The organism is Staphylococcus sp. FSL K6-3157, from assembly GCF_038005145.1.
Lineage (GTDB): Bacteria > Bacillota > Bacilli > Staphylococcales > Staphylococcaceae > Staphylococcus > Staphylococcus equorum.
In genome coordinates this window covers 2,445,001-2,502,671 of the sequence record NZ_JBBOSM010000001.1, presented here as the reverse complement: position 1 = coordinate 2,502,671, position 57,671 = coordinate 2,445,001, and the positions used below count along the sequence as shown (strand labels likewise).

41 protein-coding genes, 8 tRNA genes and 9 rRNA genes (2 of these 58 only partly in view) are annotated in these 57,671 nt (G+C 37.8%); all 58 read left to right on the top strand.

Annotated elements, in window-relative coordinates; translation table 11 throughout:
• Nucleotides 1–494, top strand: partial view of a GNAT family N-acetyltransferase gene (locus MHB47_RS12135; protein ID WP_340756903.1) — the 3' portion only. The gene continues 37 nt to the left of window position 1, outside the view; the window shows 494 of its 531 coding nt (coding positions 38–531); its start codon lies beyond the left edge, outside the window; the stop codon is at nt 492–494.
• A 59-nt stretch (nt 495–553) separates the two neighbouring features.
• Nucleotides 554–2,272 (top strand): DNA polymerase III subunit gamma/tau, encoded by a 1,719-nt coding sequence (gene dnaX, locus MHB47_RS12130; RefSeq protein WP_340756901.1) that lies wholly within the window; start codon nt 554–556, stop codon nt 2,270–2,272.
• An 86-nt stretch (nt 2,273–2,358) separates the two neighbouring features.
• Nucleotides 2,359–2,676 (top strand): YbaB/EbfC family nucleoid-associated protein, encoded by a 318-nt coding sequence (locus MHB47_RS12125; RefSeq protein WP_002484224.1) that lies wholly within the window; start codon nt 2,359–2,361, stop codon nt 2,674–2,676.
• 4 nt (nt 2,677–2,680) lie between these two features.
• Nucleotides 2,681–3,277: a recombination mediator RecR gene (gene recR, locus MHB47_RS12120; protein WP_002505985.1), complete on the top strand. Its 597-nt coding sequence runs from the start codon at nt 2,681–2,683 to the stop codon at nt 3,275–3,277.
• Between the two features lie 539 nt (nt 3,278–3,816).
• Nucleotides 3,817–5,369, top strand: a 16S ribosomal RNA gene (locus MHB47_RS12115).
• A gap of 288 nt (nt 5,370–5,657) precedes the next feature.
• A 23S ribosomal RNA gene (locus MHB47_RS12110) occupies nt 5,658–8,581 on the top strand.
• Between the two features lie 81 nt (nt 8,582–8,662).
• Nucleotides 8,663–8,777, top strand: a 5S ribosomal RNA gene (rrf, locus tag MHB47_RS12105).
• 1,548 nt (nt 8,778–10,325) lie between these two features.
• Nucleotides 10,326–11,878, top strand: a 16S ribosomal RNA gene (locus MHB47_RS12100).
• Nucleotides 11,879–12,166: 288 nt separating this feature from the next.
• Nucleotides 12,167–15,090: ribosomal RNA gene (locus MHB47_RS12095) — 23S ribosomal RNA — on the top strand.
• A gap of 81 nt (nt 15,091–15,171) precedes the next feature.
• Nucleotides 15,172–15,286, top strand: a 5S ribosomal RNA gene (gene rrf / locus MHB47_RS12090).
• Together the 16S, 23S and 5S rRNA genes form the textbook arrangement of a ribosomal RNA operon.
• Before the next feature lie 614 nt (nt 15,287–15,900).
• Nucleotides 15,901–17,244 (top strand): Orn/Lys/Arg family decarboxylase, encoded by a 1,344-nt coding sequence (locus MHB47_RS12085; RefSeq protein ID WP_340756899.1) that lies wholly within the window; start codon nt 15,901–15,903, stop codon nt 17,242–17,244.
• Nucleotide 17,245: 1 nt separating this feature from the next.
• A complete protein-coding gene (tmk, locus tag MHB47_RS12080) occupies nt 17,246–17,863 on the top strand; it encodes a dTMP kinase (protein ID WP_340756898.1) in 618 nt (205 codons plus the stop codon).
• A gap of 26 nt (nt 17,864–17,889) precedes the next feature.
• Nucleotides 17,890–18,219 (top strand): cyclic-di-AMP receptor, encoded by a 330-nt coding sequence (locus MHB47_RS12075; protein ID WP_002508726.1) that lies wholly within the window; start codon nt 17,890–17,892, stop codon nt 18,217–18,219.
• 136 nt (nt 18,220–18,355) lie between these two features.
• Entirely contained in the window at nt 18,356–19,282 is a 927-nt protein-coding gene (locus MHB47_RS12070) for a DNA polymerase III subunit delta' C-terminal domain-containing protein (RefSeq protein ID WP_340756895.1), read from the top strand.
• Nucleotides 19,283–19,284: 2 nt separating this feature from the next.
• Nucleotides 19,285–20,088 (top strand): PSP1 domain-containing protein, encoded by an 804-nt coding sequence (locus MHB47_RS12065; RefSeq protein ID WP_340756893.1) that lies wholly within the window; start codon nt 19,285–19,287, stop codon nt 20,086–20,088.
• Nucleotides 20,089–20,103: 15 nt separating this feature from the next.
• Entirely contained in the window at nt 20,104–20,445 is a 342-nt protein-coding gene (gene yabA, locus MHB47_RS12060; protein WP_002508729.1) for a DNA replication initiation control protein YabA, read from the top strand.
• 120 nt (nt 20,446–20,565) lie between these two features.
• On the top strand, nt 20,566–21,291 hold the full coding sequence (locus MHB47_RS12055) for a tRNA1(Val) (adenine(37)-N6)-methyltransferase (RefSeq protein WP_340757332.1): 726 nt from the start codon (nt 20,566–20,568) through the stop codon (nt 21,289–21,291).
• Nucleotides 21,284–21,532: a GIY-YIG nuclease family protein gene (locus MHB47_RS12050; protein ID WP_002508731.1), complete on the top strand. Its 249-nt coding sequence runs from the start codon at nt 21,284–21,286 to the stop codon at nt 21,530–21,532. Before MHB47_RS12055 ends, MHB47_RS12050 begins: the two co-directional genes overlap by 8 nt.
• A 3-nt stretch (nt 21,533–21,535) precedes the next feature.
• Nucleotides 21,536–22,378, top strand: coding sequence for a 16S rRNA (cytidine(1402)-2'-O)-methyltransferase (rsmI, locus tag MHB47_RS12045; RefSeq protein WP_340756892.1), 843 nt, complete (start codon nt 21,536–21,538; stop codon nt 22,376–22,378).
• 329 nt (nt 22,379–22,707) lie between these two features.
• A complete protein-coding gene (gene metG / locus MHB47_RS12040) occupies nt 22,708–24,693 on the top strand; it encodes a methionine--tRNA ligase (RefSeq protein ID WP_340756889.1) in 1,986 nt (661 codons plus the stop codon).
• Nucleotides 24,694–24,718: 25 nt separating this feature from the next.
• Nucleotides 24,719–25,492, top strand: coding sequence for a TatD family hydrolase (locus MHB47_RS12035; RefSeq protein WP_129651126.1), 774 nt, complete (start codon nt 24,719–24,721; stop codon nt 25,490–25,492).
• A gap of 138 nt (nt 25,493–25,630) precedes the next feature.
• Nucleotides 25,631–26,179, top strand: a complete 549-nt coding sequence (gene rnmV / locus MHB47_RS12030; protein WP_002508735.1) for a ribonuclease M5 — start codon at nt 25,631–25,633, stop codon at nt 26,177–26,179.
• Nucleotides 26,180–26,182: 3 nt separating this feature from the next.
• A complete protein-coding gene (gene rsmA / locus MHB47_RS12025; protein ID WP_340756886.1) occupies nt 26,183–27,073 on the top strand; it encodes a 16S rRNA (adenine(1518)-N(6)/adenine(1519)-N(6))-dimethyltransferase RsmA in 891 nt (296 codons plus the stop codon).
• A 99-nt stretch (nt 27,074–27,172) separates the two neighbouring features.
• Nucleotides 27,173–27,436, top strand: a complete 264-nt coding sequence (gene veg / locus MHB47_RS12020) for a biofilm formation stimulator Veg (protein ID WP_002508737.1) — start codon at nt 27,173–27,175, stop codon at nt 27,434–27,436.
• A gap of 344 nt (nt 27,437–27,780) precedes the next feature.
• Nucleotides 27,781–28,629 (top strand): 4-(cytidine 5'-diphospho)-2-C-methyl-D-erythritol kinase, encoded by an 849-nt coding sequence (ispE, locus tag MHB47_RS12015; protein WP_002512532.1) that lies wholly within the window; start codon nt 27,781–27,783, stop codon nt 28,627–28,629.
• A gap of 18 nt (nt 28,630–28,647) precedes the next feature.
• Nucleotides 28,648–29,472: a pur operon repressor gene (gene purR / locus MHB47_RS12010; RefSeq protein ID WP_002508739.1), complete on the top strand. Its 825-nt coding sequence runs from the start codon at nt 28,648–28,650 to the stop codon at nt 29,470–29,472.
• Nucleotides 29,473–29,490: 18 nt separating this feature from the next.
• On the top strand, nt 29,491–29,865 hold the full coding sequence (locus MHB47_RS12005) for a RidA family protein (RefSeq protein WP_340756884.1): 375 nt from the start codon (nt 29,491–29,493) through the stop codon (nt 29,863–29,865).
• Nucleotides 29,866–29,930: 65 nt separating this feature from the next.
• Complete coding sequence (spoVG, locus tag MHB47_RS12000) at nt 29,931–30,239, top strand: septation regulator SpoVG (RefSeq protein WP_002508741.1); 309 nt, start codon at nt 29,931–29,933, stop codon at nt 30,237–30,239.
• 481 nt (nt 30,240–30,720) lie between these two features.
• Nucleotides 30,721–32,076, top strand: a complete 1,356-nt coding sequence (gene glmU / locus MHB47_RS11995; protein WP_340756881.1) for a bifunctional UDP-N-acetylglucosamine diphosphorylase/glucosamine-1-phosphate N-acetyltransferase GlmU — start codon at nt 30,721–30,723, stop codon at nt 32,074–32,076.
• Between the two features lie 153 nt (nt 32,077–32,229).
• Nucleotides 32,230–33,195 (top strand): ribose-phosphate diphosphokinase, encoded by a 966-nt coding sequence (locus MHB47_RS11990; RefSeq protein ID WP_002508743.1) that lies wholly within the window; start codon nt 32,230–32,232, stop codon nt 33,193–33,195.
• A gap of 128 nt (nt 33,196–33,323) precedes the next feature.
• Nucleotides 33,324–33,968, top strand: coding sequence for a 50S ribosomal protein L25/general stress protein Ctc (locus MHB47_RS11985; protein WP_340756879.1), 645 nt, complete (start codon nt 33,324–33,326; stop codon nt 33,966–33,968).
• Between the two features lie 209 nt (nt 33,969–34,177).
• Entirely contained in the window at nt 34,178–34,750 is a 573-nt protein-coding gene (gene pth / locus MHB47_RS11980; protein WP_056935235.1) for an aminoacyl-tRNA hydrolase, read from the top strand.
• Nucleotides 34,747–38,259 (top strand): transcription-repair coupling factor, encoded by a 3,513-nt coding sequence (mfd, locus tag MHB47_RS11975; RefSeq protein ID WP_340756873.1) that lies wholly within the window; start codon nt 34,747–34,749, stop codon nt 38,257–38,259. The genes pth and mfd overlap by 4 nt, the downstream gene beginning before the upstream one ends.
• Nucleotides 38,249–39,796: a polysaccharide biosynthesis protein gene (locus tag MHB47_RS11970; protein WP_340756871.1), complete on the top strand. Its 1,548-nt coding sequence runs from the start codon at nt 38,249–38,251 to the stop codon at nt 39,794–39,796. The genes mfd and MHB47_RS11970 overlap by 11 nt, the downstream gene beginning before the upstream one ends.
• Nucleotides 39,796–40,989: a MazG nucleotide pyrophosphohydrolase domain-containing protein gene (locus MHB47_RS11965; RefSeq protein WP_340756870.1), complete on the top strand. Its 1,194-nt coding sequence runs from the start codon at nt 39,796–39,798 to the stop codon at nt 40,987–40,989. Before MHB47_RS11970 ends, MHB47_RS11965 begins: the two co-directional genes overlap by 1 nt.
• Entirely contained in the window at nt 40,986–41,249 is a 264-nt protein-coding gene (locus MHB47_RS11960) for an RNA-binding S4 domain-containing protein (protein WP_002508749.1), read from the top strand. Before MHB47_RS11965 ends, MHB47_RS11960 begins: the two co-directional genes overlap by 4 nt.
• An 18-nt stretch (nt 41,250–41,267) precedes the next feature.
• The gene (locus tag MHB47_RS11955) at nt 41,268–41,666 is read left to right on the top strand and encodes a septum formation initiator family protein (RefSeq protein ID WP_340756869.1); all 399 of its coding nucleotides are present in this window, start codon (nt 41,268–41,270) and stop codon (nt 41,664–41,666) included.
• 99 nt (nt 41,667–41,765) lie between these two features.
• Nucleotides 41,766–42,164, top strand: coding sequence for a S1 domain-containing RNA-binding protein (locus MHB47_RS11950; protein WP_002508751.1), 399 nt, complete (start codon nt 41,766–41,768; stop codon nt 42,162–42,164).
• 211 nt (nt 42,165–42,375) lie between these two features.
• Nucleotides 42,376–43,665 (top strand): tRNA lysidine(34) synthetase TilS, encoded by a 1,290-nt coding sequence (gene tilS / locus MHB47_RS11945; RefSeq protein WP_340756866.1) that lies wholly within the window; start codon nt 42,376–42,378, stop codon nt 43,663–43,665.
• 4 nt (nt 43,666–43,669) lie between these two features.
• Nucleotides 43,670–44,209 (top strand): hypoxanthine phosphoribosyltransferase, encoded by a 540-nt coding sequence (gene hpt, locus MHB47_RS11940; protein ID WP_002508753.1) that lies wholly within the window; start codon nt 43,670–43,672, stop codon nt 44,207–44,209.
• Nucleotides 44,210–44,505: 296 nt separating this feature from the next.
• Nucleotides 44,506–46,593 (top strand): ATP-dependent zinc metalloprotease FtsH, encoded by a 2,088-nt coding sequence (ftsH, locus tag MHB47_RS11935; protein ID WP_340756864.1) that lies wholly within the window; start codon nt 44,506–44,508, stop codon nt 46,591–46,593.
• Between the two features lie 218 nt (nt 46,594–46,811).
• A complete protein-coding gene (gene hslO, locus MHB47_RS11930) occupies nt 46,812–47,693 on the top strand; it encodes an Hsp33 family molecular chaperone HslO (RefSeq protein WP_340756862.1) in 882 nt (293 codons plus the stop codon).
• Nucleotides 47,694–47,848: 155 nt separating this feature from the next.
• Nucleotides 47,849–48,781, top strand: a complete 933-nt coding sequence (gene cysK / locus MHB47_RS11925) for a cysteine synthase A (RefSeq protein ID WP_002512523.1) — start codon at nt 47,849–47,851, stop codon at nt 48,779–48,781.
• Nucleotides 48,782–48,997: 216 nt separating this feature from the next.
• On the top strand, nt 48,998–49,801 hold the full coding sequence (gene folP, locus MHB47_RS11920) for a dihydropteroate synthase (protein WP_002512522.1): 804 nt from the start codon (nt 48,998–49,000) through the stop codon (nt 49,799–49,801).
• Entirely contained in the window at nt 49,779–50,144 is a 366-nt protein-coding gene (gene folB / locus MHB47_RS11915; RefSeq protein ID WP_002508758.1) for a dihydroneopterin aldolase, read from the top strand. Before folP ends, folB begins: the two co-directional genes overlap by 23 nt.
• Complete coding sequence (folK, locus tag MHB47_RS11910; protein WP_340756859.1) at nt 50,144–50,626, top strand: 2-amino-4-hydroxy-6-hydroxymethyldihydropteridine diphosphokinase; 483 nt, start codon at nt 50,144–50,146, stop codon at nt 50,624–50,626. The genes folB and folK overlap by 1 nt, the downstream gene beginning before the upstream one ends.
• Nucleotides 50,627–50,890: 264 nt before the next feature.
• Nucleotides 50,891–52,378 carry a lysine--tRNA ligase gene (gene lysS / locus MHB47_RS11905; protein ID WP_340756857.1) on the top strand — a complete coding sequence of 496 codons (1,488 nt, stop codon included), beginning with the start codon at nt 50,891–50,893 and terminating at the stop codon, nt 52,376–52,378.
• Between the two features lie 520 nt (nt 52,379–52,898).
• A 5S ribosomal RNA gene (gene rrf / locus MHB47_RS11900) occupies nt 52,899–53,013 on the top strand.
• A 19-nt stretch (nt 53,014–53,032) separates the two neighbouring features.
• A tRNA-Val gene (locus tag MHB47_RS11895) sits at nt 53,033–53,105 on the top strand.
• 13 nt (nt 53,106–53,118) lie between these two features.
• A tRNA-Thr gene (locus MHB47_RS11890) sits at nt 53,119–53,194 on the top strand.
• A gap of 6 nt (nt 53,195–53,200) precedes the next feature.
• A tRNA-Lys gene (locus MHB47_RS11885) sits at nt 53,201–53,273 on the top strand.
• Nucleotides 53,274–53,286: 13 nt separating this feature from the next.
• A tRNA-Gly gene (locus MHB47_RS11880) sits at nt 53,287–53,361 on the top strand.
• 8 nt (nt 53,362–53,369) lie between these two features.
• A tRNA-Leu gene (locus MHB47_RS11875) sits at nt 53,370–53,458 on the top strand.
• Nucleotides 53,459–53,472: 14 nt separating this feature from the next.
• Nucleotides 53,473–53,549 (top strand) — tRNA-Arg (locus MHB47_RS11870).
• A 32-nt stretch (nt 53,550–53,581) separates the two neighbouring features.
• Nucleotides 53,582–53,655, top strand: a tRNA-Pro gene (locus tag MHB47_RS11865).
• A gap of 17 nt (nt 53,656–53,672) precedes the next feature.
• Nucleotides 53,673–53,748: transfer RNA gene (locus MHB47_RS11860), tRNA-Ala, on the top strand.
• Nucleotides 53,749–53,887: 139 nt separating this feature from the next.
• A 16S ribosomal RNA gene (locus tag MHB47_RS11855) occupies nt 53,888–55,440 on the top strand.
• A gap of 288 nt (nt 55,441–55,728) precedes the next feature.
• Nucleotides 55,729–57,671, top strand: a 23S ribosomal RNA gene (locus MHB47_RS11850) (it continues 981 nt past the right edge of the window).

Sequence of the window (57,671 nt, the reverse complement as noted above, 5' to 3'; positions counted from 1 at the left end):
ATGAAACAAGTTTAGAAACAATAAAATCTGCGTTTGAAGATATCGCTGAGTCACAGCATGATGAGCAAGCGTTAGTTGTGAAATTGAGAAAAACTTTAGAATATAACTATGAGTTAGAAGTTGTCGCGAAAAATGATGACGGTGAAGTAATCGGTCATATTTTGTTATCAGAAATCCAAATCGTTAATGAAGAAACAAGCTTTACTGCATTAGCATTAGCGCCACTATCTGTTTTACCAGCATATAGAAATATGGGGTTGGGAAAAGCACTCGTGCAAGCAGCAGAAGAGAGAGCAAAAGCGCAGGGTTATACAACGATTATTGTCTTAGGAGCTGTGGAGTATTACAGCAAATTAGGTTATGAAGAAGCGGAACAATACCATATATACAGTCCATTTGATTTACCTTCGAAAAATTTTATGGTCAAATTCCTTTGGGAACAACTAACAGAGCAACCTAATGGAAAAGTGGTTTATCCAGAATCTTTTAATTGATATTCAAAGTATAAAGTACAATGCTATAATAGTTGATGAATGCTATTGGAGGTGCGAAAGTGAATTATCAAGCTTTATATAGAATGTTCCGACCGCAAAGCTTTGAAGATGTTGTAGGTCAGGAGCATGTAACTAAGACACTACGTAATGCGATTGCTAAAAGTAAACAATCCCATGCTTATATATTTAGCGGGCCTAGAGGAACAGGTAAAACGAGTATTGCAAAAGTGTTCGCAAAAGCCATAAACTGTCTTGAACGTACCGATGGTGAACCTTGTAATGAATGTGCAATATGTAAAGGAATCACGCGTGGAACGAATTCAGATGTCATTGAAATTGATGCAGCAAGTAATAACGGTGTAGATGAAATAAGAAACATTAGAGATAAAGTTAAATATGCACCTAGTGAATCGAAATTCAAAGTATATATTATAGATGAGGTACATATGCTAACAACGGGTGCTTTTAACGCGTTGCTTAAAACGTTAGAAGAGCCACCAGCACATGCAATATTTATATTAGCGACGACAGAACCTCACAAAATACCTCCGACGATTATTTCAAGATCACAAAGGTTTGATTTTAAAGCAATTAGTGAAGATGAAATTGTTGAACGTTTAAAGTTTGTAGCAAACTCGCAAGAAATTGAATACGATACTGCTGCATTGGGATTTATTGCGAAAGCGTCAGAAGGTGGTATGCGTGATGCGTTAAGTATCATGGACCAAGCCATTGCTTTTGGAGATGAGCACCTCACGTTACAAGATGCACTGAACGTAACTGGTAGTGTAGATGCTAGTGCCTTAAATGAATTACTGAAAGAAGTAGTTCAAGGAGATGTGAAAAGTGCTTTTTCAACTTACCACCAATTCATATCACAAGGTAAAGAAGTCAATCGTTTGATTAACGATATGATTTATTTTGTGAGAGATACGATAATGAATAAGACTTCTAATGTAGAAACTGAATATGATGCATTAATGCATTTTGATTTAGATGTTCTTTATAAAATGATTGATATCATCAATGATACACTCGTTTCGATTCGATTCAGTGTAAATCAAAGTGTACATTTCGAAGTATTACTAGTTAAAATCGCTGAAATGATAAAAGAAAAACCCGAGAGCGTTCAAACAGTAGCGACTACAGGTATTGCAACAGAACCTAATAATGACGTTCTGTTGCAAAGAATGGAACAGTTAGAAAGTGAATTGAAGACTATAAAAGCGCAAGGTGTGACTACGAGCAACACGCCTCAACAAACTAAACGAACTACCAACAAAGGTGGGCAGTCTAAGAACACTTTTTCTATGCAACAAATTGCTAAAGTATTAGACAAAGCCAATAAAGATGATATTAAGCAATTGAAAGACCATTGGGAAGAGGTCATTAATCACGCGAAAGGCAATGATATGAAATCGTTAGTGAGCCTCTTGCAAAATTCAGAACCAGTTGCAGCAAGTGAAACGCACGTTCTGATTAAGTTTGAAGAAGAAATACACTGTGAAATTGTTAATAAAGATGATGAAAAACGGGAGAATATTGAGAATGTTGTTTGTAAAATCATCGATAAAACAGTCAAAGTTGTAGGTGTGCCTGCCGATCAATGGATGAAAGTTAGAACGGAATATCTACAAAATAGAAAGAGTAGCACAGCAACAGAAGGTGAAAGTAATAGCCAATCCTCTACTCCGGAAGTAACGGAAGAAGTTGACGTTGTTCAAAAAGCTAAAGATTTATTTGGTGAGAGTACTGTAAATGTAATAGATGAAGAGTGATACATGACAATGAATAAAAAGGCATGTATAATGAAACGAAAGAATAATCATAAAAATGATATAGAAGATTCAAGGAGGAAAAATTTATGCGCGGTGGCGGAAATATGCAACAAATGATGAAACAAATGCAAAAAATGCAAAAGAAAATGGGCGAAGAGCAAGAGAAATTAAAAGAAGAGAAAGTACAAGGTACAGCTGGTGGTGGCATGGTTACTGTAACGGTATCAGGTCATAAAGAAGTACTAGATGTAGAAATAAAAGAAGAAGCGGTAGATCCAGACGATATTGAAATGTTACAAGACTTAGTGATTGCTGCAACGAATGAAGCAATGAATAAAGCTGATGAACTTACACAAGAACGCTTAGGCAAGCACACTCAAGGCTTAAACATTCCTGGAATGTGATCATATGCACTATCCTGAACCGATTTCAAAACTTATTGACAGTTTCATGAAACTGCCAGGCATTGGGCCGAAGACCGCTCAACGTCTGGCGTTTCATGTATTAGATATGAAAGAAGACGATGTTGTCCAATTTGCTAAATCTTTAGTGGATGTTAAACGAGAACTTACCTATTGTAGTGAATGTGGACATATAACTGAACAAGATCCATGTTACATTTGCCAAGATAAACAGAGAGATCGCACAATTATTTGTGTAGTTGAAGATGATAAAGATGTCATTGCTATGGAGAAGATGCGTGAATATAAAGGTTTATATCACGTGTTACATGGCTCTATTTCTCCAATGGATGGTATTGGACCAGAGGATATTAATATACCGAGTTTAATTAATCGTTTGAAAGATGAAGAAGTTAAAGAGCTTATCTTAGCGATGAACCCAAACCTAGAAGGTGAATCTACAGCGATGTATATCTCGAGGTTAGTAAAACCGATTGGTGTTACTGTAACGAGATTAGCTCAAGGTCTTTCTGTAGGTGGCGATTTAGAATACGCTGATGAAGTTACATTGTCGAAAGCGATTATGGGCCGAACAGAGATGTAGTATATTATTAAATATATATATGAAGGATTAAAGCTACCTATATAGGTAGCTTTAATTATTTGTAAATAAAATTAAAAATATGTAAAAGAATTTAAAGTACGCGTAACAAGTGTGTTCCAATGGTTTGAAGATAGATTTTAGATGTTTACTGGTTATAAAACGAACTTTAATATGAATTATTATAATAAAGTATGCTTATTAGTGTTCAAAGGTTGTTGTGAGTCGATTAGAGTGTAAATTTTATAGTTGTTAAAAGGTTTTTATGCGTGTATAGTATTACTAGTAGAGCGAAACAACATGACAAACACAACAAATACAAAAAAGAAATACGAAACACAACGAAAATTAATTTTAAAAAGTTATTGACTTTTCAAGTTATAACCTGTAGAATTAAGTCTTGTGATTAAGAAATGAACATTGAAAACTGAATTGCAATATGTCAACGTTAATTCCGAACACAACATTAAATTGTTGGTTCAAACGTGTTAGAGATAACACACAAATTAGTATTTTATGAGCTAATCAAACATCATAATTCATTTATGGAGAGTTTGATCCTGGCTCAGGATGAACGCTGGCGGCGTGCCTAATACATGCAAGTCGAGCGAACAGATAAGGAGCTTGCTCCTTTGAAGTTAGCGGCGGACGGGTGAGTAACACGTGGGTAACCTACCTATAAGACTGGAATAACTTCGGGAAACCGGAGCTAATGCCGGATAACATTTGGAACCGCATGGTTCTAAAGTAAAAGATGGTTTTGCTATCACTTATAGATGGACCCGCGCCGTATTAGCTAGTTGGTAAGGTAACGGCTTACCAAGGCAACGATACGTAGCCGACCTGAGAGGGTGATCGGCCACACTGGAACTGAGACACGGTCCAGACTCCTACGGGAGGCAGCAGTAGGGAATCTTCCGCAATGGACGAAAGTCTGACGGAGCAACGCCGCGTGAGTGATGAAGGTTTTCGGATCGTAAAACTCTGTTATTAGGGAAGAACAAATGTGTAAGTAACTGTGCACATCTTGACGGTACCTAATCAGAAAGCCACGGCTAACTACGTGCCAGCAGCCGCGGTAATACGTAGGTGGCAAGCGTTATCCGGAATTATTGGGCGTAAAGCGCGCGTAGGCGGTTTCTTAAGTCTGATGTGAAAGCCCACGGCTCAACCGTGGAGGGTCATTGGAAACTGGGAAACTTGAGTACAGAAGAGGAAAGTGGAATTCCATGTGTAGCGGTGAAATGCGCAGAGATATGGAGGAACACCAGTGGCGAAGGCGACTTTCTGGTCTGTAACTGACGCTGATGTGCGAAAGCGTGGGGATCAAACAGGATTAGATACCCTGGTAGTCCACGCCGTAAACGATGAGTGCTAAGTGTTAGGGGGTTTCCGCCCCTTAGTGCTGCAGCTAACGCATTAAGCACTCCGCCTGGGGAGTACGACCGCAAGGTTGAAACTCAAAGGAATTGACGGGGACCCGCACAAGCGGTGGAGCATGTGGTTTAATTCGAAGCAACGCGAAGAACCTTACCAAATCTTGACATCCTTTGAAAACTCTAGAGATAGAGCCTTCCCCTTCGGGGGACAAAGTGACAGGTGGTGCATGGTTGTCGTCAGCTCGTGTCGTGAGATGTTGGGTTAAGTCCCGCAACGAGCGCAACCCTTAAACTTAGTTGCCAGCATTTAGTTGGGCACTCTAGGTTGACTGCCGGTGACAAACCGGAGGAAGGTGGGGATGACGTCAAATCATCATGCCCCTTATGATTTGGGCTACACACGTGCTACAATGGACAATACAAAGGGCAGCTAAACCGCGAGGTCATGCAAATCCCATAAAGTTGTTCTCAGTTCGGATTGTAGTCTGCAACTCGACTACATGAAGCTGGAATCGCTAGTAATCGTAGATCAGCATGCTACGGTGAATACGTTCCCGGGTCTTGTACACACCGCCCGTCACACCACGAGAGTTTGTAACACCCGAAGCCGGTGGAGTAACCATTTATGGAGCTAGCCGTCGAAGGTGGGACAAATGATTGGGGTGAAGTCGTAACAAGGTAGCCGTATCGGAAGGTGCGGCTGGATCACCTCCTTTCTAAGGATATATTCGGAACATCTTCCTTGAGAAGATGAAGAGGAATGACATTGACATATTGCATTCAGTTTTGAATGCTCATTACGAGTATTCATTGCGTTATTTTGTACATTGAAAACTAGATATGTAAGTAAAATTTATGATTTTACCAAGCAAAACCGAGTGAATTAGAGTTTTAAAAAGCTTGAATTCAAAAAAATAGAAATAATCGCTAGTGTTCGAAAGAACACTCACAGATTAATAACATTTTAGGTTTTCAACCGATTTTATCGTGTTGAAGGTCGAAAAGATTAAGTTATTAAGGGCGCACGGTGGATGCCTTGGCACTAGAAGCCTACGAAGGACGTTACTAACGACGATATGCTTTGGGGAGCTGTAAGTAAGCTTTGATCCAGAGATTTCCGAATGGGGAAACCCAACACGAGTTATGTCGTGTTATCGATATGTGAATACATAGCATATCTGAAGGCAGACGCGGGGAACTGAAACATCTTAGTACCCGCAGGAAGAGAAAGAAAAATCGATTCCCTGAGTAGCGGCGAGCGAAACGGGAAGAGCCCAAACCAACGAGCTTGCTTGTTGGGGTTGTAGGACACTCTATACGGAGTTACAAAAGAACAAATTAGACGAATCATCTGGAAAGATGAATCAAAGAAGGTAATAATCCTGTAGTCGAAAGTTTGTTCACTCTTGAGTGGATCCTGAGTACGACGGAACACGAGAAATTCCGTCGGAATCCGGGAGGACCATCTCCCAAGGCTAAATACTCTCTAGTGACCGATAGTGAACCAGTACCGTGAGGGAAAGGTGAAAAGTACCCCGGAAGGGGAGTGAAATAGAACTTGAAACCGTGTGCTTACAAGTAGTCAGAGCCCGTTAATGGGTGATGGCGTGCCTTTTGTAGAATGAACCGGCGAGTTACGATTTGATGCAAGGTTAAGCAGTTAATGTGGAGCCGTAGCGAAAGCGAGTCTGAATAGGGCGTTGAGTATTTGGTCGTAGACCCGAAACCAGGTGATCTACCCATGACCAGGCTGAAGTTCAGGTAACACTGAATGGAGGGCCGAACCGACTTACGTTGAAAAGTGAGCGGATGAGTTGTGGGTAGCGGAGAAATTCCAATCGAACCTGGAGATAGCTGGTTCTCTCCGAAATAGCTTTAGGGCTAGCCTTAAGTAATGATTATTGGAGGTAGAGCACTGTTTGGACGAGGGGCCCTTATCGGGTTACCGAATTCAGACAAACTCCGAATGCCAATCAATTTTATCTTAGGAGTTAGAACGCGGGTGATAAGGTCCGTGTTCGAAAGGGAAACAGCCCAGACCACCAGCTAAGGTCCCAAAATATATGTTAAGTGGAAAAGGATGTGGCGTTGCCCAGACAACTAGTATGTTGGCTTAGAAGCAGCCATCATTTAAAGAGTGCGTAATAGCTCACTAGTCGAGTGACACTGCGCCGAAAATGTACCGGGGCTAAACATATTACCGAAGCTGTGGATTGTCCGTAAGGACAGTGGTAGGAGAGCGTTCTAAGGGCGTTGAAGCATGATCGCAAGGACATGTGGAGCGCTTAGAAGTGAGAATGCCGGTGTGAGTAGCGAAAGACGGGTGAGAATCCCGTCCACCGATTGACTAAGGTTTCCAGAGGAAGGCTCGTCCGCTCTGGGTTAGTCGGGTCCTAAGCTGAGGCCGATAGGCGTAGGCGATGGATAACAGGTTGATATTCCTGTACCACCAAATTTCGTTTTAAGCGATGGGGGGACGCAGTAGGATAGGCGAAGCGTACTATTGGATTGTACGTCCAAGCAATGAGACTGAGTGTTAGGCAAATCCGGCACTCTTAAGGTCAAGTTGTGATGGGGAGAGGAAATTGTTTCCTCGAGTCGTTGATTTCACACTGCCAAGAAAAGCCTCTAGCTAGAATTTTGGTGCCCGTACCGCAAACCGACACAGGTAGTCAAGATGAGAATTCTAAGGTGAGCGAGCGAACTCTCGTTAAGGAACTCGGCAAAATGACCCCGTAACTTCGGGAGAAGGGGTGCTCTTTAGGGTTAACGCCCAGGAGAGCCGCAGTGAATAGGCCCAAGCGACTGTTTATCAAAAACACAGGTCTCTGCTAAACCGTAAGGTGATGTATAGGGGCTGACGCCTGCCCGGTGCTGGAAGGTTAAGAGGAGTGGTTAGCTTCGGCGAAGCTACGAATCGAAGCCCCAGTAAACGGCGGCCGTAACTATAACGGTCCTAAGGTAGCGAAATTCCTTGTCGGGTAAGTTCCGACCCGCACGAAAGGCGTAACGATTTGGGCACTGTCTCAACGAGAGACTCGGTGAAATCATAGTACCTGTGAAGATGCAGGTTACCCGCGACAGGACGGAAAGACCCCGTGGAGCTTTACTGTAGTCTGATATTGAAATTCGGTACAACTTGTACAGGATAGGTAGGAGCCTTTGAAACGTGAGCGCCAGCTTACGTCGAGGCGTTGGTGGGATACTACCCTTGCTGTGTTGGATTTCTAACCCGCACCATTTATCATGGTGGGAGACAGTGTCAGATGGACAGTTTGACTGGGGCGGTCGCCTCCTAAAGAGTAACGGAGGCGCTCAAAGGTTTCCTCAGAATGGTTGGAAATCATTCATAGAGTGTAAAGGCATAAGGAAGCTTGACTGCGAGACTTACAAGTCGAGCAGGGTCGAAAGACGGACTTAGTGATCCGGTGGTTCCGCATGGAAGGGCCATCGCTCAACGGATAAAAGCTACCCCGGGGATAACAGGCTTATCTCCCCCAAGAGTTCACATCGACGGGGAGGTTTGGCACCTCGATGTCGGCTCATCGCATCCTGGGGCTGTAGTCGGTCCCAAGGGTTGGGCTGTTCGCCCATTAAAGCGGTACGCGAGCTGGGTTCAGAACGTCGTGAGACAGTTCGGTCCCTATCCGTCGTGGGCGCAGGAAATTTGAGAGGAGCTGTCCTTAGTACGAGAGGACCGGGATGGACATACCTCTGGTGTACCAGTTGTCGTGCCAACGGCATCGCTGGGTAGCTATGTATGGACGGGATAAGTGCTGAAAGCATCTAAGCATGAAGCCCCCCTCAAGATGAGATTTCCCAACTTCGGTTATAAGATCCCTCAAAGATGATGAGGTTAATAGGTTCGAGGTGGAAGCATAGCGATATGTGGAGCTGACGAATACTAATCGATCGAAGACTTAATCAAATTTAAAAAGTGTTTTGTTTGGCATTATCAAATTTTACTTACTATCTAGTTTTGAATGTATAATTTTTATACAGTTCATTGTCTGGTGACAATGGCAAGGAGGTCACACCTGTTCCCATGCCGAACACAGTAGTTAAGCTCCTTAGCGCCGATGGTAGTCGGACTTACGTTCCGCAAGAGTAGGACGTTGCCAGGCAATCAGGGACCCGAAAGGGTCTCTTTTTTGTGCGCAAAAGGAGCTTAACTTCCAAAAAATCTGGTTTAAGAAAGCGTTTGAAGCTGACGAACTGAGCGAAAGACGAGATGAGCTTACAAGCGGTAAGTGAGTAAGGAAAGAGCGAAAGTGAGAAAAGATGCGAACGCTTGCCTTACACCAGAAAAGCTTCTTAGTGCCGATGGTAGCCGACTTACGTTCCGCAAGAGTAGGACGTTGCCAGGCAATTAGGGACCCGAAAGGGTCTCTTTTTTTGTGCGCAAAAGGAGCTTAACTACAGATGATTATAAGAGCTGAGGCTCTTGCATAAGTACTACTTGCCTCAATAAATTGAGGAGTAGTACTTTATCGAAGAACTGCAAACCTGATTTAAGACATGAACACATAAGATAAGATCATGTGTAAGAGTTACTAACCTCAATAAATTGAAAAGTAGAGTTTTTACAGTCAGCTAAGGCACGAGAAGTCGAGACTAAGAGGTTTCTTTTTTATGCAAAAAATAGTGTGGATCTCGTTCCAAGAGATATGAGAATAATTTAAGGATTACAAGAGCTGGTGCTCTTGTATAAGAACTACTAATTTCGCAAGCGAAAAAGTGGTTCTTTATAAATTAAAAAGTGGTAGTTTATAGGAATAAAAGAGTTGAAGATTATATTAAACGTGATTTATTTTTTGTTTAGTTAAATAAAGTGTTCAAAAGTTCTAGTTAATGTTTAGTATTTGCTTAATTTACTACTGCATACAGTAAAAATTTTCGATTATATTATTCAAAATGGCCTGTTAATATACAACTTTTCAACTGGTATAAGAAGTAGAGTGTCATTCCTTTTTTGTATGGAATTTCTTTTTGTGAATTTTTAATGCACAAATATGAATTTATTTAATAGTTCTGATATTCAGAAAATCAAAGACATAGATTATTTTTACTTGATCTATAGTTTTTAGAAGAATAATTACACCAATATTTTTGGAATTTTTACGTTTATCATTTGGAAGAAATAGAATATATAAATTATAAATTAGAGAATTAGTTTGAAAAACACAGTGAGCAACGATAAAAGAATGGTGAATAATTTTCCGAATAGAGTGATATATAGCTATTTTAGAAAGGGATTAAGCCTCCTTATATTTTGATTTTCTGCATTGAAAGAACTGTAGTTACTAGAGATTCGTCTATAATATAGCCTTAATGAATTATATTTGTTTAATAAATGTAAGTTTTGTAGCGATAGTGTAAATTTTACTGTTGTTAAAAGGTTTTTATGCGTGTATAGTATTACTAGTCGAGCGAAACAACACGACAAACACAAAAAAGAAATACGAAACACAACGAAAATTAATTTTAAAAAGTTATTGACTTTTCAAGTTATAACCTGTAGAATTAAGTCTTGTGATTAAGAAATGAACATTGAAAACTGAATTGCAATATGTCAACGTTAATTCCGAACACAACATTAAATTGTTGGTTCAAACGTGTTAGAGATAACACACAAATTAGTATTTTATGAGCTAATCAAACATCATAATTCATTTATGGAGAGTTTGATCCTGGCTCAGGATGAACGCTGGCGGCGTGCCTAATACATGCAAGTCGAGCGAACGGATAAGGAGCTTGCTCCTTTGAAGTTAGCGGCGGACGGGTGAGTAACACGTGGGTAACCTACCTATAAGACTGGAATAACTTCGGGAAACCGGAGCTAATGCCGGATAACATTTGGAACCGCATGGTTCTAAAGTAAAAGATGGTTTTGCTATCACTTATAGATGGACCCGCGCCGTATTAGCTAGTTGGTAAGGTAACGGCTTACCAAGGCAACGATACGTAGCCGACCTGAGAGGGTGATCGGCCACACTGGAACTGAGACACGGTCCAGACTCCTACGGGAGGCAGCAGTAGGGAATCTTCCGCAATGGACGAAAGTCTGACGGAGCAACGCCGCGTGAGTGATGAAGGTTTTCGGATCGTAAAACTCTGTTATTAGGGAAGAACAAATGTGTAAGTAACTGTGCACATCTTGACGGTACCTAATCAGAAAGCCACGGCTAACTACGTGCCAGCAGCCGCGGTAATACGTAGGTGGCAAGCGTTATCCGGAATTATTGGGCGTAAAGCGCGCGTAGGCGGTTTCTTAAGTCTGATGTGAAAGCCCACGGCTCAACCGTGGAGGGTCATTGGAAACTGGGAAACTTGAGTACAGAAGAGGAAAGTGGAATTCCATGTGTAGCGGTGAAATGCGCAGAGATATGGAGGAACACCAGTGGCGAAGGCGACTTTCTGGTCTGTAACTGACGCTGATGTGCGAAAGCGTGGGGATCAAACAGGATTAGATACCCTGGTAGTCCACGCCGTAAACGATGAGTGCTAAGTGTTAGGGGGTTTCCGCCCCTTAGTGCTGCAGCTAACGCATTAAGCACTCCGCCTGGGGAGTACGACCGCAAGGTTGAAACTCAAAGGAATTGACGGGGACCCGCACAAGCGGTGGAGCATGTGGTTTAATTCGAAGCAACGCGAAGAACCTTACCAAATCTTGACATCCTTTGAAAACTCTAGAGATAGAGCCTTCCCCTTCGGGGGACAAAGTGACAGGTGGTGCATGGTTGTCGTCAGCTCGTGTCGTGAGATGTTGGGTTAAGTCCCGCAACGAGCGCAACCCTTAAACTTAGTTGCCAGCATTTAGTTGGGCACTCTAGGTTGACTGCCGGTGACAAACCGGAGGAAGGTGGGGATGACGTCAAATCATCATGCCCCTTATGATTTGGGCTACACACGTGCTACAATGGACAATACAAAGGGCAGCTAAACCGCGAGGTCATGCAAATCCCATAAAGTTGTTCTCAGTTCGGATTGTAGTCTGCAACTCGACTACATGAAGCTGGAATCGCTAGTAATCGTAGATCAGCATGCTACGGTGAATACGTTCCCGGGTCTTGTACACACCGCCCGTCACACCACGAGAGTTTGTAACACCCGAAGCCGGTGGAGTAACCATTTATGGAGCTAGCCGTCGAAGGTGGGACAAATGATTGGGGTGAAGTCGTAACAAGGTAGCCGTATCGGAAGGTGCGGCTGGATCACCTCCTTTCTAAGGATATATTCGGAACATCTTCCTTGAGAAGATGAAGAGGAATGACATTGACATATTGCATTCAGTTTTGAATGCTCATTACGAGTATTCATTGCGTTATTTTGTACATTGAAAACTAGATATGTAAGTAAAATTTATGATTTTACCAAGCAAAACCGAGTGAATTAGAGTTTTAAAAAGCTTGAATTCAAAAAAATAGAAATAATCGCTAGTGTTCGAAAGAACACTCACAGATTAATAACATTTTAGGTTTTCAACCGATTTTATCGTGTTGAAGGTCGAAAAGATTAAGTTATTAAGGGCGCACGGTGGATGCCTTGGCACTAGAAGCCTACGAAGGACGTTACTAACGACGATATGCTTTGGGGAGCTGTAAGTAAGCTTTGATCCAGAGATTTCCGAATGGGGAAACCCAACACGAGTTATGTCGTGTTATCGATATGTGAATACATAGCATATCTGAAGGCAGACGCGGGGAACTGAAACATCTTAGTACCCGCAGGAAGAGAAAGAAAAATCGATTCCCTGAGTAGCGGCGAGCGAAACGGGAAGAGCCCAAACCAACGAGCTTGCTTGTTGGGGTTGTAGGACACTCTATACGGAGTTACAAAAGAACAAATTAGACGAATCATCTGGAAAGATGAATCAAAGAAGGTAATAATCCTGTAGTCGAAAGTTTGTTCACTCTTGAGTGGATCCTGAGTACGACGGAACACGAGAAATTCCGTCGGAATCCGGGAGGACCATCTCCCAAGGCTAAATACTCTCTAGTGACCGATAGTGAACCAGTACCGTGAGGGAAAGGTGAAAAGTACCCCGGAAGGGGAGTGAAATAGAACTTGAAACCGTGTGCTTACAAGTAGTCAGAGCCCGTTAATGGGTGATGGCGTGCCTTTTGTAGAATGAACCGGCGAGTTACGATTTGATGCAAGGTTAAGCAGTTAATGTGGAGCCGTAGCGAAAGCGAGTCTGAATAGGGCGTTGAGTATTTGGTCGTAGACCCGAAACCAGGTGATCTACCCATGACCAGGCTGAAGTTCAGGTAACACTGAATGGAGGGCCGAACCGACTTACGTTGAAAAGTGAGCGGATGAGTTGTGGGTAGCGGAGAAATTCCAATCGAACCTGGAGATAGCTGGTTCTCTCCGAAATAGCTTTAGGGCTAGCCTTAAGTAATGATTATTGGAGGTAGAGCACTGTTTGGACGAGGGGCCCTTATCGGGTTACCGAATTCAGACAAACTCCGAATGCCAATCAATTTTATCTTAGGAGTTAGAACGCGGGTGATAAGGTCCGTGTTCGAAAGGGAAACAGCCCAGACCACCAGCTAAGGTCCCAAAATATATGTTAAGTGGAAAAGGATGTGGCGTTGCCCAGACAACTAGTATGTTGGCTTAGAAGCAGCCATCATTTAAAGAGTGCGTAATAGCTCACTAGTCGAGTGACACTGCGCCGAAAATGTACCGGGGCTAAACATATTACCGAAGCTGTGGATTGTCCGTAAGGACAGTGGTAGGAGAGCGTTCTAAGGGCGTTGAAGCATGATCGCAAGGACATGTGGAGCGCTTAGAAGTGAGAATGCCGGTGTGAGTAGCGAAAGACGGGTGAGAATCCCGTCCACCGATTGACTAAGGTTTCCAGAGGAAGGCTCGTCCGCTCTGGGTTAGTCGGGTCCTAAGCTGAGGCCGATAGGCGTAGGCGATGGATAACAGGTTGATATTCCTGTACCACCAAATTTCGTTTTAAGCGATGGGGGGACGCAGTAGGATAGGCGAAGCGTACTATTGGATTGTACGTCCAAGCAATGAGACTGAGTGTTAGGCAAATCCGGCACTCTTAAGGTCAAGTTGTGATGGGGAGAGGAAATTGTTTCCTCGAGTCGTTGATTTCACACTGCCAAGAAAAGCCTCTAGCTAGAATTTTGGTGCCCGTACCGCAAACCGACACAGGTAGTCAAGATGAGAATTCTAAGGTGAGCGAGCGAACTCTCGTTAAGGAACTCGGCAAAATGACCCCGTAACTTCGGGAGAAGGGGTGCTCTTTAGGGTTAACGCCCAGGAGAGCCGCAGTGAATAGGCCCAAGCGACTGTTTATCAAAAACACAGGTCTCTGCTAAACCGTAAGGTGATGTATAGGGGCTGACGCCTGCCCGGTGCTGGAAGGTTAAGAGGAGTGGTTAGCTTCGGCGAAGCTACGAATCGAAGCCCCAGTAAACGGCGGCCGTAACTATAACGGTCCTAAGGTAGCGAAATTCCTTGTCGGGTAAGTTCCGACCCGCACGAAAGGCGTAACGATTTGGGCACTGTCTCAACGAGAGACTCGGTGAAATCATAGTACCTGTGAAGATGCAGGTTACCCGCGACAGGACGGAAAGACCCCGTGGAGCTTTACTGTAGTCTGATATTGAAATTCGGTACAACTTGTACAGGATAGGTAGGAGCCTTTGAAACGTGAGCGCCAGCTTACGTCGAGGCGTTGGTGGGATACTACCCTTGCTGTGTTGGATTTCTAACCCGCACCATTTATCATGGTGGGAGACAGTGTCAGATGGACAGTTTGACTGGGGCGGTCGCCTCCTAAAGAGTAACGGAGGCGCTCAAAGGTTTCCTCAGAATGGTTGGAAATCATTCATAGAGTGTAAAGGCATAAGGAAGCTTGACTGCGAGACTTACAAGTCGAGCAGGGTCGAAAGACGGACTTAGTGATCCGGTGGTTCCGCATGGAAGGGCCATCGCTCAACGGATAAAAGCTACCCCGGGGATAACAGGCTTATCTCCCCCAAGAGTTCACATCGACGGGGAGGTTTGGCACCTCGATGTCGGCTCATCGCATCCTGGGGCTGTAGTCGGTCCCAAGGGTTGGGCTGTTCGCCCATTAAAGCGGTACGCGAGCTGGGTTCAGAACGTCGTGAGACAGTTCGGTCCCTATCCGTCGTGGGCGCAGGAAATTTGAGAGGAGCTGTCCTTAGTACGAGAGGACCGGGATGGACATACCTCTGGTGTACCAGTTGTCGTGCCAACGGCATCGCTGGGTAGCTATGTATGGACGGGATAAGTGCTGAAAGCATCTAAGCATGAAGCCCCCCTCAAGATGAGATTTCCCAACTTCGGTTATAAGATCCCTCAAAGATGATGAGGTTAATAGGTTCGAGGTGGAAGCATAGCGATATGTGGAGCTGACGAATACTAATCGATCGAAGACTTAATCAAATTTAAAAAGTGTTTTGTTTGGCATTATCAAATTTTACTTACTATCTAGTTTTGAATGTATAATTTTTATACAGTTCATTGTCTGGTGACAATGGCAAGGAGGTCACACCTGTTCCCATGCCGAACACAGTAGTTAAGCTCCTTAGCGCCGATGGTAGTCGGACTTACGTTCCGCAAGAGTAGGACGTTGCCAGGCAATTAGGGACCCGAAAGGGTCTCTTTTTTTATGCGCAAAAGGAGCTTAACTTCCAAAAAATCTGGTTTAAGCCATGAGCACATAAGCTGAAGCTCATGTGTAAGAACTACTAATCCCAATGATTTTGAGAAGTAGTTCTTTAGAAGCTGACGAACTGAGTGAAAGACGAGACGAGCTTACAAGCGATAAGTGAGTAAGGGAAGTATTAAGTGTTTACAAGAGCTGTGGCTCTTGCATAAGCACTACTAATCTTGCAGGCAAGAAAGTAGTGCTTCAAAGCTTCTTAGCGCCGATGGTAGTCGACTTACGTTCCGCAAAAGTAGGATAAGGTAGGATAAGAGGGATATAAAAGACAAGTCTTTTGTATAAGTGCTCCTAAGCTCTAAATATTAGAATAAGGAGCACTTTATAGGTGTTTTAGGACCTGAAAAGGTCTCTTTTTTTATGCGTGAGAAAATTAGTGAAGCCTGTTTAAAGACAAAGTTTTTTATATGCAGTACATTTGGAAATAGAGGTAGGCACGGACAAATACATCTCCTACTGCCTATATGTTAAAATATAATGAACTATGAGATATGAGAGTTGAAATTACTGCTTGAAAAGCGAGGATGCATATGACATTACCATTAACTAATAAACTTAAAAATATACTAAATAGAAATTCGATTTCGATGCATGTACCTGGACATAAAAATATGACAATTGGTTATTTAGAGCAACTAAATTTTAAAATGGATATGACTGAGATTACAGAATTAGATGATTTGCATCATCCTGAAGAAGTGATAGCAGAAAGTATGGAAGGTATAGAGAAACATCCTGATTATGATGCGTATTATTTAGTCAATGGGACTACATCTGGTATTTTATCAGTAATCCAAGGGTTTTCAGGGCAACATGGACATTATTCTATAGTTCGAAATGCACATAAATCTGTATTTCATGCTTTGGATTTAACATCAGAACAGTGTCAATTATTGGAAATGACAATGAGCAAAAAAACGAACCAATATTTAGGTCCGAATTTGGATACATTGCTTTCTCAAATAGAACAAACTAAATTAGCAATTCTTACATATCCTAATTATTATGGTGAGTGTTTTGATGTATCTATTGCTATCAAAGATCTAAAAGAGCACAATATACCTGTATTAATAGATGAAGCACATGGTGCCCATTTTGATTTGGAAGGTTTTCCCAATTCTACTTTAAATATGGGAGCGGATTACGTGGTGCAATCGTATCATAAATCATTACCATCACTAACAATGAGTTCTATTATATTTATTCATAAGAATGCACCGAGAAGAGAAAAGGTTATTAAATATTTGTCCTATTTTCAATCTTCAAGCCCGTCCTATTTATTGATGATGAGTTTGGAATTAGCACATCAATTTTATAAAGATTATAACAGTAAACTCTTTTTTGAAAAAAGAGACCAATTAATTCAAGTGTTAAAAGAAATTGGCGCTGAAGTCGTTAAGGTTGAAGATCCACTGAAATTGAATATACGTTGTAATGGTTATACTGGTTTTCAATTACAAAAGTATTTTGAAACTAAAGATATTTATGTTGAACTTGCTGATGAACATCAGGTATTGTTCGTTTTGCCTTTATGGCATAAGGGGGATACCTATCCATTTGATTCATTAATAGAAAGAATTCGACAAATTGAGTTGGAAGTGAGACACACACAAACGCTTAATCAGTCAGAGTTTAGGACTGAAGAAGGTACATACCAAGCGGGCGATATAGTTGATACAAAAAGTATCGATATTAGTCATGCTGGATCTAAAGTTTTAGCAACAAATATCGTTCCATATCCTCCTGGCATTCCTGTTATGTTTAAAGGAGAAAAAATTACAGAAAATATGATAGAATTAATGAATTATTGGTATGATAATAATATAAGAGTAGAAGGAATTAAAAATTATAAAATAGAAATTAAGGATGAATAAAATGTCAGCTTTTATAACTTTTGAGGGCCCAGAAGGTTCAGGTAAAACTACAGTCATTCAACAAGTGGCAGAAAGGTTAGAAACAGAGTATGATGTTGTACTCACTAGAGAACCTGGTGGTGTTAAAACTGGAGAGCAAATACGTGAAGTATTACTTGAAGGCGACGATATGGATGAGCGCACAGAAGCCTTATTATTTGCGGCCTCAAGACGTGAACATCTTGTTGGTAAAGTTATACCATCATTAGATGAGGGCAAGATAGTATTATGTGATCGTTATATAGATAGTTCATTAGCTTATCAAGGTTATGCACGGGGTATAGGAATAGAAGAAGTGAAATCTATTAATGAATTTGCTATTAATGGTTTATATCCAGATAGAACCATTTACCTTGATGTGAGCGTAAAGGTAGGTCGTGACCGTATACAAAAAAATCAGCGAAATCAGAATCGTTTAGATCAAGAAGATGTAATATTTCATGAAAAAGTAGTTGAAGGTTATAAGAAAATTATTCATAATGAGTCTAAACGTTTTATTGTGATTGATGCAAATCGAAGTATAGAAGAAGTAGTAAATGCGACGTATGAATCTATCAACAAATACTTAGAAAAATTGTGATATAATATTTGGAAGAGGTGTTTAGTATGAAAATGATTATAGCAATTGTACAAGATCAGGATAGTCAAGAACTGTCGGACAAACTTGTTAAACATAATTTTAGAGCAACAAAACTTGCAACCACTGGTGGATTTTTAAGAGCTGGGAATACTACGTTCTTATCTGGTGTTGAAGATGATCGCGTGGATGAGATGTTGAAAGTTATCAATGATACTTGTGGTAACAGAGAGCAGCTTGTCTCACCTATTACACCGATGGGTGGTAGTGCAGATTCTTATATACCGTATCCGGTTGAAGTAGAAGTTGGAGGAGCAACGGTATTTGTAATGCCTGTTGAAACTTTCCATCAATTCTAAAATCATGGTTGCTTAATATAGTAGCCTCTCAAATTACATTTTAGCTAAAAAGATGTGCTTAAGGTAATCTTTTGGAATGTTTTTTGTAGAGTAACTATATATAAGCAGCCTTTTTATATAAAGGAGTAACTTTATAATGGACGAACGAGAAAGACTGACGAAAGCCTATCAATCAAATAAATTGTCACATGCTTATTTATTTGAGGGTGATGATGGTCAGACAATGCAACAAGTCGCTATTGATTTTACGAAGCTGATTTTATGTGATCAAGACAATCAATGTCAGTTAAAGGTAGAAACATTTAATCATCCTGATTTTATGTATATATCCTCTGAAGAGAATACAATAAAGAAAGATCAAATAGAACAGTTATTACATTATATGAATCAATTACCAATAGAAGGTGACTATAAAGTATATATTATTGAATCCTTTGAAAAGTTAACCATTCAAGGTGAAAATAGCATTTTGAAATTTTTAGAGGAACCTCCTGAAAATACTATCGCCATCTTATTAACTACGAAGCCTGAACAAATCTTAGACACAATCCATTCGAGATGTCAGCATGTTTATTTTAAACCTATTAATAAAGCTAATTTTATAAATAGATTAGTAGAACGTGATATTTCTCGTCCAGTAGCTGAATTATTAAGTACATATACTACGCAAATTGAAACGGCAGTTACGCTAAACGAAGAAGCAGATTTAATGGCGCTACGTAAAAGTGTCATTAAATGGTGCCAATTACTTTTAACAAATCGACCTATGGCATTGATCGCTATTGTCGATTTATTGAAACAGGCTAAAAATAGAAGGCTACAAATGGTCACATTAGCTGCAGTTAATGGTTTCTTTCAAGATGTTATGCATGCTAAAGTAGGGATGACTGATGATATGATATATCAAGATTTACAAGTCGATGTACAAGAATATACGAAAAAACTAACATATAATCAAATTATTTTGATGTATGATCAAATAACAGAAGCACATAAAAAGTTGAATCAAAATGTGAATCCAACTTTAGTGTTTGAGCAAATCGTAATAAAAGGGGTGAATTAGTTATGCAAAATGTAGTAGGTATTGATTTTCAAAAATCAGGGAAAATGGAGTATTATTCGCCTCAACACTTTAATTTAACTGTAGGAGACTGGGTAGTTGTAGAGTCTAAAAGAGGGTTAGAGATGGGTCGTGTAAAATACGAACCTTTAAATGTTGCGGATCAAGATGTAACGCTACCATTAAAAGAAATTGTACGTATTGCAACTGAAGCAGATTTAATCAGATATGAACAAAATGAGCAAGCTGCAAAAGAAGCTTTGCAATTGTGTAAAGATACAATTCAACAACAACAATTAGAAATGCGTTTGGTTAACTGTGAATTCACATTAGATAAATCAAAAGTAATATTTAATTTTACTTCAGATGAACGAGTTGATTTTAGAAAACTCGTAAAAGTCTTGGCACAGAAGTTAAAAACACGTATTGAATTAAGACAGATAGGTGTTAGAGACGAAGCAAAATTATTGGGTGGCATTGGGCCATGTGGACGTTCTTTATGTTGTTCAACATTTTTAGGTGATTTTGAACCAGTATCTATAAAAATGGCTAAGGATCAAAACTTATCTTTAAATCCAACTAAAATTTCGGGAGCCTGTGGACGTTTGATGTGTTGTCTCAAGTATGAAAATGATTATTATGAAGAGGCACGTGCACAATTACCTGATGTTGGTGATCCGATTGAAACACCAGAAGGTAACGGTAAAGTGATAGGGTTAAATATTTTAGACATTTCCATGCAAATTAAAGTGGAAGGCCTAGAGCAACCACTTGAATATAAGATGGAAGAATTAGAAACGTTTAATTAGGAGGCCGTTACAACATTGAATCGAAGCGAGATATTTGAAAAGTTAGCACATTTAGAAGAAAATATTAATCAAATCAACGGTGATATGGTTAATTTGAAAAATCTTACTGTCGAACTTATAGAAGAAAATGTAGCCTTACAAATAGAGAATGAAAATCTAAAAACTTTAATAGATAAAGAAGAAAAACCTAAAAAAATAGAAAGCGGTCATAAAGCACAATATAAGCGACCACTTCGCAGTAAAGATAATTTAGCAATGCTTTATAAAGAGGGTTTTCATATTTGTAATGGTGAGTTATTCGGAAAACATAGAAAAGGTGACGACTGTTTATTTTGTTTAGAAGTGCTGAGTGAATAATTAAAGAACGAAATTGCCTATAAAACAATATGGATGAAATGTGATTGAGGATGAGATGTAGCGATAGGCTTGGTTATTAAGCATCGCAGTCTCGTCTTTTTTTTGGAGGATATAATGAATATGCACATGGAAAATGAAAGGTTAGATTTTTTAATTAAAGAAAAACTAGAAATTATTCAAAATGATGATGTGTTTTCTTTTTCAACAGATGCTTTACTACTTGCACATTTCACAAAAGTAAAAAAACAAGATACGATTATGGATTTGTGTTCGGGTAATGGTGTGATACCTTTATTACTTTCTGATAAAGGACAGCAAGCTATAGATGGAATCGAAATACAGCAACAACTCGTAGATATGGCGCAACGTAGTATCGTACATAACCATTTAGAAAATAGAATACAGATGCATCATATGGATTTGAAAGAGGCGCACAAACAGTTTAGTCCTGCAAAATATAGCCTTATTACTTGTAATCCGCCTTATTTTAAAGCGAATCAAGCGTTCCAACATCAGAAGGAAGCACATAAGATCGCACGACATGAGATCATGTGTACACTAGAGGATTGTTGTTTTGCAGCAAGACATTTACTAAAACAAGGCGGACGTTTTGTGATGGTACATCGAGCAGAACGTCTTATGGATGTCTTAACCTATATGAGAGCATACCAGATTGAACCCAAGAAACTTTATTTCATCTATAGTAAGCAGGGTAAAGTGGCGCAAACAATTGTTGTTGAAGGTAGAAAAGGCGGTAATCAAGGGCTAGACATTCAAACACCATTTTACATATATAATAATGATGGAACGTATACTAAAGAAATGAGAGAAATATATTATGGATAAACATTATATATACATTGTTAAGTGTAAAGATGGAAGTTTATATACTGGTTATGCAAAAGACATAGAAAAAAGGGTAGAAAAGCATAATAAAGGACAAGGCGCCAAATATACTAAAATAAGACGTCCGGTAGAGTTAGTTTATCAAGAAATGTTTGATACGAAGTCAGAAGCTTTAAAACGAGAATACGAAATAAAAACCTATTCTAGGCAACAAAAATTAGTATTAATAAGCGAGGGATAACTCATGGCGACATTATATTTAGTAGGAACACCTATAGGAAATTTAGCAGATATTACATATAGAGCTGTACACATTTTAAGATCGGTGGATTTGATTGCTTGTGAAGATACAAGAGTGACTAAAAAGTTATGTGCACATTATGATATACAAGCACCCCTGAAGTCCTATCATGATCACAATAAGGAACAACAAACGGATTATCTAATAGAACAACTGCAGCAGGATGTTAGCATCGCACTTGTATCAGATGCAGGATTGCCATTGATTAGCGATCCCGGTTACGAACTTGTCGTGGCAGCGAGGGCAAGTGAAATCAGAGTTGAAACGGTGCCAGGCCCTAATGCTGGATTGACGGCACTGATGGCGAGTGGATTACCATCATTTACTTATACATTTTTAGGGTTTTTGCCACGAAAAGAAAAGCAAAAATTAGATATTTTAGAGCAACGGATGTTTGAAGATAGTACACTGATTATTTATGAGTCCCCACATCGTGTGAAGGAGACGTTGAAAACAATTCAAAAAGTAGATGAAACGCGAAAAGTTTCACTAGGTAGAGAATTAACTAAAAAGTTTGAGCAAATTGTCACAGGAGAAGTTGGAGAATTACTAAACCAACTTAATGAAAATCGTATTCCAACTAAGGGTGAATTTGTCGTAGTCATCGAAGGTGCAATAACTGAAGAAGATACGTCGTGGTTTGAAGATATGTCGATACAAGCGCATGTGGATTATTATATAAACGAAAATATGAAACCTAAAGCTGCAATTAAACAAGTTGCTGAAATGCGTCATATGAAGACTGGCGAAGTTTATGATATTTATCATGAGGTTTCCAATAATTAATCCAAGTTGGATTGATAATTCTTAGGATAAAGCTTCTAAGGTAAAGTGAAGAACTTTCACAGGATAAAATCACGTTTAATCAAGAAAAATGAGTTGAAAAACTCCCATAACACGCGTGATTTATGGTAATGTAGACAAGATAGAGATTATTAATCATATTAAAATTTCAAAAGAATTAAGTCATGAAAAGTTCGATATGAATAGTAATCTAATCATATCATTATAAAAGTGGCTAAATTAGAAAATGAAATATAAAACATACATCTGTTTCATTGAGGGAAAAATGAATTTAGATATATTTAAAGCGTAGGAAACGAGGAGGAACATTGATGGCGAAAGAAACATTTTATATCACTACACCAATATATTATCCAAGTGGGAATTTACATATCGGTCATGCATATACAACAACAGCTGGTGATGTAATCGCACGTTATAAAAGAATGCAAGGCTATGATGTTCGATATTTAACAGGCACGGATGAACATGGTCAAAAAATACAGGAAAAAGCACAAAAAGCTGGGAAATCTGAATTAGAATATTTGGATGAAATGATTGCTGGAATTAAAGATTTATGGAATAAATTAGAAATCTCAAACGATGATTTTATTCGTACAACAGAAGCGCGACATAAAGAAGTGGTGCAACAAATATTTGAACGTTTATTAAAGCAAGAGGATATTTATCTTGGCGAATATGAAGGTTGGTATTCTGTACCAGATGAAACTTATTATACTGAGACGCAATTAGTGGACCCGATATTTGAAAATGGTGAAATCGTTGGCGGTAAAAGTCCAGACTCTGGTCACGAAGTAGAATTAGTTAAAGAGGAAAGTTATTTCTTCAATTTATCTAAATATACAGACCGTTTATTAGAATTTTACGATGAAAACCCTGATTTTATTCAACCACCTTCACGTAAAAATGAAATGATTAACAATTTCATCAAACCAGGATTAGAAGATTTAGCAGTTTCACGTACGTCATTCGATTGGGGTATCCATGTGAAATCAAATCCTAAACACGTCGTTTACGTGTGGATTGATGCGCTTGTGAACTATATTTCTTCGCTAGGTTATTTATCAGATGATGATAGCTTATTCAAAAAATATTGGCCAGCAGATATTCATATCATGGCGAAGGAAATTGTGCGTTTCCACTCAATTATCTGGCCAATCTTGTTGATGGCATTAGATGTTCCACTTCCTAAGAAAGTCTTTGCTCATGGCTGGATACTTATGAAAGATGGCAAAATGAGTAAATCTAAAGGTAACGTGGTCGATCCTAATGTACTTATAGATCGTTATGGTCTAGATGCTACGCGTTATTATTTAATGCGCGAATTACCATTTGGCTCAGATGGTGTCTTCACGCCTGAAGGTTTCGTTGAACGTACAAATTATGATTTAGCAAATGACTTAGGTAATTTAGTGAATCGTACAATTTCTATGGTCAATAAATATTTTGATGGCGAATTACCAGCATATCAAGGTCCAAAACACGAGTTGGATGAAGATATGGAACAAATGGCGATAGACACAGTGAATACATTCCATGAAAATATGGACGATTTACAATTCTCAGTAGCACTTTCAACGGTTTGGAAGTTAATCAGTCGTACTAATAAATATATTGATGAAACATCGCCGTGGGTATTAGCTAAAGATGAAAATCAAAAAGACATGCTAAGTAATGTAATGGCGCATTTAGTAGAAAACATTCGTATTGTAGCAGTGTTATTAAGACCATTCCTTACGCACGCACCAAAACAAATTTTTGAACAGTTGAATATTAATTCACCTGAATTATATGAATTTGATAGCGTGAAACAATATGGTGCCTTAACTGCGCCAATCGTTGTTAGTGATAAACCACAACCAATCTTCCCGCGTTTAGATAGTGATGCAGAAATCGATTATATTAAACAATCTATGCAGCCAGAAAAAGCGGCAGAAGTTTCAGAAGAAACTGAAGAAGAAGTACCTAGTAAGTCGCAAATCGATATCAAAGATTTTGATAAAGTAGAAATTAAAGCTGCTACGATTACAGATGCTGAGCAAGTTAAAAAATCTGATAAATTATTGAAAATCCAAGTCGATTTAGATAGTGAACACCGTCAAATCGTCTCTGGTATTGCAAAATACTATCAACCAGAAGATATTATAGGTAAAAAAGTTGCAGTTGTAACAAATTTAAAACCTGCTAAATTGATGGGTAGAAAATCAGAAGGTATGATTTTATCTGCTGAAAAAGATGGCGTACTGACACTTGTAAGTTTACCAAGCGCAATTCCAAATGGTGCAATAATTAAGTAATCACAAATTAAGGGAGCGGTATAACATGCTTATTGATACACATGTTCATTTAAATGCAGAACAATATGATGAAGATTTAGAAGCGGTCATTGAACGTGCAAGAGACAACGGTGTAGATCGAATGTTTGTTGTTGGATTTGATACACCAACAGTCGAACGTACGATGGAACTGATTGACCAATACGAATTTATCTATGGCATTATTGGATGGCACCCTGTAGATGCAGTTGATTGCACAGAAGAACGGTTAGAATGGATAGAAAAGCTTGCAGAACACCCTAAAGTGATTGGCATTGGTGAGACGGGATTAGATTATCATTGGGACAAGTCGCCTAAAGATGTACAACAAGCATTATTTAGAAAACAAATCGCATTGGCTAAACGCGTCAATTTACCAATTATTATTCACAATAGGGAAGCAACGCAAGATTGTATAGATATTCTTAAAGAGGAACATGCGGAAGAAATTGGTGGTATCATGCACAGTTTCAGCGCTTCTCCTGAAATTGCGGATGATGTAATTAATAAATTGAATTTCTATGTATCTTTAGGTGGTCCAGTCACTTTTAAAAATGCGAAACAACCTAAAGAAGTAGCAAAACATGTTCCATTTGATCGATTATTAGTTGAAACGGATGCACCATTCTTATCACCACATCCTTATAGAGGCAAAAGAAATGAACCTGCCCGTGTGACATTGGTTGCAGAACAAATTGCTGAATTACGCGGTGTGAGCTATGAGGAAGTTTGCAAGCAAACAACTGAAAATGCAGAACAATTGTTTAAATTAAAAGGATAGACACATTACAAAAAAGGTATCGGTCTGAAATAGGGCTTAGTTCATAGAGTAAATGCTAAGTAGTAACCATTATTTGCGACGATACCTTTTTTATTTTTATCTAAAATCGAATTAAAGTGATGAAAGGTGTAACAATAAATGAAGATTAACGAATTTATTGTAGTAGAAGGTAGAGACGATACGGAACGCGTTAAAAGAGCGGTAGAATGTGATACGATTGAAACAAATGGGAGTGCGATTAACGAGCAAACGCTAAGTGTTATAGCACAAGCATTTGAAACAAGAGGTGTCATTGTATTAACAGATCCTGATTTCCCGGGTGATAAAATACGTAATACAATTCAAAAACATGTACCAGGCGTTAAACACGCATATATCGATAGAGAAAAAGCCAAAAGTAAACGAGGCAAGATTGGTGTAGAACATGCACAACTTGAAGATATTAAAGATGCCTTAATAAATGTGAGTACACCATTCGAAGAAGGACACGAAACAATAAGTAAATCAGTGTTAATTGATTTAGGATTAATAATTGGGAAAGATGCACGCAAAAAAAGAGAAATAATTGGACGTAAACTACATATAGGACATTCTAACGGCAAACAATTAATAAATAAGCTCAATGCGTTTGGCTATACTGAAGAAGATGTTAGGAATGCATTAAGTGATAATGAAGGAAGTGAATGATAAGTGGATATTAAAGATGTTGCTACACCATCGCGTACAAAAGCATTGCTCAATCAATATGGTTTTAATTTCAAAAAAAGTTTAGGACAAAACTTCTTGATTGACGTTAATATTATACAAAAAATTATCGATGCCAGCGACATAGGTGAAAATACAGGTATTATAGAAATAGGGCCTGGTATGGGTTCGCTCACAGAACAATTAGCTAAAAACGCAAAGAAAGTTGTTGCATTTGAAATTGATCAACGTTTGATACCAGTGTTGAAAGATACAATGGGACCTTATGATAACGTGGAAATTATAAATGAAGATATATTAAAAGCTGATATTGCACATTATGTTACAGAGCATTTAGCAGATTGTGACAATATCATGGTGGTCGCTAACTTACCATATTATATTACAACACCGATATTATTGAATCTAATGCAACAAACTTTACCTATCGATGGCTACGTAGTTATGATGCAGAAAGAAGTCGGTGAAAGATTAAATGCACAAGTAGGTACAAAAGCTTATGGATCACTTTCAATAGTTACCCAATATTATACTGAAACCAGTAAAGTGTTAACCGTGCCGAAGACTGTCTTCTTGCCACCGCCAAATGTAGATTCAATTGTTGTAAAATTGATGAAGCGTCAGACACCGGAAGTAGATATAGATAATGAAGATAAATTTTTCAAAATGACAAAAGCTGCATTTAGCCAAAGACGAAAAACAATTAGCAATAACTATCAAAGTTTGTTTGTAGATGGTAAAGCGAACAAAGAAATTATTAAAAAATGGTTAGAAACAAGTGGTATAGATCCAAGAAGACGTGGAGAAACGCTTTCAATAAAAGAATTTGAAAAATTATACAATGAATTGAAAAATTTCACAGAATTAGCATTTTAAATTATTGACAAGCTTGAGTTACATTGCTAAAATTGATGTTTTGTTTGACAAAAGCGCGCTATTTGTGTTATTATACAACTTGTAGCGAGGTGGAGCAATATGCCAAAATCTATTGGAGACATCAAAAATTCACTTGATTGTCAATTAGGAAACCGAATCGTACTTAAAGCGAATGGTGGTCGTAAGAAAACAATTGAGCGTAGTGGTGTGTTAAAAGAAACGTACCCTTCTGTTTTCATTGTTGAGCTAGATCAAGAAATTTACAACTTTGAGCGTGTATCTTATACATACGCTGACGTTTTAACTGAAAACGTACAAGTTTCTTTTGAAGATGATAATCAGCAAGAAGCAATTGCACACTAAATAAAAGTGATTTAAATAAAGTTTGTCTCTTAGGAGTCATACTTTTTAATTTAAACTTTAATATTAAGATCATTAAATGAAAAGGTATGTTGGTGTAACTTCGCCAACATACCTTTTTCTGTGTCACAATTTATGATGCAGGAAATGGATATAATTTTAATAGAGATGTACTATATTGTAGAATAGTAAATTAAGAAATGATTTATTGTCCAATATAGTTAAATGTATATTTATAAAAATATTTATCAAAATATCGAAAATAAGTTTTTAAAAACAGCCAATGCAACTATAACAATATGTTAAAATCATTTTATTACCATATCGAATTGGAAGAGGGTGGGAATATGATTTATGAAACGGCTCCGGCTAAGATTAATTTAACGCTGGATACACTCTTTAAACGAGATGATGGTTTTCATGAAGTTGAAATGATTATGACGACGATTGATTTAAATGATCGCTTGTCATTTGAACTACGCAATGACAAAAAAATTGTTGTTGATGTAGAGCAAACTTACGTTCCCTCCGATAATAAAAACTTAGCGTATAAAGCTGCAGAATTGATGAAAAGAACTTATAATCTAAAGCAAGGTATTACAATCACTATAGATAAGAACATACCGGTGTCAGCAGGGCTTGCAGGAGGCTCTACTGACGCTGCAGCTACGATGAGAGGGATGAATCGCCTGTATGAGCTAAATAGACCGTTAAACGAGTTGTGTGAGCTTGGTATTAAGATAGGTACAGATATCCCTTTTTGTATTTTTGGTAAAACAGCATTATGCAGAGGTAAAGGTGAACATATTACGTTTCTGAATAAACCTCCATCAGCATGGGTTGTGGTGGCAAAACCAAATTTAGGTATATCTTCTCCGAGTATCTTCAAAAAATTAGACTTAAATCAGTCACATCATGTGGATACGACAGCTTGTAAATCAGCTTTAATTTCAGGAGATTATGAATTACTTTGCAAAAGTCTTTCAAACCGATTGGAACCTGTTTCGGGTAAAATGCATAGTGAGATTTTAAAAATAAAAGAAAATATGTTAGAGAATGGTGCGGATGGTGCTGTTATGAGTGGAAGCGGCCCATCTGTTTATGGACTAACACAAAAAGAACGCCAGGCAAGACATGTTTACAATGCAGTCAATGGCTGTTGTAATGAAGTGTATATAGTAAGATTATTAGGCTAGTGAGAAGGGATGAGTTAAATGCGCTATAAAAGAAGCGAACGAATTGTTTATATGACACAATACTTGATGAATAACCCTAATAAATTGATACCATTAACTTATTTCGTACAAAAATTTAAACAAGCGAAATCATCTATAAGTGAAGATGTTCAAATTATTAAAACCACATTCCAAAAAGAAAAATTAGGGACAGTGATTACCACAGCTGGGGCAAGTGGCGGTGTGACGTATAAACCAGAAATGAGTAAAGAAGAAGCGAGTGAAGTCATCGATGACGTTATCGCACAACTCCAAGAGAAGAATCGTTTGCTACCAGGAGGGTATTTATTCTTATCTGATTTAATGGGGGATCCGACGTTACTGAACCGTGTAGGAAAACTGATTGCTACACTTTATATGGACGAAGAATTAGATGCAATCGTTACGATTGCTACGAAAGGTATCTCTCTTGCTAATTCAGTAGCAAACGTATTGAATTTACCGGTAGTTGTCATTCGAAAAGATAACAAAGTGACTGAAGGTTCTACGGTATCTATCAATTATGTGTCAGGATCTTCTCGAAAAATTGAAACAATGGTGTTATCTAAGAGAACATTACCAGAGAATTCTAATGTCCTTGTAGTAGATGATTTTATGCGTGCAGGTGGATCCATCAATGGTGTGATGAATTTAATGAACGAGTTTAAAGCACATGTGAAAGGGGTATCGGTACTAGTAGAATCAAAAGAAGTTAAACAAAGATTAATTGAAGATTATACTTCCTTAGTTAGATTATCTGATGTAGATGAATACAATCAGGAATTTAAAGTGGAGAAAGGCAACAGTTTAACTAAATTTTCTTAAAGGAGCGATTACGACATCATGAAAACGATTAATACAACCAAAGCACCGGAAGCGTTAGGGCCATACTCACATGCAACAGAAATAAATGGTCTAGTATTCACATCTGGACAAATCCCATTAAATTTAAATGGAGAGATTGTTAGCGATGATGTAAAAGAACAGACGACACAAGTCTTAGAAAATTTAAAAGTTGTACTAGAACAAGCTGGATCGGATATAGATTCGGTTATAAAAGCTACTATTTTTATTGCTGATATGAATGAATTTCAAAATATAAATGAAGTTTATGGCAAATATTTTAATCATCATCAACCGGCTAGAAGTTGTGTTGAGGTAGCGAGACTACCTAAAGATGTTAAAGTAGAAATAGAAGTAATTGCACAAGTGAAGTAAGGATTTATAATTTTTAATAAAATTGTTAAGCTTCTAACAAAGAGATACTATGGGGGGCTCACTACATGAAAGTGACAGATGTAAGACTTAGAAAAATACAAACAGACGGTAGAATGAAAGCGCTTGTTTCAATCACTTTAGATGAATCATTTGTGGTACATGATTTACGCGTTATTGAAGGCAACACAGGTCTATTCGTCGCAATGCCAAGTAAACGTACACCAGATGGTGAATTCCGAGATATCGCGCATCCGATCAATTCAGAAATGAGACAAGAAATACAGGATGCTGTGATGAAAGTATATGAAGAAACTGATGAGGTCATCCCTGATAAAAATGCTCAATCATCAGAAGATACTAATGAGGAAGCTTAATTTAATTATTTGAGATTATTATAGTGAATTTAATATCGTTTTAAAGAAGATTGAATTTCTAAAATTGGGGAATTCAATCTTCTTTATTTATGTAAGCGTGACTAAAATATAAAATATTAAAATTATTTATAAAATGTAAAGGTGACAAAAATTATAATTTTGAAATTTATAATAAATAACTCAAACTTACATCGTTTTACTTAACTATATTATTATGAATGAAACAATTACATAAAGAAGTGATAGCGTATGTTTCGTTCATAATAATATGTTGAAAATTATCGATAATAAGAAAAATTACTTCAGGAAATGAAGCGGTTTACAAAACCTAAATAGATGACAAATACTATGCACTTTATTTTTAACAATCGTAATAAAAAACGCTTTAATAAAAAACATTGGCACTTTGAGCCTTGAAAGTGTGACTAGCGTTAAATTATAATAATAAAGAAGTGTATATTTTAATGGAGGGTTAACATACATGCAAAGACATGCAATAGTACTCGCAGCTGGTAAGGGTACACGTATGAAATCAAAGAAATACAAAGTACTACATGATGTCGCTGGCAAATCAATGATTGAACATGTCGTGGATAACGTTAAACAATCTGGCGTAGAACAGCTTGTAACAATCGTAGGTCATGGCGCAGAAAGCGTGAAAGAAACGTTAGGCAATGCATCTCTTTATAGTTTTCAAGAAGAACAATTAGGTACTGCTCATGCCGTTAAAATGGCTAGTGAACATTTAAATGATAAACAAGGTACAACGTTAGTAGTTTGTGGAGACACACCATTAATTACGACAGAAACACTTAAATCTTTAATTGAACATCACGAAAATAACCAATCACTAGCTACTGTATTAACAGCTACAGCAACGAACCCATATGGTTATGGCAGAATTGTACGTGATGCAGACAATCAATTAGTTAAAATAGTCGAACAAAAAGATGCAACAGATACAGAACAACAAATTAATGAAATTAGTTCAGGTGTTTTCGCATTTGATAATCAAATGCTATTTGAAAAGTTAGAGTTAGTGAACAACAATAATGTGCAAGGCGAATACTACTTGCCTGATGTACTTTCATTAATTTTAGAAGATAAAGGCACAGTCGGCATTTACCATACGAATGATTTTGAAGAAATTATGGGTGTAAATGATCGAGTGATGTTAAGCGAAGCAGAAAAAGCATATAGAAAACGTATCAACCAATTTCATATGAAAAATGGTGTAACAATTGTAGATCCATCCAATACTTATATCGGTGCAGATGTAACTATTGGAGAAGACACAATTATAGAACCTGGAGTTAAACTTGCAGGACATAGTGAAATTGGAGAAGATACAGTTGTAGGACAATATACAGAAATCACGAATAGTAAAATAGGTGATAATGTTACAATTAAACATTCAGTGATCAATGAAGCAATGGTTGATGATTATGCGATAATTGGACCATTTGCGCAACTTCGTCCAGGTACAGACTTAGGCAAAAAAGTGAAAGTCGGCAACTTTGTTGAAGTTAAGAAATCAGTCGTAAAAGCAGGAGCTAAATTACCTCACTTGAGTTATATTGGTGACGCAGAAATAGGTGAACGTGTGAATCTTGGCTGTGGTTCAATCACAGTAAACTATGATGGTATTAACAAATTCAAGACGATTATTGGTAATGATTCGTTTATAGGGTGCAATACGAATTTGGTAGCACCTATTACGTTAGGCGAGCGTTCTCTAATTGCTGCTGGCTCTACAATTACTGATAGTGTACCAGAAGACAGTTTAGCATTAGCGAGAGCTAGACAAACAACCAAAGAAGGTTATTTAAAAAAATAAAAGGTATATGTTTAGACATGCATGCTTGAACTGTTAAACTTAATGTAATTGAGTAAGTTGTTAGCCACAAAATGCTTTATATTGATAAACAATGTAAGTTTGCGCTTGTCTTTAAATGAAAACTAATTGAATGAATTAATTGGAGGACTATAAATGTTAAACAATGAGTATAAGAATTCTGCTTTGAAAATATTTTCTTTAAAAGGTAACGAACCTTTAGCCCAAGAAGTAGCAGATCATGTTGGAATTGAACTAGGAAAATGTTCCGTAAAACGTTTCAGCGATGGAGAAATTCAAATCAATATAGAGGAAAGTATTCGTGGTTGTGATGTATTTATTATTCAACCAACGTCGAACCCTGTAAATTTACACTTAATGGAATTATTAATTATGGTTGATGCTTGTAGACGTGCATCAGCAGCTAATATTAATATAGTTGTTCCATATTATGGTTATGCGCGTCAAGACAGAAAGGCACGTAGTCGTGAACCAATCACAGCTAAACTTGTAGCAAACTTAATCGAAACTGCAGGCGCAGATCGTATGATAGCGTTAGATTTACACGCACCTCAAATCCAAGGTTTCTTCGATATGCCAATTGACCACTTAATGGGTGTGCCAATCTTAGCAGAATACTTCAAGAATGAGTCAGGTATTGATCTTGAAGAGTGTGTTGTAGTCTCTCCAGACCACGGTGGCGTAACAAGAGCGCGTAAACTTGCAGATATACTTAAATCACCGATTGCTATTATTGATAAACGTCGTCCAAAACCAAATGTTGCAGAAGTGATGAACATTGTTGGTGAAATAGAAGGACGTACGGCTATTATTATTGATGATATCATTGATACAGCAGGAACAATCACATTGGCTGCACAAGCACTAAAAGATAAAGGTGCTAAAGATGTATATGCTTGTTGTACACATCCTGTATTATCAGGTCCAGCTAAAGAGCGTATCGAAAATTCAGCAATCAAAGAACTAATCGTAACAAATTCAATTCAATTAGATGAAACACGTAAACCAAGCAATACGAAAGAGTTATCTGTAGCTGGTTTATTAGCACAAGCAATTATCCGTGTTTATGAACGCGAATCTGTTAGTGTGCTATTTGACTAATATATTAGATAAATGTATAATGGTTTCGTTCGTGAATTCACGAGCAAAATAAACACTTGCAAGCAACATTATGTTGATGGGCAAGTGAGGGGCTCATATTAGAGCAAAACGAAAGGTGGAAAATGAATATGACTGCATTAAAGTCAATTATTCGTCAAGGTAAACAAACACGTTCAGACCTTAAAACACTAAGAAATACTGGTAAAGTACCTGCAATCGTTTACGGTTATGGTACAAAAAATACTTCTGTTAAAGTAGACGAAGTAGAATTTATTAAAGTTATCCGTGAAGTTGGACGTAACGGTGTTATCGAATTAGGCGTAGGTTCTAAAACAATTAAAGTAATGGTTTCAGACTACCAATTCGACCCACTTAAAAACCAAATCACTCACATTGACTTCTTAGCAATCAATATGACTGAAGAACGTACTGTTGAAGTACCTGTTCACTTAATTGGTGAAGCAGCAGGTGCTAAAGAAGGCGGCGTGGTTGAACAACCATTATTCAATCTTGAAGTTACAGCTACTCCAGACAATATTCCTGAAGCAATCGAAGTTGAAATCAGTGAATTAGAAATCGGCGGTACTATTTCAGTTGAAGATATTAAAGTATCAGGCGACTTTACTATCGAAAACGAAGCTACTGATTCAGTAGTTACAGTAGTAGCTCCGACTGAAGAACCAACTGAAGAAGAAATCGAAGCAATGGAAGGCGAAGCACAAACTGAAGAGCCAGAAGTTGTAGGCGAAGATAAAGAAGACGAAGAAAAATAATATGCTTCACGCTTCATTGTCAACATAAGTTGATGATACCAACATTGTAATATCTTATAAAAAGCACCGTGCTTAATACGTTAAGCAGGTGCTTTTTTATGTTATTATAGTGAATGATATGAAAAAATAATTTTTAATTGTTTATTAATTCAAATACATGAAAATGATATATATATAGTTAAGTGATAACAACAATTGGAGGTAACATAATGAAATGTATTGTAGGCCTAGGCAATATAGGTAAACGTTTTGAACAAACAAAACATAATATTGGTTTTGAAGTTATAGACTACATGTTAGACCAAAATCAATTCTCATTAGATAAACAAAAATTTAAAGGTGCCTATACGATTGAACGCATCGGTGGAGAAAAAGTCATGTTTATTGAACCATTAACAATGATGAATTTGTCGGGCGAAGCGGTAGGTCCGTTAATGAAATATTATGATATAGCTATAGATGATTTAGTTGTTTTATATGATGATTTAGATTTACCACAAGGGGAGATTCGCCTAAGACAAAAAGGCAGTGCTGGCGGCCATAATGGTATCAAATCAATGATTCAAGTACTAGGTACAGACCAATTCAAACGTATTAGAATCGGTGTAGATAGACCGTCAAATGGTATGTCAATTGTCGATTATGTGTTACAAAAATTTTCAAAACAGGAAATGCAAATAATGAATAAAGTAATAGAACATTCTGCACGTGCAGTTGAGGCTTATATAGAAAGTTCTCGCTTTGATCGTGTGATGAATGAATATAATGGTGAAGTCAAGTGAAATCAATAATTACTCAATATATAAATGAAGACAAACGATACCAAGAATTAAACGACGTATTTGGTAAAGAAAATGTACTAGTAACTGGCTTATCTGGAGCAGCTAAATCAACAATTATAGCCGAAAAATATTTGCACAGTACTAAACAATTATTAGTTGTTACAAATAATTTATATCAAGCAGATAAATTGGAAAGTGATTTGTTGCAATTTGTAGATGCAGACGAAGTCTACAAATATCCAATGCAAGATATCATGACAGAAGAATTCTCAACACAAAGCCCTCAATTTATGAGTGAGCGTGTACGTACACTAACGTCACTTGCTCAAGAAAAGAGAGGGTTATTTATCGTACCATTAAATGGTTTGAAAAAATGGCTCACTCCAGTTGAAATGTGGAAATCTCATCAGTTAACACTATTTGTAGGTGACGATATTGAAATTGATGAATTTTTAAATAAATTAGTAAATATGGGCTACCGTAGGGAAAGCGTAGTGTCACATATAGGTGAATTTTCATTACGCGGGGGCATTGTTGATATTTACCCGTTAATTGGGAAGCCAGTAAGAATTGAACTATTCGATACTGAAGTGGATTCGATTCGTGATTTTGATGTGGAGACACAAAGATCAAAAGAGAACATCGAAGAAGTCAATATTACGACAGCAAGTGATTATATTATCACCGACGATGTGCTTAAACATACAAAATTAAAATTAAAAGAGGCTTACGAAAATACACGCCCAAAAATTGAAAAATCAGCACGTAATGATTTAAAAGAAACTTACGAAAGTTTCGAACTTTTTGAATCAACGATGTTTGATCATCAAGTACTGCGTCGACTTGTGTCGTTTATGTATGAACAACCAGCGACTATTATGGATTATTTTAAAGATGACGCTATTGTTGCAGTTGATGAACATAATAGAATTAAAGAAACTGAGCAAACACTTATTACTGAAGTTGATGAATTTATGCAAAACCTGATAGAAAGTGGTAAAGGATTTATTGATCAAAACTTCTTACAATATGATGGGTTTGAAGCGTTATTGAAACATTATCCAGTGACGTATTTCACATTATTCACGGCGACAATGCCTGTTCAACTCAACGAAATTATCAAGTTTTCATGTAAGCCAGTACAGCAATTTTATGGTCAATACGATATTATGCGTTCAGAATTTCAGCGCTTCATCCAAAATGATTATACTGTCGTTGTTCTTGCTGAAACTGAAGTGAGAAAAGAACGTATTCAATCAATGCTTAATGAAATGCATATCCCAACATTTATCGATACGCCAAGTCAACGAAACGATGGGGGCAATGCGATCATTACAGAGGGTAGTTTATCAGAAGGATTTGAGCTGCCCTATATGCAACTTGTCGTCGTGACGGAACGCGAACTATTCAAATCTAAACAAAAGAAAAAACCAAAACAACAAAAGACACTAACAAACGCTGAAAAAATTAAATCATACCAAGATTTAAAAGTAGGAGATTATGTCGTACATGTGCACCATGGTGTCGGTAGATATTTAGGTGTTGAAACACTTGAAGTCGGTGGCGTACATAAAGATTATATTAAACTTCAATATAAAGGGACAGACCAATTGTTTGTACCAGTTGATCAGATGGATCAAGTTCAAAAATATGTAGCGTCAGAGGATAAGACTCCTAGGTTAAATAAACTTGGTGGTACAGAATGGAAAAAAACAAAAGCTAAAGTACAACAAAGTGTTGAAGACATGGCTGATGAGTTAATTGATCTATATAAAGAACGTGAAATGTCTGTAGGTTATAAATATGGTCCAGATACGGCAGAACAAAACGAATTTGAAATAGATTTCCCTTACGAACTTACGCCTGACCAAGGTAAATCAATCGAAGAAATTAAGCAGGATATGGAAATTGAACGTCCAATGGATCGATTGCTATGTGGTGATGTTGGTTATGGTAAGACAGAAGTTGCAGTACGTGCAGCGTTTAAAGCTGTTATGGAAGGAAAGCAGGTTGCCTTCTTAGTTCCAACGACAATTTTAGCTCAACAACATTATGAAACATTAATTGAGCGTATGCAGGACTTTCCAATCGAAGTTCAACTCATTAGTCGCTTTAGAAGTACAAAAGAAGTTAAAGAAACAAAAGAAAAATTAAAATCAGGCTTCGTTGATATCGTCGTAGGTACGCATAAACTATTAAGTAAAGATATTCATTATAAAGATTTAGGCTTATTAATTGTGGATGAAGAACAACGATTTGGTGTACGTCATAAAGAAAGAATCAAATCATTGAAAACGAATGTGGACGTTTTAACACTGACAGCAACGCCTATCCCACGTACATTACACATGAGTATGTTGGGCGTTCGTGATTTATCAGTGATTGAAACACCACCAGAAAATCGTTTTCCAGTACAAACTTACGTATTAGAACAGAATACGAATTTTATTAAAGAAGCACTAGAAAGAGAATTATCTAGAGAAGGACAAGTCTTTTATTTATATAATAAAGTGCAATCTATTTATGAAAAACGAGAGCAATTACAAATGTTAATGCCAGAAGCGAATATTGGTGTTGCACATGGACAGATGAAAGAAGGAGACTTAGAAGAAACAATGCTAAGTTTTATTAATCATGAATACGACATTCTCGTAACGACTACAATCATTGAAACGGGAGTTGATGTTCCAAATGCCAACACACTTATTATCGAAGATGCGGATCGTTTCGGACTCAGCCAGTTATACCAATTGAGAGGTCGTGTTGGACGTTCAAGCCGTATTGGCTATGCTTATTTCTTACACCCTACAAATAAAGTATTGTCAGAAACAGCTGAAGACCGTTTGCAAGCAATTAAGGAATTTACTGAGTTAGGCTCAGGCTTTAAAATTGCTATGCGTGATTTAAATATTCGAGGCGCAGGTAATCTCTTGGGTAAACAACAACACGGATTTATTGATTCTGTTGGATTCGACCTTTATTCACAAATGTTAGAAGAAGCAGTGAATGAAAAACGTGGTGTTAAAGATGAGAAACAAGATGCACCTGAAATTGAAATTGAACTCAATATTGATGCTTATTTACCTGCTGAATATATTCCAAATGAACAGTCTAAAATAGAAATCTATAAAAAATTACGTAAGATTGAAACTGAAGCACAACTCATGGATGTTAAAGATGAATTAATTGATCGTTTCAATGATTACCCAATAGAAGTAGAAAGACTGTTGGATATGATGGAGATAAAAGTTCATGCTTTAAATGCTGGAGTGGCACTTATTAAAGATGTAGGCAAAAATGTAGAAGTTTATCTGTCTGAAAAGGGAACGACAGATATAAATGGAGAAACGTTATTTAAACAAACGCAACCATTAGGCCGTGCAATGAAAGTTGGCGTTCAAGATGGTAAAATGAAAGTGACTTTAAATAAAGTAAGTAACTGGTTAGATAGTTTGAAATTCTTAGCGAAATGTCTAGAAGAAAGTATGGTTATATCAGATGAAATCTAAGGACGATAAGAATACGGCCTTCAACGGCGTAGTTGTTCTTACAATTGCACTTGTTATTGTTAAAATATTAAGCGCAATTTATCGTGTCCCGTATCAAAATATACTTGGAGACGAAGGGTTATATGCTTATCAACAAATATATCCGATTGTTGCTTTAGGTGTTATTTTAACAATGAATGCAATTCCAAGTGCTGTCACTCAAACGTTTGGCACACATGGAGAATCAAGACAATACACTAAAGTATTGCTTAGGTTACAACTCATTAGTACTGCATTTTTCTTGGTTGTTTTTATAGGTGCTAAGTGGGTGGCACTCCTAATGGGTGACACTAACCTCACACCAATGTTAAGAGCAGCAAGTTTTAGTTTCTTGTTTGTTGGTATATTAGGAGTGTATAGAGGCTACTACCAAGCGCATCAACATATGACTGTTCCAGCGATATCACAAGTTATAGAGCAAGTGATACGTGTTGTAATTATCATCATTGCTATTGTATTATTTATGACACAACAATGGTCTGTTTACACTGCTGGTACAGTAGCTATTATCGGTTCAGCAGTAGGTTTTTTAGCATCTAGTATATTCCTAATGCAAGGCAAGCCTTTTAAGCTCAAGCAAGCGAAGAAACCAAATGACAAGACAATAGTAGAGTGGAAAAAGTTATCAATGGCTATTATTATCTTTGCTGTAAGTCAGCTTATTGTCATCGTTTGGCAAGTGATAGATAGCTTTACGGTTATACATGCACTTCAGAATTCAGGCTTAAATTTTCAAGAAGCAACCACACAAAAAGGTATCTTTGATCGTGGTGCTTCATTTATACAAATGGGTTTAATTGTGACGACGACATTTTGTTTTGTGCTTATACCGATGCTTACCGATGCGATTAAAGCACGCAACAACATTCTGATTAATAGATATGCGAATGCCTCTATCAAGATTACAGTGATGTTTAGTGTGGCAGCTGGTATTGGATTAATTAATTTACTGCCGGTCATGAATAGTGTGTTTTTTAAAAACGATAGTCTGACTGGTACATTATCTCTCTATATGCTTACAGTTATATGCGTTTCGCTCATAATGATGGACATTGCTTTATTACAAGTGAAAAACCAAGTGCGTCCTGTGCTATTTGCATTTATCACTGGGGTGGTCAGTAAAATAATTCTCAATGTGATGTTAATACCACAATTATTAATGCTAGGTGGCAGTATCAGTACCGTTATTTCACTTATTATATTTACGCTCGTTCTACATTATCACGTACTAAAACACTATAAATTCCAGATGATGAAAAAATTCGTGATTAAATTGGGTGCTACGATGGTGATGCTATCAGTGGCTGTTCAACTAGGAATGTGGCTCGTACCTACACAAAGTAGAATCACAGGTTTGATTGAATTAGTCGTCGCAGCAATTATTGGCGTATTAGTAATTATTTTCGCTATTGTACGTATGCATTTATTGAGTTATAGAGAATTAAAACATTTACCATTGGGCGATAAACTTTATCATATGAAAAGAGGGAAACATTAATGTCAGGTAAAATAACAATTGTTGGCTTAGGTAACTACGGTATTGATGATTTACCTTTAGGTATCTACAAATTTCTTAAAAAACAAACAATGGTTTACACGCGTACATTGGATCATCCTGTAATTAAAGAATTAACTGCAGAAAATATACAATTCAAAAGTTTTGATAGTGAATACGAGGCACAAGCATCATTCGAGGGCGTCTATGAACGTATTGTGTCGCAACTCATTGAAGCGGCCCATAGTGATGATGTCATTTATACAGTGCCTGGACATCCACGTGTAGCTGAAACGACAACTGTGAAATTAGAAGCTCATGCGCAAGAACATAATGATCTTCAGGTTGAAGTTTTGGGAGGCAAAAGCTTTATCGATGATATATTTGAAGCGGTGAAGATAGACCCTAACGACGGGTTCACATTACTCGATGCGACAGCTATAAAAAAAGAGCAGTTAAATATTCGTACCCATACGCTCATTACTCAAGTCTATAGTCCTATGACTGCAGGTGATTTAAAAGTGACATTGATGGAACGTTACCATGATGAGCAAACAGTGTTTATCGTCGATGGCGCACAAAATAATGCTGCAAATGTAATAGAAACACCGCTTTATGAATTAGACCATCATGCATCTATTTTCAGTAATTTGACAAGTGTATTCATTCCGAAAGTAGAAAAAGAAGAATCGTATTATAGTGATTTTTATTTTGCTGCGAGCATAATAGACCAGCTTGTTGATGACGAAACAGGCTGTCCTTGGGATAAAGTTCAAACACATCACACATTAAAACGTTATCTATTAGAAGAAACATTTGAATTGTTTGAAGCAATAGATAACGAAGACGATTGGCATATTATTGAAGAGTTGGGGGACATACTTTTACAAGTACTATTGCATACAAGTATTGGCAAAAAAGATGGATTCCTTGATATAAATGAAGTGGTTCAAAGTCTTTCAGAAAAAATGATACGTAGACATCCCCACATTTTTGGTGACGCCGAAGCGGAAAACGAAGAAGATTTAAAACAGATATGGTCAGAAGCAAAAGCAAAAGAAGGTAAAACGAAACGTGTTAAATTTGAAAAAGTATTTGCAGAGCATTTCTTGAAGTTGTATGATAAAACAAAAAATATGTCATTAGACGCAGATGCTTTAAGAAAAATTTTAGAGCAAGGAGGAAACAAATCATGAGATTAGATAAATATCTCAAAGTATCACGGTTAGTAAAACGTCGTACTTTAGCTAAAGAAATTAGTGATCAAGGACGTATTACTGTGAATGGTTCAGTAGCAAAAGCAGGCACTGACGTAAAAGTAACAGATGAACTTGTAATCCGATTTGGACAAAAAGTGATTACAATTGAAGTTACTGGTTTAAGTGAACATGCGACTAAGGAAAATGCGAAAGGTATGTATGAATTAGTCAAAGAAGAAAAGGTTAGTGGAGACTAGAAAAGGAGGTGACAAGCAATGAGTAAAAAAGTTGAGAACATAGGGAATACGTTCACTTCTGCTGAAAATAAAAAGAAACAACAGCAAAAAATGAGAAGACGAGTCGTACGAAAACGTATTACTTTATTTGGTGGCATATTACTTATCCTCATTATTATTTTAACTGTAATGCTTGTCACTCAAAAACAAAGTAATATAGACGACGCAGCTGAGCGTCAAGAAAAAGAACAACAATATCAAAAGCAACAAGATGAAGAACTTGCATTAAAAGAACAATTAAACAATCTTAATGATAAAAGTTATATAGAGAAAGTTGCGCGAGATGATTATTATTTGAGTAATGATGGAGAAGTGATTTTCAAGTTGCCTGGTGAGAAATCTGAAGAGAAATCTAAATCATCAAAAGATGATAAATAGTGAAATTTATCATTTAAGTAACAATACCATTGTTAATTTATGCAAACAGGCATATAATAGGGTTAAAATCGAAACAAATCGGGAGGATTTATTTACAATATGTCAATCGAAGTAGGAAACAAGCTTAAAGGTAAAGTCACTGGTATTAAAAAGTTTGGCGCTTTCGTCGAACTTCCTGAAGGAAAGAGTGGCTTAGTTCACATAAGTGAAGTTGCAGATAATTACGTGGAAAACGTAGAAGATCATTTATCTGTTGGAGATGTAGTTGAAGTTAAAGTGCTTTCAATTGCTGATGATGGTAAAATTAGTTTATCAATTAAAAAAGCAAAAGATCGTCCACGTAGACCTCAAAGTAAACCCAATTATAAAAAACCTCAACCAAAAGGTGAGGACTTTGAAAAGAAATTAACAGATTTCTTGAAAGATAGTGAAGATAAATTAACATCCATTAAACGTCAAACAGAATCTAGACGTGGTGGAAAAGGCGCGAAACGTTAATAAATATATATCATAAGACTGTTGAAATAGGAATTAATTTAACGACTTGAAAACAAAGTACAATAATTTTTCCAAAATTAAGTTTGATCGTAACAATCTAAGACTGTTTTCTTACTTGAGGAAACAGTCTCTTTTTTTTGTTGTATATAAGTCATAATATTACGAGCATTTGCATCGTTAAGGTAACATTATGGTCAAGGAGGTAGATAAGTTGAGAGTAAATACTGAAGGCTGGAATAAAAGTAATCACATTGTATTGGCAGTTTCTACAGGTGTGGATAGCATGGTGCTATTGCATCAATTGATTACGCATTTAGCTGATTCATATACTAAGTTGACTTGTCTACATGTAAATCACAATATTCGTCCTGCTGCAGCAGCAGAAGAACAATTTATTAAAGGGTATTGTGACAAGCATCAGATTCCATTGCATGTACAACATCTAGACTTGTCTGCTGTGATTGAAAAAGGTAATAGTATTGAAAGTGCAGCGAGAGCTGAACGTTATCATTGGTTTGATGATATGATGACCGAGTTAAAGGCAGATGTATTACTTACGGCACACCATCAAGATGACCAAATTGAAACGATATTTTATCGACTCATGACTGGACGCTCTACGAGAAGTAGCTTGGGTATGACATATCTTTCTTCAAGAGGTCACTATAATTTATGTAAACCCCTTTTAGAAGCCACGAAATCAGAAATACGTAACTATCAAACAAAACATAACGTTCCATATTATGAAGATGAATCAAATACAGAAAATCATTACGTCAGAAATGATATTCGTAATCGCATATTACCTGACATTGAAAGTAATAAACACTTATCTACAGAACAATTGCTAAAATTAAAAGACTGGCATGATGAACAATTAGAAGTTGTGCGAAACGAAGCTACAACATTCATCTCGGCATTCGTTGATTTTTGTAATGATGACAATGAAGTTACTTTTTCGAGAAAACAATTTTTAAATTTACGACATAGTGTCAAAATGGCAGTCTTGGATAAACTTTTTGCTGAATTACCATTAGATAAGTCGATTACTGAGAAAACTTACGATGAATGGTTTCAGCAACTTACTGAAAATGTAACACAATGCACATTATATGCGACACATGAATGGATAATTCACATCGCTTATGATAAATTTATAATAATGGCAAATTGTAAAGAAAAACTAGCTCCGACTAAGATTGATCAACCAGGTGCATACAACTATGGTCGCTATAGCATTGATATTACTAACGAATTTCCTACATTCGAGTATCCTATAGTTATCCGTACAAGAAAAGACGGCGACAAATTTGAACTGAATGGTATGAAAGGGCATAAAAAGATAAGTAGACTGCTTATTGATGAAAAGGTTATGCAAACTGAACGTAACCAAATGCCAGTTATAGTTAATGCATATAATGAGATTATTGCTGTTGGCACATTATATTTAAAAAATAGATACAATCAATCAATTTTTATACGAAATATGGGAGAGGAATGAAAACATGCGAGATGATTTAAAAGACATTTTATTGTCAGAGGAAGATATACATCAAATTTGTGAAGAGCTAGGTAAGAAAATAACAGAGGAATACAAAGGGAAGCCACTTGTTTGTATTGGGATATTAAAAGGGTCTGTTATGTTCATGGCAGATTTAATTAAATACATTGATACGCATTTAGCTATCGACTTTATGGATGTTTCTAGTTATCACGGAGGCACCGAGTCAACAGGAGAAGTAAAAATCTTGAAAGACTTAAGTGGATCTATTGAAAATAAAGATGTTTTAATTATTGAAGACATTCTAGAAACTGGTACTACATTAAAATCAATTACTGAATTACTTGAATCACGTCGTGTTAATTCACTTGAAATTGTTACGCTACTTGATAAACCAAACCGTCGTAAAGCAAACATTGAAGCAAAATACGTAGGTAAAAAGATACCTGACGAATTTGTAGTAGGCTATGGTTTAGATTACGCTGAACATTATAGAAATTTACCTTATATTGGTACATTGAAACCAGAAATCTATTCAAAATAAGCAGTACAATTTATTCGCGGAAAAAGTTGTTATATACTGTAAGTTACAGTCGAATTAAGTTAGTGAATGTGAAAAGTAGGGTTACACTTAAATCATTTGAAATTTAATACATAAACTTGAGGGTACGTGACAATATATAATATTCATTTAACTTTAAGCATAATAGAAAAATAAAACTAAAGGGTAAAACAATAAGAATTGTAAACATAACGCAAAAGTTGAAATAGTAGCCGAAAACTCGAGTGTTGTGTTACAATTTTTGTTAGTTTTATAATTGAAGTAGGAGGAAACGACGCATGCAGAAAGCCTTTCGTAACGTGCTAGTTATCGCAATCATTGGCGTTATTATTTTTGGCTTGTTTTCGTGGCTTAACGGAAATGGGAATATGCCAAAGCAGCTTACATATAATCAATTTGTTAAGCAGTTAGATAAAGGTGAGTTAAAATCACTTGAAATACAACCTGAACAAAACGTATATATGGTAAGTGGTAAAACAGATAAAGATGAAGAGTATTCTTCAACTATTTTATATAACAACGATAAAGAGCTAGAAAAAATAACTGATAAAGCACAAAGTCAAGACGGATTGAAATTTACAGTTAAAGAAGAAGAAAAGCAAAGTGTATTTGTAAGTATATTAACAACATTAATTCCTGTATTAATTATCGCACTTTTATTTATATTCTTCCTTAGCCAAGCCCAAGGTGGCGGCGGTGGCGGTGGTAATCGTATGATGAACTTTGGTAAATCCAAAGCGAAAACGTACGATAATCAACAAAAACGTGTACGCTTCACTGATGTAGCTGGTGCAGATGAAGAGAAACAAGAATTAATTGAAATAGTCGATTTCTTAAAAGACAATAAACAATTCAAACAAATGGGTTCTAGAATTCCTAAAGGTGTTCTTTTAGTTGGCCCTCCTGGTACAGGTAAAACATTATTAGCTCGTGCAGTTGCTGGTGAAGCCGGCACGCCGTTCTTCTCAATCAGTGGTTCAGACTTCGTTGAGATGTTTGTGGGTGTTGGTGCAAGTCGTGTACGTGACTTGTTCGAAAATGCTAAGAAAAACGCCCCTTGTATCATCTTTATTGATGAAATCGATGCAGTTGGTCGTCAACGTGGTGCCGGTGTAGGTGGTGGCCATGATGAGCGTGAGCAAACATTGAACCAATTACTAGTTGAAATGGATGGATTTGGTGATAATGAAGGTATCATTATGATAGCTGCTACAAACCGTCCAGACATTTTAGACCCAGCGTTATTACGTCCAGGTCGTTTCGACAGACAAATTCAAGTAGGTCGTCCGGATGTGAAAGGCCGTGAAGCAATTCTTCATGTTCATGCGAAAGACAAACCATTTGATGAAACAGTTGACTTAAAAGCAGTTTCAGAAAGAACACCTGGTTTCTCTGGCGCAGATTTAGAAAACTTATTAAACGAAGCATCATTAGTTGCTGTACGTGAAGGTAAGAAAAAAATCGATATGCGTGATATTGAAGAAGCGACAGACCGTGTTATCGCTGGTCCAGCTAAGAAATCTCGCGTAATCTCAGAAAAAGAACGTAATATTGTAGCGCACCATGAAGCTGGTCATACAATTATTGGTATGGTACTTGATGAAGCTGAAGTTGTTCACAAAGTTACAATCGTACCTCGTGGACAAGCTGGCGGTTATGCAATGATGTTACCTAAACAAGATCGCTTCTTAATGACAGAAAAAGAATTATTAGATAAAATCTGTGGTCTACTTGGTGGACGTGTATCTGAGGATATTACCTTTAATGAAGTGTCTACAGGTGCATCTAATGACTTTGAACGTGCGACACAAATTGCACGTCAAATGGTTACTGAATATGGTATGAGTGAAAAAATCGGAACGGTTCAATTCACAAATAGCAACAGTGGCCAAGTCTTCTTAGGAAAAGAAATGCAAGGCGACACTGAGTTTTCAGGACAAATTGCATACGAAATTGATAAAGAAGTGCAACGTATTATTAAAGAACAATACGAGCGTTGTAAGGCTATCTTGTTAGAGCATAAATCACAGTTAGATTTAATAGCTGAATCATTATTAACTGAAGAAACATTAGTTGCCGAACAAATCCAATCATTATTTAACGATGGTGTCCTACCAGAAGTAGATTATGATAGTGCCAAAGTTGTAGAACATAAAGATGATGACTTTGAAGAAGGAAAATACGGTAAATCTTACGAGGACGTTCGTAGAGAACAACTAGATTCAGATGATGAAACACAGGATAACGATAAAGAAAATGAACAACAAGACAACAATGACACTGAAGAAACAGGTCATGAACAAGCACCTAATATCGATAAACCTAGCAATCCGAACGATCCGAATGATCCAAGCAATAGAAATTAATAACTGAACTTAAAGCTTCTTTCTGCTATCATATTGATAGTAGAAAGAAGCTTTTTTAATAGCAAAATATAACAGAATAATTTATAAACAGATGTTTCGCAATTTCTACCTCGAACGATTACAATAAATTGCATTGATAAAAAGTGTAAAAACAATCTTAGAGTAAAGATAGAAAAACATTTTCAAAACTAGATGATATTAAAGGAGAAATAAACAAAATGACGAACGATTATATAGTTAAAGCATTAGCTTTTGGAGGACAAATTCGCGCTTATAGTGCGTTAACAACTGAAAGTGTTCAAGAAGCACAAACAAGACATTATACGTGGCCAACTGCTTCAGCAGCACTTGGACGTACGATGACAGCAACAGTGATGATGGGTGCAATGCTCAAAGGCAATCAAAAATTAACAGTTACAGTTGATGGAAAAGGCCCAATTGGTAAAATAATTGCTGACGCTGATGCTAAAGGGAATATAAGAGGGTATGTTACGAATCCTCAAACACATTTCCCTCTAAATAATGCTGGTAAATTAGATGTTAGCCGTGCAGTTGGTTCAGAAGGTGCATTGACAGTTGTAAAAGATATTGGAATGAAAGATTTCTTTTCTGGTTCTAGTGAACTCGTTTCTGGTGAACTAGGAGATGACTTCACTTATTACTTTGCTAAAAGTGAACAAGTACCATCGTCAGTAGGTTTAGGCGTATTAGTAAACCCTGACAATTCAATTAAAGCTGCAGGTGGCTTTATAATACAAGTTATGCCAGGTGCAGACGATGAAACAGTTGATAAACTCGAAGCTGCAATCAATCAAATGACACCAGTTTCGAAACTGATTGACCAAGGTTTAACGCCTGAAGAAATTCTTTTTGAAATACTAGGGGAAGAAAATGTACAACTATTAGAAAATCTTCCTACACAATTCGATTGTAATTGTGGGCATGAAAAATTCTTAACTGCTATTAAAGGTTTAGGCGAAGCTGAAATTCAAGATATGATTGATAAAGACCATGGTGCCGAAGTTGAATGCCATTTCTGTAGAAATAAATATAATTTTTCAGAAGATGAGTTACATGGATTAATAGAAAAAAGTAACTAAAAGGTTTAAACTAGGTGTTGAACTAGGCTATTGAACAAAAAAGTTGGTATATTAAATCTTCATAGTTGTATTTGCTGAAAAATCTGATAAAATATAAAGTATATCCGAGAGAAAAAGTAGGTTTTAAACTTTTTAATGAAAAGGAGCAATACTAAATGACAAATAAACCAGTAGATAATATCGTAAAAGCAATTGGCAATACACCTGTTGTTAAGTTAAACAACGTTGTGGGGGAAGATGCTGCAGACGTATATGTGAAACTTGAATATCAAAATCCAGGTGGCTCTGTGAAAGACCGTATTGCATTAGCAATGATTGAAGAAGCTGAACAAGCAGGTAAAATTAAACCAGGTGATACAATTGTTGAACCGACAAGTGGTAACACAGGAATTGGCTTAGCTTTTGTTTGTGCAGCTAAAGGTTATAAAGCAGTATTTACGATGCCTGAAACAATGAGTCAAGAACGTCGTAACTTGTTAAAAGCATACGGCGCAGAATTAGTATTAACACCTGGATCAGAAGCAATGAAAGGTGCAATCAAAAAAGCTAAAGAATTAAAAGAAGAATTCGGTTATTATGAGCCGCAACAATTCGAAAACCCAGCAAACCCTCGTGTACACGAATTAACAACTGGACCAGAATTAGTTGAACAATTTGAAGGCAAAACGATTGATTCATTCTTAGCTGGTGTAGGTACTGGTGGAACACTTAGTGGCGCGGGTAAAGTATTAAAAGAAAAATATCCAGACATTAATCTTGTAGCGATTGAACCAGAAGACTCAGCTATCTTAAGTGGCGGCGAACCAGGTCCACATAAATTACAAGGTTTAGGTGCAGGATTTGTACCAGATACTTTAGATACAAACATATACGATGAAATTATCAAAGTAGGTAATGAAGTTGCTATGGATATGTCACGTAGAGTTGCTAAAGAAGAAGGCATCTTAGGTGGTATTTCTTCAGGTGCTGCGATTGTTGCAGCGATTGAAAAAGCAAAATCATTAGGTAAAGGTAAAACAGTTGTTACTGTATTACCAAGTAATGGTGAGCGTTATCTTTCTACACCGTTATATTCATTTGATGACTAAATGATATATATTTAACAATTACCGGCCACATATTCATGTGAGTCGGTTTTTTGTGTATACATAAAGAAAACATAGTAAGCAAAGTATAAACAATACACTAGCATATGTGATTTCAAGTTTTGATTACTGAAAAAATTGAAAATTAACGTTATTATAGAATAGTAATTATAATACATAAGAGAAATCATTTATAAAGTGAAAGGAAGAAGAATAATTATGACGCATACAAAAATTATGGGCATATTAAATGTAACTCCTGACTCTTTTTCTGATGGTGGTAAATATAATACAGTTGAAAAAGCGATTAAGAGAGCAAAAGAAATGATGGACGAAGGTGTAGATATTATAGATGTTGGTGGGATATCTACCCGTCCAGGTTTTGAAGAGATAAGCGTTGAGGAAGAGTTGGAGCGTGTTGTCCCTGTTGTAAGTGCGTTGGCTGAATTAGATGTACAGCTATCTATAGATACCTATCGAAGTGAAGTGGCAGAAGCTGCAATGAAATTAGGTGCCACGATGATTAATGACCAATGGGCGGGACACTATGATGAACGTATTTTCAATGTAGTAGCGAAATACAATGGTGAGATTGTACTCATGCACAATGGCGATGGTCAAAGAACAGAACCGGTAGTGGATGAGATGTTGCTGTATTTATTAAAACAAGCAAATAAAGCGGAAATGGCAGGTATACCTCAACATAAAGTATGGATTGATCCAGGAATTGGCTTTGCCAAAACACGCGAAGAAGAAAAAGAAGTTATGTCACGTTTAGATGAACTGGTAGCTACAGGTTATCCTGTGCTATTAGCAACAAGTAGAAAAAGGTTCATAAAAGAAATGATAGGTACAGAAACAACGCCTACCGAACGCGATGAAAGTACGGCAGCTACTACTGCGTATGGTATAATGAAAGGCGTAAAAGCGGTAAGAGTTCATAATGTCGCGTTAAATGTTCGATTAGGACAAAGCATGGACTATTTAAAGGAGAATGACGATGAGCGACACAATATTTCTTAATGGTATGAGATTCTATAGTTATCATGGTGCGCTGCCAGCTGAAAATGATATTGGACAAATATTTATTGTCGATGTCACAATGAAAGTTGATTTGAGTATGGCTGGGCAATCTGATGAGGTTACAGATACAGTCCATTATGGTGAAGTTTTTGAAGAGGTAAAAGCAATCATGGAAGGCAAGCCTGTAAATTTATTAGAGCATCTAGCTGAACGTATTGCAAAACGTATAAATTCACACTATAATCGTGTAATGGAAACGAAAGTTAGAATCACTAAAGAAAATCCACCTATACCTGGCCATTATGATGGTGTAGGCGTTGAAATAGTGAGGGAGAATCTCTAATGGAATATGCTTATTTAGGATTAGGAAGTAATGTTGGAGAAAGAGCGTCACAACTTGATGAAGCAATCCGTATATTAGATAATACAGATGGCATTCAAGTAACGCAAAAATCCCCGATATATGAAACAGAGCCAGTAGGTTATGTCGACCAACCACAATTTTTAAATCAATGTATTGAAATTTATACATCCTTAACTCCACAAGATTTATTAAAAGAGTGTCTGCATACTGAACAGCAGTTACACCGAGTAAGAGATATACGTTGGGGCCCTAGAACTTTAGATGTTGATATTTTATTGTTTGGTAATCATATTATTGATGAAGAAGATTTGAGCGTTCCGCATCCACGTATGCTAGAGCGTGCATTTGTACTTATACCGTTAAATGATATAGCATCAGATTGTGTAGAACCTCATTCCAATAAAAAAATTGGAAGTATAGTAACGGCAGACGATTCAGTCAAAGAGTATAAAGGTTTATAGTTATAAAATATGTGGAAAACGGGAGTCGTATAGATATATAATAGAGTAATTCTTGCTCCTATGGCTAATGTAGATAACGTTACATTTAAGCGTACAGTTAAAAAAGAGTGTGGGCTTAATGTGTGCTGTATCTATATGGTAAGACTAGAAAAGCTTTGAAATAAACAGAACAACAAATGATAGATAACTATCAAACGTTCCAAGTGAAGATTGAAGCTAAAGAATAATAAAAATTAGAACAAGAAGCATAAAGGAGAGAAAGTAATGTCAGAAGAAATGAACGACCAAATGCAAGTCCGCCGTCAAAAATTACAAGAATTATACGATTTAGGTATCGATCCTTTTGGTCAAAAATTTGAACGTACTTCTACGGCTGCCCCATTGCATGAAGATTGGGACGCATATACAAAAGAAGAATTACATGACAAAGAAGATGAAAGCAACGTAAGTATCGCCGGTCGTCTAATGACTAAACGTGGAAAAGGTAAAGCTGGATTTGCTCATGTTCAAGATTTAACTGGTCAAATACAAATTTACGTAAGAAAAGACCAAGTAGGAGACGAACAATTTGAAGTTTGGAATTCTGCAGACTTAGGAGACATTGTAGGTATAGAAGGTGTAATGTTCAAAACGAATACAGGTGAATTGTCTGTTAAAGCTAAAACATTCACGTTGTTGACTAAAGCATTACGTCCATTACCTGATAAATTCCACGGTTTACAAGATATCGAACAGCGTTATCGTCAACGTTACCTTGACTTAATTACAAATCAAGATAGCACGCAAACATTTATTAACCGCAGTAAGATATTACAAGAAATGCGTAATTACTTAAATCAAAGAGGATTTTTAGAAGTAGAAACACCTATGATGCACCAAATTCCTGGTGGAGCTGCTGCGCGTCCTTTCGAAACACATCATAATGCTTTAGACGCAACATTATATATGCGAATTGCAATTGAATTACATTTGAAACGTTTAATCGTAGGTGGATTAGAAAAAGTTTATGAAATTGGACGTGTTTTCAGAAACGAAGGCGTATCAACAAGACATAATCCAGAATTCACTATGATTGAATTATATGAAGCGTATGCTGATTATCACGATATCATGGATATAACTGAGAATATGATTAGACATATTTCTGAAAAAGTACTTGGTACTGCTAAAGTAAACTACGGCGAAGAAATTATAGATTTAGAATCTGATTGGAAACGAGTTCATATGGCTGATGCTGTTAAAGAAGAAACAGGTGTGAACTTCTTCGAGGTGCAAACTGATGAAGAAGCTAAATCATTAGCTAAAGAACATGGCATTGAAATAACAGATAATATGAAATATGGTCATATCTTAAATGAGTTCTTTGAGCAAAAAGTTGAAGAAACATTAATTCAACCAACGTTTATTTATGGACACCCAATCGAAATCTCACCACTAGCTAAGAAAAATCCAGAGGACCCAAGATTTACGGATCGCTTTGAATTATTCATAGTAGGTAGAGAACACGGTAATGCATTTACAGAATTAAATGATCCTATTGATCAAAGAGCAAGATTTGAAGCGCAATTAGTAGAAAAAGAAGAAGGTAATGATGAAGCACACGAAATGGATGAAGATTTCATTGAAGCATTAGAGTACGGAATGCCTCCAACAGGTGGTTTAGGTATTGGTATTGATAGATTAGTAATGTTACTTACTGATTCTGCTTCTATCCGTGATGTATTGTTATTCCCTTATATGAAACAAAAATAGATTATTTAAAGCTTGGTTTAAACTAAGTAATAATTGATTTAATCATTTAAACTAGATCATATGTTACGATTTCACACTGGTGAGACGTAATATATGGTCTGTTTTTTGTTTTAATCTCTATAGAGATGCTAAAAATAAGAGAGAATAGAGGGTTTAAGTACTAAATAAATTAATTAAATTAGTAATAAGATACAATTAAGTATTATAATGCTATTAAAATATAATAATATACTAAAAAAGGTATGGTAAAGATAGATTCTATGTGATAAGATTATTCAAGTCGAGTTAAGGAAACGAAACAAGACATATATAAGCATTTAAAATATTTCTTTTTGAGAAATGTTCGAAAAGTATTGACATTAAAGTGAAAATGAATTAATATATAAAAGTCGTCAAAAACGACAAGCACTTTATACATAACTCAAGTAAAAGTCTTGTAAATAAATCTTTAAGATAGTGTAAAATTGACTATTGCAAAAGATTAACAAACAATGTATTATTAATTGAGTAAGTTAATTTGTCTGGTGGCAATAGCAAAGAGGTCACACCTGTTCCCATGCCGAACACAGTAGTTAAGCTCTTTAGCGCCGATGGTAGTCGGACTTACGTTCCGCAAGAGTAGGACGTTGCCAGGCTCTTTATTAAAAATTATGTGGAGAATTAGCTCAGCTGGGAGAGCATCTGCCTTACAAGCAGAGGGTCGGCGGTTCGAACCCGTCATTCTCCATCACTTCATGATAGCCGGCCTAGCTCAACTGGTAGAGCAACTGACTTGTAATCAGTAGGTTGGGGGTTCAAGTCCTCTGGCCGGCACCATTTCATGAGCCATTAGCTCAGTTGGTAGAGCATCTGACTTTTAATCAGAGGGTCAGTGGTTCGAGCCCACTATGGCTCATACAGTTTCATTTGCAGAAGTAGTTCAGCGGTAGAATACGACCTTGCCAAGGTCGGGGTCGCGGGTTCGAATCCCGTCTTCTGCTCCATTATTTTTGCCGGGGTGGCGGAACTGGCAGACGCACAGGACTTAAAATCCTGCGGTGAGAGATCACCGTACCGGTTCGATTCCGGTCCTCGGCACCATCATTTTTAATATAGCGCCCGTAGCTCAACTGGATAGAGTACTTGACTACGAATCAAGAGGTTACAGGTTCGACCCCTGTCGGGCGCACCATCTTTAAAAGTGTTAATCAATTAAATTATGTACGGGAAGTAGCTCAGCTTGGTAGAGCACTTGGTTTGGGACCAAGGGGTCGCAGGTTCGAATCCTGTCTTCCCGACTCTTTAAAATTTATATGGGGGCTTAGCTCAGATGGGAGAGCGCCTGCTTTGCACGCAGGAGGTCAGCGGTTCGATCCCGCTAGTCTCCACCATATTATTTAAATGAACATTGAAAACTGAATTGCAATATGTCAACGTTAATTCCGAACACAACATTAAATTGTTGGTTCAAACGTGTTAGAGATAACACACAAATTAGTATTTTATGAGCTAATCAAACATCATAATTCATTTATGGAGAGTTTGATCCTGGCTCAGGATGAACGCTGGCGGCGTGCCTAATACATGCAAGTCGAGCGAACGGATAAGGAGCTTGCTCCTTTGAAGTTAGCGGCGGACGGGTGAGTAACACGTGGGTAACCTACCTATAAGACTGGAATAACTTCGGGAAACCGGAGCTAATGCCGGATAACATTTGGAACCGCATGGTTCTAAAGTAAAAGATGGTTTTGCTATCACTTATAGATGGACCCGCGCCGTATTAGCTAGTTGGTAAGGTAACGGCTTACCAAGGCAACGATACGTAGCCGACCTGAGAGGGTGATCGGCCACACTGGAACTGAGACACGGTCCAGACTCCTACGGGAGGCAGCAGTAGGGAATCTTCCGCAATGGACGAAAGTCTGACGGAGCAACGCCGCGTGAGTGATGAAGGTTTTCGGATCGTAAAACTCTGTTATTAGGGAAGAACAAATGTGTAAGTAACTGTGCACATCTTGACGGTACCTAATCAGAAAGCCACGGCTAACTACGTGCCAGCAGCCGCGGTAATACGTAGGTGGCAAGCGTTATCCGGAATTATTGGGCGTAAAGCGCGCGTAGGCGGTTTCTTAAGTCTGATGTGAAAGCCCACGGCTCAACCGTGGAGGGTCATTGGAAACTGGGAAACTTGAGTACAGAAGAGGAAAGTGGAATTCCATGTGTAGCGGTGAAATGCGCAGAGATATGGAGGAACACCAGTGGCGAAGGCGACTTTCTGGTCTGTAACTGACGCTGATGTGCGAAAGCGTGGGGATCAAACAGGATTAGATACCCTGGTAGTCCACGCCGTAAACGATGAGTGCTAAGTGTTAGGGGGTTTCCGCCCCTTAGTGCTGCAGCTAACGCATTAAGCACTCCGCCTGGGGAGTACGACCGCAAGGTTGAAACTCAAAGGAATTGACGGGGACCCGCACAAGCGGTGGAGCATGTGGTTTAATTCGAAGCAACGCGAAGAACCTTACCAAATCTTGACATCCTTTGAAAACTCTAGAGATAGAGCCTTCCCCTTCGGGGGACAAAGTGACAGGTGGTGCATGGTTGTCGTCAGCTCGTGTCGTGAGATGTTGGGTTAAGTCCCGCAACGAGCGCAACCCTTAAACTTAGTTGCCAGCATTTAGTTGGGCACTCTAGGTTGACTGCCGGTGACAAACCGGAGGAAGGTGGGGATGACGTCAAATCATCATGCCCCTTATGATTTGGGCTACACACGTGCTACAATGGACAATACAAAGGGCAGCTAAACCGCGAGGTCATGCAAATCCCATAAAGTTGTTCTCAGTTCGGATTGTAGTCTGCAACTCGACTACATGAAGCTGGAATCGCTAGTAATCGTAGATCAGCATGCTACGGTGAATACGTTCCCGGGTCTTGTACACACCGCCCGTCACACCACGAGAGTTTGTAACACCCGAAGCCGGTGGAGTAACCATTTATGGAGCTAGCCGTCGAAGGTGGGACAAATGATTGGGGTGAAGTCGTAACAAGGTAGCCGTATCGGAAGGTGCGGCTGGATCACCTCCTTTCTAAGGATATATTCGGAACATCTTCCTTGAGAAGATGAAGAGGAATGACATTGACATATTGCATTCAGTTTTGAATGCTCATTACGAGTATTCATTGCGTTATTTTGTACATTGAAAACTAGATATGTAAGTAAAATTTATGATTTTACCAAGCAAAACCGAGTGAATTAGAGTTTTAAAAAGCTTGAATTCAAAAAAATAGAAATAATCGCTAGTGTTCGAAAGAACACTCACAGATTAATAACATTTTAGGTTTTCAACCGATTTTATCGTGTTGAAGGTCGAAAAGATTAAGTTATTAAGGGCGCACGGTGGATGCCTTGGCACTAGAAGCCTACGAAGGACGTTACTAACGACGATATGCTTTGGGGAGCTGTAAGTAAGCTTTGATCCAGAGATTTCCGAATGGGGAAACCCAACACGAGTTATGTCGTGTTATCGATATGTGAATACATAGCATATCTGAAGGCAGACGCGGGGAACTGAAACATCTTAGTACCCGCAGGAAGAGAAAGAAAAATCGATTCCCTGAGTAGCGGCGAGCGAAACGGGAAGAGCCCAAACCAACGAGCTTGCTTGTTGGGGTTGTAGGACACTCTATACGGAGTTACAAAAGAACAAATTAGACGAATCATCTGGAAAGATGAATCAAAGAAGGTAATAATCCTGTAGTCGAAAGTTTGTTCACTCTTGAGTGGATCCTGAGTACGACGGAACACGAGAAATTCCGTCGGAATCCGGGAGGACCATCTCCCAAGGCTAAATACTCTCTAGTGACCGATAGTGAACCAGTACCGTGAGGGAAAGGTGAAAAGTACCCCGGAAGGGGAGTGAAATAGAACTTGAAACCGTGTGCTTACAAGTAGTCAGAGCCCGTTAATGGGTGATGGCGTGCCTTTTGTAGAATGAACCGGCGAGTTACGATTTGATGCAAGGTTAAGCAGTTAATGTGGAGCCGTAGCGAAAGCGAGTCTGAATAGGGCGTTGAGTATTTGGTCGTAGACCCGAAACCAGGTGATCTACCCATGACCAGGCTGAAGTTCAGGTAACACTGAATGGAGGGCCGAACCGACTTACGTTGAAAAGTGAGCGGATGAGTTGTGGGTAGCGGAGAAATTCCAATCGAACCTGGAGATAGCTGGTTCTCTCCGAAATAGCTTTAGGGCTAGCCTTAAGTAATGATTATTGGAGGTAGAGCACTGTTTGGACGAGGGGCCCTTATCGGGTTACCGAATTCAGACAAACTCCGAATGCCAATCAATTTTATCTTAGGAGTTAGAACGCGGGTGATAAGGTCCGTGTTCGAAAGGGAAACAGCCCAGACCACCAGCTAAGGTCCCAAAATATATGTTAAGTGGAAAAGGATGTGGCGTTGCCCAGACAACTAGTATGTTGGCTTAGAAGCAGCCATCATTTAAAGAGTGCGTAATAGCTCACTAGTCGAGTGACACTGCGCCGAAAATGTACCGGGGCTAAACATATTACCGAAGCTGTGGATTGTCCGTAAGGACAGTGGTAGGAGAGCGTTCTAAGGGCGTTGAAGCATGATCGCAAGGACATGTGGAGCGCTTAGAAGTGAGAATGCCGGTGTGAGTAGCGAAAGACGGGTGAGAATCCCGTCCACCGATTGACTAAGGTTTCCAGAGGAAGGCTCGTCCGCTCTGGGTTAGTCGGGTCCTAAGCTGAGGCCGATAGGCGTAGGCGATGGATAACAGGTTGATATTCCTGTACCACCAAATTTCGTTTTAAGCGATGGGGGGACGCAGTAGGATAGGCGAAGCGTACTATTGGATTGTACGTCCAAGCAATGAGACTGAGTGTTAGGCAAATCCGGCACTCTTAAGGTCAAGTTGTGATGGGGAGAGGAAATTGTTTCCTCGAGTCGTTGATTTCACACTGCCAAGAAAAGCCTCTAGCTAGAATTTTGGTGCCCGTACCGCAAACCGACACAGGTAGTCAAGATGAGAATTCTAAGGTGAGCGAGCGAACTCTCGTTAAGGAACTCGGCAAAATGACCCCGTAACTTCGGGAGAAGGGGTGCTCTTTAGGGTTAACGCCCAGGAGAGCCGCAGTGAATAGGCCCAAGCGACTGTTTATCAAAAACACAGGTCTCTGCTAAACCGTAAGGTGATGTATAGGGGCTGACGCCTGCCCGGTGCTGGAAGGTTAAGAGGAGTGGTTAGCTTCGGCGAAGCTACGAATCGAAGCCCCAGTAAACGGCGGCCGTAACT

What these genes read in the sequence shown, in the direction of transcription:
- MHB47_RS12125 (WP_002484224.1), top strand. Translation starts at nt 2,359, where the DNA reads ATGCGCGGTGGCGGAAATATGCAACAAATGATGAAACAAATGCAAAAA.
- recR (WP_002505985.1), top strand. Translation starts at nt 2,681, where the DNA reads ATGCACTATCCTGAACCGATTTCAAAACTTATTGACAGTTTCATGAAA.
- MHB47_RS12085 (WP_340756899.1), top strand. Translation starts at nt 15,901, where the DNA reads ATGACATTACCATTAACTAATAAACTTAAAAATATACTAAATAGAAAT.
- tmk (WP_340756898.1), top strand. Translation starts at nt 17,246, where the DNA reads ATGTCAGCTTTTATAACTTTTGAGGGCCCAGAAGGTTCAGGTAAAACT.
- MHB47_RS12075 (WP_002508726.1), top strand. Translation starts at nt 17,890, where the DNA reads ATGAAAATGATTATAGCAATTGTACAAGATCAGGATAGTCAAGAACTG.
- MHB47_RS12070 (WP_340756895.1), top strand. Translation starts at nt 18,356, where the DNA reads ATGGACGAACGAGAAAGACTGACGAAAGCCTATCAATCAAATAAATTG.
- MHB47_RS12065 (WP_340756893.1), top strand. Translation starts at nt 19,285, where the DNA reads ATGCAAAATGTAGTAGGTATTGATTTTCAAAAATCAGGGAAAATGGAG.
- MHB47_RS12055 (WP_340757332.1), top strand. Translation starts at nt 20,566, where the DNA reads ATGCACATGGAAAATGAAAGGTTAGATTTTTTAATTAAAGAAAAACTA.
- MHB47_RS12050 (WP_002508731.1), top strand. Translation starts at nt 21,284, where the DNA reads ATGGATAAACATTATATATACATTGTTAAGTGTAAAGATGGAAGTTTA.
- rsmI (WP_340756892.1), top strand. Translation starts at nt 21,536, where the DNA reads ATGGCGACATTATATTTAGTAGGAACACCTATAGGAAATTTAGCAGAT.
- metG (WP_340756889.1), top strand. Translation starts at nt 22,708, where the DNA reads ATGGCGAAAGAAACATTTTATATCACTACACCAATATATTATCCAAGT.
- MHB47_RS12035 (WP_129651126.1), top strand. Translation starts at nt 24,719, where the DNA reads ATGCTTATTGATACACATGTTCATTTAAATGCAGAACAATATGATGAA.
- rnmV (WP_002508735.1), top strand. Translation starts at nt 25,631, where the DNA reads ATGAAGATTAACGAATTTATTGTAGTAGAAGGTAGAGACGATACGGAA.
- veg (WP_002508737.1), top strand. Translation starts at nt 27,173, where the DNA reads ATGCCAAAATCTATTGGAGACATCAAAAATTCACTTGATTGTCAATTA.
- ispE (WP_002512532.1), top strand. Translation starts at nt 27,781, where the DNA reads ATGATTTATGAAACGGCTCCGGCTAAGATTAATTTAACGCTGGATACA.
- purR (WP_002508739.1), top strand. Translation starts at nt 28,648, where the DNA reads ATGCGCTATAAAAGAAGCGAACGAATTGTTTATATGACACAATACTTG.
- MHB47_RS12005 (WP_340756884.1), top strand. Translation starts at nt 29,491, where the DNA reads ATGAAAACGATTAATACAACCAAAGCACCGGAAGCGTTAGGGCCATAC.
- spoVG (WP_002508741.1), top strand. Translation starts at nt 29,931, where the DNA reads ATGAAAGTGACAGATGTAAGACTTAGAAAAATACAAACAGACGGTAGA.
- glmU (WP_340756881.1), top strand. Translation starts at nt 30,721, where the DNA reads ATGCAAAGACATGCAATAGTACTCGCAGCTGGTAAGGGTACACGTATG.
- MHB47_RS11990 (WP_002508743.1), top strand. Translation starts at nt 32,230, where the DNA reads ATGTTAAACAATGAGTATAAGAATTCTGCTTTGAAAATATTTTCTTTA.
- MHB47_RS11985 (WP_340756879.1), top strand. Translation starts at nt 33,324, where the DNA reads ATGACTGCATTAAAGTCAATTATTCGTCAAGGTAAACAAACACGTTCA.
- pth (WP_056935235.1), top strand. Translation starts at nt 34,178, where the DNA reads ATGAAATGTATTGTAGGCCTAGGCAATATAGGTAAACGTTTTGAACAA.
- MHB47_RS11970 (WP_340756871.1), top strand. Translation starts at nt 38,249, where the DNA reads ATGAAATCTAAGGACGATAAGAATACGGCCTTCAACGGCGTAGTTGTT.
- MHB47_RS11965 (WP_340756870.1), top strand. Translation starts at nt 39,796, where the DNA reads ATGTCAGGTAAAATAACAATTGTTGGCTTAGGTAACTACGGTATTGAT.
- MHB47_RS11960 (WP_002508749.1), top strand. Translation starts at nt 40,986, where the DNA reads ATGAGATTAGATAAATATCTCAAAGTATCACGGTTAGTAAAACGTCGT.
- MHB47_RS11955 (WP_340756869.1), top strand. Translation starts at nt 41,268, where the DNA reads ATGAGTAAAAAAGTTGAGAACATAGGGAATACGTTCACTTCTGCTGAA.
- MHB47_RS11950 (WP_002508751.1), top strand. Translation starts at nt 41,766, where the DNA reads ATGTCAATCGAAGTAGGAAACAAGCTTAAAGGTAAAGTCACTGGTATT.
- hpt (WP_002508753.1), top strand. Translation starts at nt 43,670, where the DNA reads ATGCGAGATGATTTAAAAGACATTTTATTGTCAGAGGAAGATATACAT.
- ftsH (WP_340756864.1), top strand. Translation starts at nt 44,506, where the DNA reads ATGCAGAAAGCCTTTCGTAACGTGCTAGTTATCGCAATCATTGGCGTT.
- hslO (WP_340756862.1), top strand. Translation starts at nt 46,812, where the DNA reads ATGACGAACGATTATATAGTTAAAGCATTAGCTTTTGGAGGACAAATT.
- cysK (WP_002512523.1), top strand. Translation starts at nt 47,849, where the DNA reads ATGACAAATAAACCAGTAGATAATATCGTAAAAGCAATTGGCAATACA.
- folP (WP_002512522.1), top strand. Translation starts at nt 48,998, where the DNA reads ATGACGCATACAAAAATTATGGGCATATTAAATGTAACTCCTGACTCT.
- folB (WP_002508758.1), top strand. Translation starts at nt 49,779, where the DNA reads ATGAGCGACACAATATTTCTTAATGGTATGAGATTCTATAGTTATCAT.
- folK (WP_340756859.1), top strand. Translation starts at nt 50,144, where the DNA reads ATGGAATATGCTTATTTAGGATTAGGAAGTAATGTTGGAGAAAGAGCG.
- lysS (WP_340756857.1), top strand. Translation starts at nt 50,891, where the DNA reads ATGTCAGAAGAAATGAACGACCAAATGCAAGTCCGCCGTCAAAAATTA.